37 protein-coding genes are annotated in these 43,581 nt (G+C 53.8%); 13 read left to right on the forward strand and 24 right to left on the reverse strand.

Going from position 1 to position 43,581, the window contains the following annotated elements; all coding sequences use genetic code 11:
- From VMT71_04250 to VMT71_04270, 5 genes are all read right to left on the reverse strand, one after another.
- Nucleotides 1–794 (reverse strand): TRAP transporter substrate-binding protein (locus VMT71_04250; protein ID HVN23155.1); only part of this gene is annotated, 794 nt, incomplete at its 3' end.
- 213 nt (nucleotides 795–1,007) lie between these two features.
- Entirely contained in the window at nucleotides 1,008–1,745 is a 738-nt protein-coding gene (locus VMT71_04255) for an FCD domain-containing protein (protein HVN23156.1), read from the reverse strand.
- Between the two features lie 43 nt (nucleotides 1,746–1,788).
- Nucleotides 1,789–2,664, reverse strand: a complete 876-nt coding sequence (nrfD, locus tag VMT71_04260; protein HVN23157.1) for an NrfD/PsrC family molybdoenzyme membrane anchor subunit — start codon at nucleotides 2,662–2,664, stop codon at nucleotides 1,789–1,791.
- Between the two features lie 336 nt (nucleotides 2,665–3,000).
- Entirely contained in the window at nucleotides 3,001–3,654 is a 654-nt protein-coding gene (locus VMT71_04265; protein ID HVN23158.1) for a 4Fe-4S dicluster domain-containing protein, read from the reverse strand.
- 15 nt (nucleotides 3,655–3,669) lie between these two features.
- Nucleotides 3,670–6,279, reverse strand: a complete 2,610-nt coding sequence (locus VMT71_04270; protein HVN23159.1) for a molybdopterin-dependent oxidoreductase — start codon at nucleotides 6,277–6,279, stop codon at nucleotides 3,670–3,672.
- 297 nt (nucleotides 6,280–6,576) lie between these two features.
- On the opposite strand from VMT71_04270, the gene VMT71_04275 reads away from it, so the two are divergent.
- Both VMT71_04275 and VMT71_04280 read left to right on the forward strand, forming a co-directional pair.
- Complete coding sequence (locus tag VMT71_04275; GenBank protein ID HVN23160.1) at nucleotides 6,577–7,770, forward strand: Xaa-Pro peptidase family protein; 1,194 nt, start codon at nucleotides 6,577–6,579, stop codon at nucleotides 7,768–7,770.
- A 23-nt stretch (nucleotides 7,771–7,793) separates the two neighbouring features.
- Nucleotides 7,794–8,618, forward strand: coding sequence for a DUF364 domain-containing protein (locus VMT71_04280; GenBank protein HVN23161.1), 825 nt, complete (start codon nucleotides 7,794–7,796; stop codon nucleotides 8,616–8,618).
- Between the two features lie 239 nt (nucleotides 8,619–8,857).
- Here the strand turns inward: VMT71_04280 and VMT71_04285 are convergent, their stop codons facing one another.
- The 6 genes from VMT71_04285 to VMT71_04310 form a co-directional block, all read right to left on the reverse strand.
- Nucleotides 8,858–9,370: an Hsp20/alpha crystallin family protein gene (locus tag VMT71_04285; protein HVN23162.1), complete on the reverse strand. Its 513-nt coding sequence runs from the start codon at nucleotides 9,368–9,370 to the stop codon at nucleotides 8,858–8,860.
- Between the two features lie 19 nt (nucleotides 9,371–9,389).
- The gene (locus VMT71_04290) at nucleotides 9,390–9,785 is read right to left on the reverse strand and encodes an Hsp20/alpha crystallin family protein (protein ID HVN23163.1); all 396 of its coding nucleotides are present in this window, start codon (nucleotides 9,783–9,785) and stop codon (nucleotides 9,390–9,392) included.
- 12 nt (nucleotides 9,786–9,797) lie between these two features.
- Nucleotides 9,798–10,244 (reverse strand): Hsp20/alpha crystallin family protein, encoded by a 447-nt coding sequence (locus VMT71_04295; protein HVN23164.1) that lies wholly within the window; start codon nucleotides 10,242–10,244, stop codon nucleotides 9,798–9,800.
- 209 nt (nucleotides 10,245–10,453) lie between these two features.
- On the reverse strand, nucleotides 10,454–11,914 hold the full coding sequence (locus VMT71_04300) for a cytochrome c family protein (GenBank protein ID HVN23165.1): 1,461 nt from the start codon (nucleotides 11,912–11,914) through the stop codon (nucleotides 10,454–10,456).
- A 25-nt stretch (nucleotides 11,915–11,939) separates the two neighbouring features.
- Nucleotides 11,940–12,377, reverse strand: coding sequence for an Rrf2 family transcriptional regulator (locus tag VMT71_04305; protein HVN23166.1), 438 nt, complete (start codon nucleotides 12,375–12,377; stop codon nucleotides 11,940–11,942).
- Between the two features lie 5 nt (nucleotides 12,378–12,382).
- Nucleotides 12,383–12,802 carry a ferritin family protein gene (locus VMT71_04310; protein ID HVN23167.1) on the reverse strand — a complete coding sequence of 140 codons (420 nt, stop codon included), beginning with the start codon at nucleotides 12,800–12,802 and terminating at the stop codon, nucleotides 12,383–12,385.
- 393 nt (nucleotides 12,803–13,195) lie between these two features.
- Here VMT71_04310 and VMT71_04315 point away from each other — a divergent pair, with 393 nt between their 5' ends.
- Nucleotides 13,196–14,083 (forward strand): PfkB family carbohydrate kinase, encoded by an 888-nt coding sequence (locus VMT71_04315; protein ID HVN23168.1) that lies wholly within the window; start codon nucleotides 13,196–13,198, stop codon nucleotides 14,081–14,083.
- Nucleotides 14,084–14,138: 55 nt separating this feature from the next.
- On the opposite strand, the gene VMT71_04320 is transcribed toward VMT71_04315, so the two are convergent.
- Nucleotides 14,139–14,663: a putative metallopeptidase gene (locus VMT71_04320; GenBank protein HVN23169.1), complete on the reverse strand. Its 525-nt coding sequence runs from the start codon at nucleotides 14,661–14,663 to the stop codon at nucleotides 14,139–14,141.
- Nucleotides 14,664–14,870: 207 nt separating this feature from the next.
- Here VMT71_04320 and VMT71_04325 point away from each other — a divergent pair, with 207 nt between their 5' ends.
- From VMT71_04325 to VMT71_04340, 4 genes are all read left to right on the forward strand, one after another.
- Nucleotides 14,871–15,089 carry a hypothetical protein gene (locus VMT71_04325; protein HVN23170.1) on the forward strand — a complete coding sequence of 73 codons (219 nt, stop codon included), beginning with the start codon at nucleotides 14,871–14,873 and terminating at the stop codon, nucleotides 15,087–15,089.
- Nucleotides 15,090–15,443: 354 nt separating this feature from the next.
- Nucleotides 15,444–16,082: a (2Fe-2S)-binding protein gene (locus tag VMT71_04330; GenBank protein HVN23171.1), complete on the forward strand. Its 639-nt coding sequence runs from the start codon at nucleotides 15,444–15,446 to the stop codon at nucleotides 16,080–16,082.
- A complete protein-coding gene (locus VMT71_04335; protein ID HVN23172.1) occupies nucleotides 16,082–18,385 on the forward strand; it encodes a xanthine dehydrogenase family protein molybdopterin-binding subunit in 2,304 nt (767 codons plus the stop codon). The genes VMT71_04330 and VMT71_04335 overlap by 1 nt, the downstream gene beginning before the upstream one ends.
- Nucleotides 18,386–18,389: 4 nt before the next feature.
- The gene (locus tag VMT71_04340; GenBank protein HVN23173.1) at nucleotides 18,390–19,361 is read left to right on the forward strand and encodes a xanthine dehydrogenase family protein subunit M; all 972 of its coding nucleotides are present in this window, start codon (nucleotides 18,390–18,392) and stop codon (nucleotides 19,359–19,361) included.
- Here VMT71_04340 and VMT71_04345 read toward each other — a convergent pair.
- Nucleotides 19,358–19,882: a ferritin family protein gene (locus tag VMT71_04345; protein ID HVN23174.1), complete on the reverse strand. Its 525-nt coding sequence runs from the start codon at nucleotides 19,880–19,882 to the stop codon at nucleotides 19,358–19,360. The two genes, VMT71_04340 and VMT71_04345, sit on opposite strands and share 4 nt — an antisense overlap.
- A gap of 274 nt (nucleotides 19,883–20,156) precedes the next feature.
- On the opposite strand from VMT71_04345, the gene VMT71_04350 reads away from it, so the two are divergent.
- The 3 genes from VMT71_04350 to VMT71_04360 all read left to right on the forward strand — a co-directional run bounded on the left by VMT71_04350 (nucleotide 20,157) and on the right by VMT71_04360 (nucleotide 28,448).
- Complete coding sequence (locus VMT71_04350; protein ID HVN23175.1) at nucleotides 20,157–26,651, forward strand: chemotaxis protein CheB; 6,495 nt, start codon at nucleotides 20,157–20,159, stop codon at nucleotides 26,649–26,651.
- Nucleotides 26,652–26,698: 47 nt separating this feature from the next.
- Complete coding sequence (locus VMT71_04355) at nucleotides 26,699–28,057, forward strand: tetratricopeptide repeat protein (protein HVN23176.1); 1,359 nt, start codon at nucleotides 26,699–26,701, stop codon at nucleotides 28,055–28,057.
- A gap of 82 nt (nucleotides 28,058–28,139) precedes the next feature.
- Nucleotides 28,140–28,448: a carboxymuconolactone decarboxylase family protein gene (locus tag VMT71_04360; protein HVN23177.1), complete on the forward strand. Its 309-nt coding sequence runs from the start codon at nucleotides 28,140–28,142 to the stop codon at nucleotides 28,446–28,448.
- A 159-nt stretch (nucleotides 28,449–28,607) separates the two neighbouring features.
- On the opposite strand, the gene VMT71_04365 is transcribed toward VMT71_04360, so the two are convergent.
- A complete protein-coding gene (locus VMT71_04365; protein ID HVN23178.1) occupies nucleotides 28,608–29,135 on the reverse strand; it encodes a DUF2284 domain-containing protein in 528 nt (175 codons plus the stop codon).
- A gap of 141 nt (nucleotides 29,136–29,276) precedes the next feature.
- Between VMT71_04365 and VMT71_04370 the strand changes: the two genes are divergently transcribed.
- Nucleotides 29,277–30,257 (forward strand): tripartite tricarboxylate transporter substrate binding protein, encoded by a 981-nt coding sequence (locus VMT71_04370; GenBank protein HVN23179.1) that lies wholly within the window; start codon nucleotides 29,277–29,279, stop codon nucleotides 30,255–30,257.
- Between the two features lie 175 nt (nucleotides 30,258–30,432).
- Here the strand turns inward: VMT71_04370 and VMT71_04375 are convergent, their stop codons facing one another.
- The 9 genes from VMT71_04375 to VMT71_04415 form a co-directional block, all read right to left on the reverse strand.
- Nucleotides 30,433–32,013 (reverse strand): benzoate-CoA ligase family protein, encoded by a 1,581-nt coding sequence (locus VMT71_04375; GenBank protein ID HVN23180.1) that lies wholly within the window; start codon nucleotides 32,011–32,013, stop codon nucleotides 30,433–30,435.
- A 30-nt stretch (nucleotides 32,014–32,043) separates the two neighbouring features.
- Nucleotides 32,044–33,243, reverse strand: coding sequence for an MFS transporter (locus VMT71_04380; GenBank protein ID HVN23181.1), 1,200 nt, complete (start codon nucleotides 33,241–33,243; stop codon nucleotides 32,044–32,046).
- Nucleotides 33,244–33,251: 8 nt separating this feature from the next.
- A complete protein-coding gene (locus tag VMT71_04385; GenBank protein HVN23182.1) occupies nucleotides 33,252–33,959 on the reverse strand; it encodes an ABC transporter ATP-binding protein in 708 nt (235 codons plus the stop codon).
- Nucleotides 33,956–34,705: an ABC transporter ATP-binding protein gene (locus VMT71_04390; GenBank protein HVN23183.1), complete on the reverse strand. Its 750-nt coding sequence runs from the start codon at nucleotides 34,703–34,705 to the stop codon at nucleotides 33,956–33,958. The genes VMT71_04385 and VMT71_04390 overlap by 4 nt, the downstream gene beginning before the upstream one ends.
- Nucleotides 34,690–35,655, reverse strand: coding sequence for a branched-chain amino acid ABC transporter permease (locus VMT71_04395; GenBank protein ID HVN23184.1), 966 nt, complete (start codon nucleotides 35,653–35,655; stop codon nucleotides 34,690–34,692). Before VMT71_04395 ends, VMT71_04390 begins: the two co-directional genes overlap by 16 nt.
- On the reverse strand, nucleotides 35,656–36,522 hold the full coding sequence (locus VMT71_04400) for a branched-chain amino acid ABC transporter permease (GenBank protein HVN23185.1): 867 nt from the start codon (nucleotides 36,520–36,522) through the stop codon (nucleotides 35,656–35,658). It abuts the gene before it with no gap.
- Nucleotides 36,523–36,564: 42 nt separating this feature from the next.
- Nucleotides 36,565–38,007: a UbiD family decarboxylase gene (locus VMT71_04405; GenBank protein ID HVN23186.1), complete on the reverse strand. Its 1,443-nt coding sequence runs from the start codon at nucleotides 38,005–38,007 to the stop codon at nucleotides 36,565–36,567.
- 170 nt (nucleotides 38,008–38,177) lie between these two features.
- Entirely contained in the window at nucleotides 38,178–39,149 is a 972-nt protein-coding gene (locus tag VMT71_04410; protein ID HVN23187.1) for a tripartite tricarboxylate transporter substrate binding protein, read from the reverse strand.
- A gap of 22 nt (nucleotides 39,150–39,171) precedes the next feature.
- The gene (locus VMT71_04415; GenBank protein ID HVN23188.1) at nucleotides 39,172–40,398 is read right to left on the reverse strand and encodes an ABC transporter substrate-binding protein; all 1,227 of its coding nucleotides are present in this window, start codon (nucleotides 40,396–40,398) and stop codon (nucleotides 39,172–39,174) included.
- Between the two features lie 322 nt (nucleotides 40,399–40,720).
- Between VMT71_04415 and VMT71_04420 the strand changes: the two genes are divergently transcribed.
- Together VMT71_04420 and VMT71_04425 are read left to right on the forward strand one after the other, a co-directional pair.
- Nucleotides 40,721–41,191 carry a hypothetical protein gene (locus tag VMT71_04420; protein ID HVN23189.1) on the forward strand — a complete coding sequence of 157 codons (471 nt, stop codon included), beginning with the start codon at nucleotides 40,721–40,723 and terminating at the stop codon, nucleotides 41,189–41,191.
- Complete coding sequence (locus tag VMT71_04425) at nucleotides 41,188–41,766, forward strand: tripartite tricarboxylate transporter substrate binding protein (protein HVN23190.1); 579 nt, start codon at nucleotides 41,188–41,190, stop codon at nucleotides 41,764–41,766. Before VMT71_04420 ends, VMT71_04425 begins: the two co-directional genes overlap by 4 nt.
- 38 nt (nucleotides 41,767–41,804) lie before the next feature.
- Here VMT71_04425 and VMT71_04430 read toward each other — a convergent pair whose 3' ends face one another.
- Nucleotides 41,805–43,514 (reverse strand): transposase, encoded by a 1,710-nt coding sequence (locus VMT71_04430; protein ID HVN23191.1) that lies wholly within the window; start codon nucleotides 43,512–43,514, stop codon nucleotides 41,805–41,807.
- Nucleotides 43,515–43,581 lie beyond the last annotated feature (67 nt).

Below are 43,581 nucleotides of genomic sequence, written 5' to 3' on the forward strand. Positions count from 1 at the left end.
GAGAGAGATATGATTTTGTTGCCCAGCTTAAGGGCAAAATTCCGGCCGCTGAGATCGTAATTCTCCTGCACCTTCCCTATCCTCTCGACCCATTCATCATTCATCTGTTCGATGATCTTTTGATTCTCAGGCGTTATTGAATTCCACGTCTTTTTGTTCATGACCACGAAAAAGATCGTGGTATAGGCGGTACCAAAATTCTCGGTCGTGTACTTGACCACTTCACCCCATTTGAATCCTTCCAGAGATGCAATCGGCGCGGTTGATCCGTCCGCAACGCCCTTACTGAGCGCATCATACGTGTCACCCATGGGCATGGCCACTGGCGTTGCCCCCAGGGCGGTCACTATCTTGGCGCCGAGTCCCGTGGTCCTGATCTTCATCCCCCTTAAGTCCTCCAGCGTTCTCACCGGCTTCTTTGTGTGAAACAACTGTGGACCCGTCCCATGAAAGAACATGACCTTCACATCGTCCAACTCTTTCGGGTGAAACTTTTTATAGACGGCATTGCTCAGCTTTGTGGCGGACATCGCGCTTTTATAGCCTAATGGCAGATCTGTTACCTCCATCAAAGGAAACCTGCCCCGTGTGTAACTGAGTGCTGAAGACCCCATGGTCGAGATCCCTTTGACCACACCGTCGTAACACTTGTCCGCGGGAGTGAGTGTGGCGCCCGGGAACATGACCACTGTCACTCCTCCCTTAGTTCTTTTCTCTGCCTCTTTTCCCCATTCGGCAAGGTTTTCAGTCACTGGATGACCGACAGGCCAGAAGTGAGAAAAGGTAAGTTTCACAGGTTTTGTTTGAGCTATCGAAGAATGGACTAAAAAAACACACAGAATGCATGTAGCACACAGGACCAAAACTACCCGGCTTCCCGCTTTCATGGCGTACCCCCTTTTTTTTTACGTTTTCTTGTTTGCAAGAAACCACATTGATGTACGTGAGAACCCTGGGTATATTCACCCCCTCTGTTGTACTGAAAACTCTTTCCTTGCCATACCTCCCTAAATATTCTTGTCCTTGCGGGCCTGCGCTCTCAAATACTTCTTTCTCAGACGATTGTTCAAATCCTGGATATGCATTTTGTTAACCCGCTTAGCCTTTTCCAGGTCGCCGAATTCGAGGAGATCCACGATTTCTTTGTGAGCCTTGAATGCATTTTCACTGATTTTTTTATCCGGCGTTATCTTGAGCATCATGTACCGCATCAGTTCGTTTATTGAGCGCAAGGTATCAGTCAAAATATAGTTTCCTGCTATTTTCGTGAGCATGACATGAAAGTTCCAGTTCTCGTCAATTCTTTTCTTTTCGTCTCCCAGCCGCGAGAACTCCTCTGCCCTTTGTATCGACCCTCGCAGCATTTGGAAGTCCTTTTTTCTTGCTTTCTGCCCGACCATTTCGATAATAATCGATTCGATCCAGAACCTTGCTTCCGCAAGTTGATCAATAGTGATGTTTCCGAGCTTCAGGTGATCAGAAAGACATTCCTTCAGTCTCTGCGGGGCGTCTGCTTTCTTTATAAAAGCCCCTCCCTTGGTTCCCTGTTTTATTACGACGAGACCTGACAGCTCCAATATTCGTAAAGCTTCTCTTACCGTAACGCGGCTGACCCCCAGCTCTTTTGCCAATCCTATTTCAGCGGGCAACTTGTCGCCCGGCTTTAACTTGTCCGACTCGATGGCTCCTTTAATCTCGTCGACAACTCTCTCAAAGACTCTTTTTCCTTTGACGTTATTGAACATGTGTCCGCCCCGTCATATGATTGATAACCTCTCTCATCGAGTTCTAGGCTCCAGGCATCGGCACCAGTGGATTGTAGTAGCCGGCCTTCAGTATGAGGTACCTCAAGATCAGATCGCCAATCAGTTCGAACACCACGGAAAAATATAAGAGGGTGACTGGAATTCCACTGATGCCTAAGACAAGGCTCGTGATGATTACCCCTATCGGCAGTACTATGCCAAACAAAATTACCCCTACCCAAAAAAGAGGCCACCATTTCCCTTTGACTATTTCACTGACCGAGGTCCTTCCCGCTGCCAAGCCATACCTGGCAGTTATGAGATACGTTGGAAAAATGATAATGAACGCTGCAAGCAGAATTTTGATGAGATCTTCGAGCATGGCATTCCCCGGCCCACCTCTCTGCAGCTCGACCACCGCACTCAGTTCAGCGCCGCCCCATAGCCCTGCAACCGTGTAAAGCACCGGCAACAGTGCCGAATTCCAGAGCGGAATGCCGCGAATGTAGCTCATTGCAAATCCGCCATAGATGATTGCCAGGAAAGCCAGAACATTGGTCACTACGAGCAGGACAACATTGGAGGCGGCCCAGAGAGACAAAGCCATATGAATGAAGCCTAACGTAAGAAAGCCGGTTACGAAGAGCAAGCCTCGAGAAATCCAGGACGTCTGTGGCCTGAGAATCATTCGATAGAATCTGAACGGATGCCCTAGGTAGACGAGATGAAACCCACCGCCTAAGACTGCACACATCAGCCAGCCAATGAATTCCCCGAAAAGATTTCCAAACAATGAAGAAACCAGGAAGGTCGCTGCGCCAAGCTCGATGAAGAAAAAGGCGATCCAGAAGAGGATTCCGCGGCCATCTATCCATTCGGTCTGAGGTGTGGGCTTTACCATCCATTCATAGGCCTTCATAGCTCCGTCCTCCTCTTGAATCATCGGGAACTGTCAAGATAATCAACTTTGGAACTACTTTTCGATCGCAGATAAAGTCGGATGAAAACCGAGATAAAAGCGGATAGTCATTCTTGGACCGGAGCTGTGATAAAGCGACATCTCGGGTCAACCTGCACACCTCCGGTGGGGGAAACAGGTCCTCGCCCGCCGCACGGCGGTAGGGTGTGGACAGCATTGGTGCAGTATCACAATGCTGGACACGAGCAACTCCATCCGTTTTCATCTCTTCTGTTCTTATCTGCGTGCATCTGTGACAAAAATTCTTTGTCCTTTTCATAAGTCTCTTGACGTGCCCTATCGTAGAATGTAGTAAACAGAAGGGTCTGTGCCGAATTCCGGATGAAACTGTGATGCCTTCTTCTCTTTCATCAGGAGAGTAATTTCGCTATTCGGATCATTGAGGTCACCGAAGTAACGCGCTTTAGCCGGACAGGCAATAACGCACGCCGGAGTCGCCTCGCGATCCACGCCGGGCACCAAGCCTTTTTTTATCCCGCTATCAATCCTTTCAATGCAAAAGTTGCACTTGAGCACACTCCCCTCCTGATGAGGGTATAACTCTCTGCCGATTATCTCCAATGGGGTAAGACCCTGACCAGGGAAATATTCTCTCTTGTCGTCGGCGTAATAGGTTCTTGCCTGGTAGGGACAGGCCAGTACACAATATCTGCATCCCGCACATTTATCCGAATCAACGGTTACTATGCCGTCCTCCCTCTGCACCGTAGCCCCGGTGGGGCATGCCTTCACGCACGCCGCATCTTCGCAGTGATTGCAGAGCACAGGATACGCCACCTTTGAGATCGCGGCGTGGTGGCCTGTTTCACCGACCACCACCCTACCCCAGAAGATTCCCGGCGGCAAGAAGTGTTCTTGTTTACAGGCTAGGACGCAGGCGTAACAGCCTACGCATTTTTGCAGATTTATCACCATCCCCCAGCGAGCCATTGCGCAGACTCCTTTCTAATCTATTTTTCTCATTTTGATCCTTACTGCAGTCTCCATGTTAAAACTGACAGGGTCACAATGTTTCATGTCCAATTCCAGCAGTATGTCGAAATTCACGCCTTTACCCTTGGCGATGGGCATGCCTTTCGCCCAGTGGCCGGCACATGCCGCAATGCCCACTGCTTTCCTGTGTATGCCGGTCAACACCTTAAGCGGTCCCTCCACTTTGCGGCCTGTTTCGGTTTCCAATTCCACCAGGTCTCCGTCCTTCAGGCCCTTTTCTTTTGCGGTTTCGCTGTGCATCACGATGTTATAGGTATACGGGTTCATATGGGAGAGTTCGTCCAACCAGGGCTGCTCCATGGTGTGCGAGCCTGTATGGATGATATCACGATACGAGAAGCAGTACAGGTCATAGGCAGGATCCTTCGCGCGATGGACCGAACAGGGTGTCCATGAAATGAACGGGGTGTACTGAGCAGTATCAAGATCGATGCCGAGTTTACCGGTGATCTCCCTTGTCTTCTCACCTATGTCGATCAAGTGCTCGAAATAGATCGGTGTTCTGCAGTCGGTGAAACACCTCCAGTAGGCTTCTTCTACCCTCTTGGGCCAGGTGATGAATCCATGCTTCTTAAACCATTCCCAGTCATGCTCAGGACCAAAAAGACTCTTTACCACCCTGTCGCACATCTCCAGTCGCGTGATTTTCTCACCCGGTTTGACCTTGTATTCATCACTGAGACTGTACGCCTCATTCATGACCCCCATTAGCTGATCCCGTCTGCCTACCCTGTCCACCAATTCCCATAGAACATCCGGGAAATCTCTGCGTTCGTACATCGGATCTACGACAGGTTGGGTAATGTGATACGCCCAGTCATCTTTGGCGAAGGGCAGACTGAACCCCATACCCGAGCCTGCGAAACAATCAGTTTGCTCTAGATAACAGGTATCGGGCAGGAGTATATCGGCAAAGCCTTCTGCGAGTTCTGTTGAGAAGAGTTCGGAGACAACAATGAACGGTATCCTTTTGAGCGTTTCGGCAACGATCTCCCTGTTCGCTATGCTCAAAATGGTATTCGCGCCATAGGAAATCATCATTTCAATGCCACCCTTCAATCCGATCTTCTGCCACATCTCTTCCTGGTCGGACGAGGCAAGGAATGGTGAATGAAACATGGTCGCGAAGATATCATGGAGCGCCGGATCATCACCCCGAAACTCAGGCATTTTTGGGGGCCACGGCGCTCCACCACTCCACGCGAAGGTAGGCCCGAACCGATCAACCGTGAGCATGCCATCTTTGCCCCTGCCGATGTGCATAGCCGGTTTCCCGGTCGTGGGGAAACCGAATGATTGTGGTGTCCATCCGACTGTGCCGCCCGGCACGTCTGCTGCGCCGACTATCTGATTGAGGAGAGCGACTGCACCACACGTGTGGTAGGAATTTTCGTGGCCCTCTCCCCCTCGAAAGAGAACCGCTGAAACGGGCCTGTAGGGGAGATTATGACCATCGATGGTTATCGTACTTCCGATGCTGGCCGCTTGTGCAAACTCAGTAGCGATACGCCGGATGCTTGCTGCAGGAACATCACTCACCTTGGAAGCCATCTCAGGGGTATACTTTTTGAGGTGCTCTTTTACCAGTTGAAAAACCGGATGACATTTCTTCCCTTCGACGTCGTATTCCCCCTCCAGGGCAAAGTCGCCAATGGCGGTATCGTCATACTGCTTGGCTTTCGCCGCAACAGAATCCCACACGAGCGGCTCTCCGCTTGTTACATCCCGTACATACCGGCCATCTTGCCTTACAAGGTAAGGGGCATTTGTTTTCCACTTTAAAAACGTTTCATCATAGATCCTCAGATCATTCACGATCACGTTGCACATTGCCAATATAACGGCCCCATCCGTACCGGGGACTATGGGGAACCATTCCGTAGCCTTGCTGCTCGCAAAGTTACGCATCGGATCAAAGGCGACAAATTTCGTGCCCTGTGTTCGCGCCTCCGCAGCAAGCCTGATACATGTCGCTGCCGAGTGCCCCGAGCCACCACCCTTGTTAGCGCCGAAGTAGATCGCATACTTGCAGTACTTGAAATCAGGAACGATCGACCACGATCCGTGCACCATGCCTGCAACCAGATGCGCCCCTGCGCCGCAATGCAGGCCTCCGCCGCCCACAAAGCTGACCGGAGGGCCGAGGGTCCTCATAATGGGACGACTGTTGCCCCTCAGGTACGGTGCGCGGCAGGTGGTGGTCTGGTAGAAAAGCCTCTTCGGGTCTTTTTCTATGACGGCCTTAAGTTTGGTCGCAATCTCATCGAGGGCCTCATCCCACGTGATCTCTTTCCATTCGGGGTCAGCAAAGAGGCCTTTCTCAGGATTTGTCCTTTTCAGCGGAACGTTTAGACGATTAGGATCATACAGGACGTGGAGTCCGGACAGACCTTTGGCGCACGTTCCACCACGGCTGCCCTGTGTGGAGAGTGGCTGTCCCTCTATCTTGACTGCTACCCCGTTCACGCGGCGCACGCGTATTCCACAGGAACCGTAGCACCTGCCGCAGACCGTGGGTATCCAGGTATCTTCGTGCACTTGTTTTTGGCGCAATCCGTCCATTGTTCCTCCTTTCAACTTCTGCTCTCTCTTTGCAACGATAATAAGGTTAGGCGTCCTGCAATCCCCTTTTCGCCTATATGTCTGACATTTATACATTAGTGTGCTCAGCTGTCAAGATGTCTTTATTGACATAATCGGCGTAGCTCTGCACCTTAGAGTTAAGCATCCGTCCCTCATTTTCACGTCCCTCATTTTCCTTGACAACTATTCGACCCAAAGTATAGAAATGAGCAACCAGGTAAAGACGTTTTCGACGTGCGGGAACAATATCTGCGTGCATAATAAGGAGGAGCTATCATGGAAAACCCAAGAGAGCGGCTGACACCGACGGTGTCCGATGCCGAACTTGAGCGAAGATGGAAAGCGGCCCGTGACGTTATGCGTGAGCACAAGATCGACTATCTCCTCATGCGGCAGGATGAGGAGTTCCTGGGCGGGTACATACGATGGTTCAGCGATTTTCCGGCAAGAGAAAGTTATCCGTTCACGGTAATTTTTCCCCTCGACGACGGGATGACCACGATCGCCTGCGGCAACTATCCCCCGAGCGAGTACTTTCCTCCGCAATGGGCTGCGCGTGGCATTAAACAGAGATTGGGCGCGCCTTATTTCCCGTCGATGTATTACACAGGCACCATGGATGCGGAACTGGCCGTCGGCGTTTTAAAGGCAAAAAAACGCGCCACAATAGGCCTCGTCGGCAGAACGTCTATCCCCATTACATTTTATGAATATGTAAGAAAACACCTGCCGGGCTATAAGTTCGTCGATGCAACCGACTACATCGATAATCTCAAAGCGGTCAAGAGTCCGGAGGAGATCGGATTTATCAAAGAGACAGCCAGACTGCAGGATGAGGCTATGGAGCACGTCCGAAAATCTATCCGCCCGGGACTCAGGGATTGGGAGGTATTCGTCGAAGCGCAGTATGCGATGGCGAAACGAGGCAGCACGCGACAATTGATTCTTGTCGGCTCGAACCCCAAGGGCGTTGTCATCAGATGGCAGGTTCGCCACTTCCAGAACAGGATTATCAGGGAGGGGGACCAGATTAACGTGCTGATCGAAACCAACGGCCCTGGTGGTTTTTATACTGAGATAGGCAGAGTCTTTTCTCTAGGCAAGCCGGCGCAGGCGCTCGTAGATGCGATGGGATGCTGCATAGAAGCGCAGCAAGCGTCCTTAAGCGTTCTGAAGCCGGGGGCAGATCCAGGGGAGCTGTGGGAAATGAACAACGAATTTCTTCAGAAGAGAGGTTATCTTCCCGAGCGCCGGCTTTACGCCCACGGCCAGGGTTACGATCTCGTGGAAAGACCGGCCATCAGACCTGACGAACCGATGAAGATCAAGGCCGGGATGAATTTGACCGTCCACCCGTGGGCTATTAACAGTGAGGCGTGGGCCGTTGTCACGGACAATTATCTCGTTACCGAAACCGGTGTCAGCGAATGCCTGCACAAAACCCAAAAAGAGGTTATTGTTATTGATTAGCGGATATGGGCGGGATGTGAGAGATGACCATTATCGAAGAGCTCATCAGGACGATGAAATCAACATTCCGGAGGAGAGATATTGTCGTTGAGGATATCCGCATGGGAGTCTTTTATACGGCAGTCAAACTTTGCACGGGAGATGCCGGCGTTGCGTTCACCCCTAGAGACCTGGCAGACACGGTCTGCTGCCCCCGCTCTGCAGCCAAAATGCCTGCTTCCGGAAGGCTAAAAGGAAAGAAAGCACTGGAGTTGATCAACCTTGCCGAGAGTGATAACAGTCTGCAACGCTCAATCGGCATAGCGGTCGTCAATGCGCTTTCGGCCGCACTGATAAAGGAACAAGGCATAAGGGGCGCCCGCGTAAAGAAGGGTGCCGACGCACTGGACGTGGTGGAAATCGAAGACCGTGACAGACTCGTCATGATAGGAGCGTTCGTTCCTTTCATCAAAAAACTGAAGGGTAGGACGAATGCACTGTGTATCATAGATAAACATCCTCAGGCACTGAAAGAGGATGAGCGTCACTTCTGGCGCAGCCCCGCATCCATGAAAGGCGTAGTGAGAAAGGCTGACGTCGTGATCATAACAGGTTCCTCGATGGTCGAGGGCGGCCTGGATGAGATTCTTGCTGCGTGCACAATCGCAAGAGAGATTATACTGGCCGGTCCCACGGCCAGCATGTGGCCGGATCCCTTCTTTAAAAGAGGCGTCACTGTGATGGCCGGAATCTCCATCAACGATGCGGACAAGCTGCTGCAGGTCGTGAGTGAGGGCGGGTCGGGTTATTTTTTCACCGGTTTCGCCCGAAAGATAGCCGTCGTCCGGGACAAGCGGTCGGACGTGTAGGTTACCGATAAATCCCAATTCCTCGCCCTCTTCTTCCTTACCCTCCGCACGAAACACTATCTGGAGAGGAGGCCATGCAATAATCTATCTTATTGTGATACATTAATGCACTATAATATAGCAATATATAATATTTCAGTGTTTTACAGATGTTTTTGGATTAGCAGGGTATGTCTTTGCAGGATACGGTTGCCCGGAAGGCAGAGAGGGCTTCTGGGCCCCCTCTGCTGTATCTTGCGCTACTTTGAGTTTACAGAGATCTTTTTCGTCTCTTCAATCGCCTTGGCCGTTTTTGGCAGCGTGATGTCGAGCACGCCCTTCTTAAACGTAGCCTCTGCCTTGTCCGTATCCACCTCTACGGGCAAAGGGATCGTACGCGTAAATGAGCCATAGGTGCGTTCCATCCGGTAAAAATCTTTCCCTTTCTCTTCTGCCTCTCCCTTCTTTTCGCCTTTAATGGTCAGCGCCTCCCGGGTGAGGGAGAGATCTATATCCTTTTCTTCCATGCCCGGTAATTCAGCCGATACCTTAATCTCCTTTTCGGTTTCAGACACATCAACGCGGGGAGTGAACGCCGGGACAGAACTACCCTCCAGCGGTGCCCATGACGAAAGGCCAAATCCGCCGAAAAAGTTATCAAAGAGCCTATTCATCTCCCGCTGAAAGGACGCAAAAGGATGCTCCGACTCACGCCTCATATCAACCTGCGTTCCCGGTGTGCCTTTGTTTGCGACTTCCTTCTTTGTTGCCATACTGCACCTCCCTTACCTTCTAGCCGGCCTTTACGGTTATCTTCCTGGTTTGCGCTACTTTTGCCTTGGGCAGAACGAGTCTCAACACGCCCGTTTTGACCTTCGCCTCTATCTTTTCCCGATCGATCTCGTTGGAGATTGTAAAGCTGCGCTGGTAATCACCGATCCCGTACTCCGCATGCAGCAACTCGTGCTTCTCCGGGACCTCCGGCTCCACCCTTGCGTAGATGGTCAGCACGTCCTTCTCGAGGGTTATATCCACGTTAGACTCATCCGCCCCCGGGATATCGGCAAAAACAATAATCGCATCCTCCTTCTCCAGTATATCAACGTCCGGCGTGTAGACGGTCGTCGAACGGGTACGCTCTACCTGAGCCTGCTCCTTATCCTGTATCTCTTTTGCCCCTTCTGCCATGAAAACACCTCCTTACGCCGATTTTACCGTTATTTTCCTGGGTTTCTCTGCCTCCGATCTGGGCAGCCTTATTGTAAGGATGCCTTTGGCAAACCGCGCCTCGACCTTGCCTGCCTCGATCGTGAAGGGCAGTTCAATCGCCTTGCTGAATTTCCCGTACCAGCGTTCCCTCCGGTGGTATGACTCGCCTTCTTTGGCGCTCTCCGGCTCCCTGGAGCCGCGCACCGTGAGCGTGGATCCCGACACTGCTATGTCGATCGACTCAGGCTCGATACCCGGTATCTCGGTCGTCACAACTGCCTGGTCGGGCGTACCCCAAATGTTGAACGCGGGAAACTCGCTTGATGAGGGGTAAGCATATCGGGACAGCATCCGATTCATTTCCTTCTCCATGCGCTCCAGGTCCGTCCACGGAGAAGGCGCTCCTCCAAATCTCCCAAGGCCTGTGGTCCACAACATGTTTCTGTTCCTCCTTCAACCGATCGTCTTATTCTACCGCACGAAGCGGCTGGATCCTGATCTTCTGTTCAGATCAGCCCCACATGTAAAAATATTGTCATCGTGAAAAATAGAGTCAAGGCCCCTTGACCGTAGAGACGAGCGGAAGGGGAGAGATTCCGGTCTCGGACCGCCGGAGTCTCTCCCAAGGCGAAGGAGTGTGCCTGTTACTACTTTATGTAACTGAAGGAAGTCTGCTTGACTACCATGTCCACTACGGGCAGGGCAGGTACCGCGGTGAGACCGTACACCTCCTTGAGATTGATATCCTCGGGTACGGACGCGAGCAGCGCCTCTGCAATGCCCTGGTCCGCCTGGCGGTAGCGAAGCTTCGCATCAAGGGTGATTTTCTTGCTCCCCCGCGGAACGCCTATGGCGTAGAACACATCTTTGTAGCCTTTCGGGGGGATGGTGTCGTGCCGGGAGAATGAAGTCACAACCCACGGGTCAACGGCGAAGTGGAAATCCTTCCCCATCCCGTCGGAGTTTAGTACGCGGGTATTTTCCACCAGATGCCCTTTTGCGTCAATGGTTCCGCTGGTTGCAATGACTTTGCCTTTTTCATCTTTGGCAGTTATTTCCAGCCACATCTGGCGGACATTGGTGAGAGACGTAGGGAGGTTATGGCCAGCGCGAAGGTTCTTAACCCGGACTTTGACCTCTGTCAACTTTCCATTCTGATAGACGGGAGAAACTTCCAGGTCAGCCGCGGCCTGAAGACGCTTCACCGCCATCTCGTACTTTTCCTTGAGCAGGGCCGCCTTCTTTTCGTCCCCGGCTTTTTTTGCCGCCCCTGATGCCAGGTAGTAGAGGAGATAGTTGGCACCATTGAAGTAGTGACGGTATTCCTTGCGGTCAGGCTTACGGAACTCATCCGCAGCGCGCATAAAAGCCGCCAGATCTACCATGTGGCAATCCTGGCAAAGAATCTCTTTCTGAGCGTACGCGCCGTGCTTCCATTCCAGATAGGTTGCCTCCAGGGGGAAGTGGTCCTCATAGTGGTAGACCTGGTGGCATCCGGCGCAGAGATCTGCACGCAGATGCAATGAGCTTTCAGCACATTCGTGGAAACCCCCACCGCAGTCAGCCGAAGGTTTGGCCGGACCGCGCTTGACGAGTTTCGGCCCGCTGGCGGTGTCAACACCCGGCGTCAGAATCAGCGATCCGTTTTCGGGCTCGTGCGAAGGCGTCAGCCAATGCGTGACACCGCTCACAGAGTGGCAGATGTCACAGGAGACACCAGCTAGGGCCAAGGGACTGAGGCCTGAGAGGCCCGGCTTTTTAATCTCCCCGGTGACCATCCCGGCCGGGGAGTGGCAGCCTTCGCACTGACGGGTAACATCCTTCCCCACAGCCTTGACGGCCCGGTTCAACTCTCCCTGGTAGACAGGATCCTGAAAAGACAGCGCATGCATCGATCCGCTCCACTCTTCGTACTGCCTGGCATGGCAGCCGGCACATTCTTCCGGTGCAGTGAAGTTGGCTGTCGATTTATTCCACGTAAACAGAGACGGATAGTAAGGGTAGAGGTCCCTGTCCACATCAAACACTTTGGATGCGGCAAAAGCAGTCCCGGCCAACAGCAGCAAACCCGGAAGGATAGACCAGATAATCATTCTCCTCTGTTTCATGGGGCTCTCCTCGATCGCGTTAATATCACTTGAGGCGACCGCCCCTCTTAGGGGTCGAATCGCGTCGCTTTCTTGCCAGTTTGGCAAACGTCTCGCTCTTTAATCTCTTCTCTACCTGCCTCTTCAGGTCTACCCAGACCGGGTGAACGACGCACGTGCTGCTCAGGCTGCATCTCCGCTTATCGACGGCGCATTCGTTCGCCGCCGAAACCCCCTGCACGGCTTCTATCACCTCGAGAAGGTTAATCTGGTCCGGCTTCCTGGCGAGCTCATACCCCCCGCTGATCCCCTGCGTCGATCTCACAATTCCCTTCCTCGAAAGAGCCTGCAGAATTTTCGAAAGGAAGCTCACCGGTATGGCCATGGATTTCGAAACTTCCTTTACGTTGACAACACGTCCCTCCTCCCTCGACAGCAGGAGGACGCATCTCACGGCATAATCCGCCTTTCGCGTGATGTACATGTCGCTTACTTGAAGAATCTCCCAAGGAAGCCCTTTAACATCATTGCGTGGCGCGCTTCATCCCTGGATGATTCATTGAAAAGGTCCTGCGCTTCATCAACCTTTACCTCTCGCGCCTTGATGGCCGATTCGTGCTTTCCCTTGTTCGCCCCCATCTCTCCGTTGAGCATCTTCTCCAGATTCTCTTTTGTATTCCCCGATATGAGGCCGTTCAGCTCCGCATACCGTGCCGCATGTTCAGCCTCCTCCCAGGCAATCCTCTTGAGACCCTCCGCGATCTCCGCATAACCTTCGCGCTGGGCCTGCCGCGCCATCGCGAGATACAGACCTACTTCCTGGGTCTCCCCACGAAAATTTGCCATAACAGCCTCTTCAACGGCCGTCCCTTTAGCCACGCCAAGCTTGTTCACATTTGTCAGCTCCATAGTCTTTCCTCCTTTAAATAGGACTATTTTAGTCCAATTTTACCTTTGGGACAGAACCTTGTCAAGGGATTTTTGCTTTTAGGGTGTCGACGGAGCTGTCGATGCAGGAAATCGAAAACGGGTTCCCGAGCAGCTTGCAGCTTTTTTAGTATTAATTAGGCGCTACTATATACTTTTTAGCATACATTATATGATACTAATGGCTTTACTAACACACAGATAGGTGTCAGAAGGGCGCGCCCCGCACTATCTTTCGGGCCTGACGCAACTGTTGCTGTTAGCTTACATTTGCTATATTTCGTATTATATATGTATTGTATCGACGCTTCTCCTTGCACTTCGACTGACGCCGTGAGAAAATGTGCGAATGACGAATGGAGAGCAAAACCTTACATGAAGCCCTACGATCTGGTGTTTGTCGGCCATGTAACCTTCGATGACATCGAGGCGCATGAAGGATCCTCCAGAGACGTGCCCGGAGGTGCGCCCCTCTTCGGCGCAATCGCTGCTGCGCCGTCCGGTAAGAGTGTTGCCGTCATTACGCGAATATCGAAAAGCGATGAGCAGATTCTCGGTCCGCTGCGCGCAGCAGGCATAGATGTCTTTGTGCAGCCTGCCACCGAGACCACACACATGCGGGTGGTCCATCCTACCGGCAACATGGATGAACGGGTCATGTACCAGACCCGCAACGCCGGCTTCTTCCTTCTTGACGAGATGCCGCCCCTTGATCCCTGCCTGGTGCACCTGGGCGCCCTGACCGACCAGGAATTCAGTCTGGAGTTTATGCAGGAATTGAAGCAACGCTCCTTCAGGCTGTCTGTGGATATGCAGAGTTTTGTGCGCCAGGTCGACACAACGACACGGATGATTCGCTTTGCTGATGTACCGGCAAAAAAAGATATCGTCTGTCTGGTCGATTTTGTCAAGCTCGACGTGGTCGAAGGGGAGATACTCACAGGCACGAATGATTTAGCCAGAGCAGCAACCATTCTCGAGAACTGGGGAAGCCGCGAGACCCTCATCACCCGTTCTGACGGAGCTCTTGTGCGCCATCATGGGCAGACCCTCTTTGAAAAGTATGTCAACCGGAGCGCTCACGGGAGAACGGGTCGCGGCGACACCACCATGGGAGCATATCTGGCGTGGAGAATAGATCACGATGTGCACGAATCCCTGAGATTTGCAGTGGCCCTGGCGTCCATAAAGATGGAAACCCCCGGCCCCTTCAGGGGAGCGCTCGACGACGTCCTCGCCCTAATGGAGCGGTCATCGTCATAGTTTGCAATGCCACTCGCCACAAAAGACCTCATCCGATACATACGCAGAACATCCCTCAGGCATTCCTGGCGGCTCTGTTCTTGCCTTTCTTCTGCTTCGCCCTTTTCTCCCTTGCTTCTTCCTTTTCCTGTTCGTACATATCGGTCACCATTGTGGCCGCCTTCTGGCGCCACTTCGGATCATCTTTATTAAGCTCTATCTCCTCGTAGAAGTCGTTCACCGTGTGGTCGATCAGCTTATACGGATTGTCCTCCGAATCTATATCATAGTAGGTGTGGCGAAGCTCATGGCGCAGCAGTCTCACTTTGTCTTTGTCGGCGAGCGCCTCCCATCCTTTTTTGTCGATGGTGATAATGTAATCGTAGCCTTCCGCAGAACCCGCTTCCTCCTTGGTGAGATGCCGGATAAGATGATTGGTCTTCACGATCCGGCCGAGAACGATCTGTCCTCCCGACATGCGCTTCTTCAAGTCAAAGAGCGCCACAATTTTTGCGTTCTTCAGTTCACCAAAGTGGTCGGCAAGAACTTTGTGGAGCAGTTTCGTTACTTCACTCGTTACCTCTTCATACCTCAGTGCCATGCTCTCCCTTCTCCTTTGTCAATGTTATCTGTCTTGTTTTCCGTGGGTGATTGCGTACCGTGAGACTCTGCAAGTAGCCCGACCGAGGTAATTACTTATCACGACCCACCTCGTAAGTCCAGCCTGTGAACACGAATCGGAATAAATCCCTTGACACCCGAAAAAGAATTGGGTTTAGTTTAGGAACATTTGCCGGGAGGTGGCATCGTGACTGATCTTCATCTGCTCATTGAAAGGTATAAGAAGAACATAACCCAGCTTGAGGCCCAAATTGCAGATCTCAGGCGCAAGCTGGATGTTGTAACGGAAGCCTCGCGTTTGCTGGAGGAAGAGGGACTGCTGGCACCCGCTGCTGACACTTCCGACTATGCATCATGCTGCAACCTGTCGGGTCCGGAAGAGCCGTTTATACGGAACAGGGGATAAATTTCAGCATAACCACATCTGCTGGTCATTGACGGCAAGGGGCCGGATCTTTCTGTCGTTCCCGCCGTTCCCGCTATCTCTGCACCTTGTGCTTGATTCTTCTTCATTGTGACCCACCCGCTAGCCGCATTCTCACTTAATCTATCCCTGGGGCTCGCGTCGCCCCCTCCTGCGGCAAAGCCGCCCGAGCCTCCCCTCCACCCTTCAACCGCTGCGCGGCTGCGGCTACCCGGTCGCCGTGCTCGCACGAATAGATTTCCGCAGGTAAGTCCGTGAAATCTATTCGTGCAAAAGCTTGACAATCGGTGCCTGAAAGCAAACAATGGTTATAGAACTGCTTTTCGGAGGAACAACATGAAAAAGAAAGACACACCCGACGAGGATATAACAAAGCGGGGCCTGACGCGCAGGCAGTTTCTCACCACCATGGGTGTGGGCACTGCCGCCGTTGCTGTGTCCGGCTCACGTCCTGGTCACGCCGCGGAAGAAGAGGCTGTCATCAAGGCGGGCGAGATGACCAGGATCACCCTGAATATTAACGGGCGGCGTCACCGACTTATGGTCGAGCCTCGATGGTCCCTGCTCTTCCTCCTTCGCGAACGACTCGGACTGACCGGCACTAAAGTGGGCTGCGAGCGGGGCGAGTGCGGCGCCTGCACTGTGCTGATCAACGACGTACCGCGGTACGCCTGTCTGACCCTCGCGGTAGAAGCCGAGGGCGCAAGAATAACCACCGTCGAAGGTCTCATGAAAGGTGAAGAGTTGGGACCGGTGCAGCAGGCTTTCCTGGAAGAGGATGCCTTCCAGTGCGGCTACTGCACGCCAGGGCAGATCATGACAATCGAAGGACTTCTTCGCACAAAGCCTGACCCTGCCGTCGACGAGATCAGAACGGCTATGGGCGGCAATCTCTGCAGGTGCGGCACGTACACGCACATTCTTAACGCAGCGAAACGCGCCGCCGCCTTGAAGCGCAAGGCAGGAGGTGCGTGATGAGCGAAGAGATGCGCAAATCAGATCCGCCAAGACCCTGGGGCACCACCACGATCATTGGCAAACGCATACCGCGTGTTGATGCTTACGAACGCGTGAGCGGTTCTGCCGTATATCCTTCGGATGTCACTTTCCCGGATATGCTTTACGGAGCGGTCCTCCGCTGCCCGTGGCCTAACGCCCGCGTTGTGAGCGTAGACACAAGCGACGCCGAGAAGGTGGAAGGTGTATACGCAGTGATTTCCGGTCGGACTCCTGAGGCAGATATTCTGTGGCCCTACTCCAAAGAGATATCCATGAAACTCTTTGATCCCGTCTGTCGTTATGAGGGCGAGCCCGTTGCAGCCGTTGCGGCCGCAACTCCCTACCAGGCCTGGGATGCTGCCCTCGCTGTAAAGGCACAATACGAACGACTGCCCTTCCTGGCGGATGAGCGCAAAGCGCTCGACGATGGGGCGCCGCGGGTGCATGAGATCGGCAACCGCGTCACCCCGATCCAGACCTACGAGAGGGGAAATATCGAGAGAGGTTTCGCCGAAGCCGATGTCGTGCTGGAAGAGACGTACAGGACAGAGTGCGAGATCCACACGCCCATGGAGTTGCACGGATGCGTGGCCAAATGGGAACGCGACCGCCTCACTATCTGGGAATCAACGCAGGGTGTGTATGCCGTTCAGTCGAAGGTGGCTGAGGTTCTTGGGCTTCCGCTCTCCAAGGTCCGGGTCATAGGCCATTACATGGGGGGAGCCTTCGGCAGCAAGCTGCAGCCGGGGAAGTACACCATCATAGCCGCGCTGCTGGCAAAGATCACGGCACGGCCGGTCAAACTCTTTCTCACAAGGGAAGAAACATTCCTGGCTGTTGGAAATCGTCCTCCTGCGAATATGCGAATCAGGGCTGGAGTAAAGAGGGACGGCCGGCTCACAGCGCTTCATTTTTCGGACCTCGGGACAGGAGGCGCCTATCCGGCCGGCGGCACAGCATTTGTGGATTGGCTGGCTAAAGACCTTTATGCATGCCCAAACGTTAAGACAGAATTGAGCGACGTGTATATAAACGCGGGTCCTTCGCGCCCCTTCCGTGCTCCCGGCCATCCGCAGGGCGCCTGGGCTCTCGAGCAGATGATGGATGCACTGGCCGAGGCGATCAAGATGGACCCTGTGGAAATGCGACTCAAGAACATCCCTCTGCACAGCCAGGCGCGCCAGGGCAATCCACCCTACACGACCACAGGATTGAGGGAGTGCCTTGTTGAAGGAGCAAAGGCCTTCAAGTGGCAGGAAGCGCGACAAAGAGCAAAAGAAAGCAGGCACCACAGTCACCTGTGCAGAGGTGTTGGGGCGGCCAGCGCCTTATGGGTGGTGGGCTCTGGACGGCCGCCTTCTACTGTGCTTGTGAAGCTCTTTGCCGACGGCAGCGCCAATCTGAACATGGGCGCCAGCGACATCGGCACCGGCACTAAGACGGTTATGGCCATGGTGGTGGCAGAGGAATTGGGTGTGAAACCCGAAGCCATCCAGATCGAGAATGCGGATACAGGCACCACCCAGTACGCGACGCCAAGCGGCGGAAGCAAGACCGTGCCTACGGAAGCGCCGGCTGTAAGAGCAGCTTCTCTGTCGGTCAAGGAGCAGCTGCTTGCCTTGGCCGCGCAGGACCTTAAAACAGAGGCCTCTGCGCTCGCGCTGAGAGACGGCGAAATCATCTCTGCTGCAGATTCGTCAAAAAGGATAAAGATCAGCGATGTGACCGGGCTCAAGGAACAGGGAGTGCTGGTAGGCATCGGTTACCGTGGGCCGAATCCCGCAGATAAAATAACGTGCCCTTTTTCCGCACAGTTCTGCGAAGTGGAGGTAGATACCAAGACTGGAGAGGTGAAGATACTGCGTTTCCTGGGTACCAACGAGAGCGGGAGGGTGATGGACGCATTGACCTACGATAATCAGGTGTTCGGCGGGATCACCATGGGGATCGGCCTCGCAATGACAGAAGCACGCGTCCTCGACGTCGCGCAGACAGGAAAGATGCTCAACCGCAACTGGCATGACTACAAGATCCCGACGGCGCTCGACGTGCCGCCGGAGATGGTCTCGGTGCCTCTGAATCTGCCTGATGCCGAAGCCAACACCACGGGTGCCAAGGGACTGGGTGAACCGGTCACGATCCCCACTGCGGCCGCTGTAGCCAATGCTATTTACAATGCCACCGGCGTGCGTGTCACCACCTCATGCATGACACCCGTGCACTTGTGTGAACTCTTTGCCAGAACCAAACAGACCGGTAAAGAGAAAAAGGAGGGGTAAGAGTATGCTGCCCGCTTTTGACTATGTCCGTCCGAAATCCTTACCAGATGTTTTCAAGTACCTCAGCCGCGGCGCGAGAGTGCAGGCTGGAGGCACCGACCTTTTGGGGTGCCTCCGCGACCGCGTCTTTCAAGTGTCTGCGGTCGTGAGCCTGAGCAACGTAAAGGAACTGCGAGGCATAACAGAGACAGGGAGCGGTCTGCGCATCGGCGCGCTCACAACTATCAGCGAGATTGCTGCGAGCCAGGTCATCCGCAGTCAGTACCCTGCTCTGGCACAGGCAGCCATGGAAGTCGCAAGTCCCCAGTTGAGAAATCAGGGAACGGTAGGCGGCAATCTCTGCCAGAAGCCCCGCTGCTGGTATTACCGCGGCGAGTTTCAGTGCCTGCGCAAGGGCGGGCAAACCTGTTTTGCCGTTGTGGGAGAAAACCAGTATCACTGCATACTCGGCGGCGATGGCTGCTACATCGTGCATCCTTCGGACACTGCGCCGGCGTTGATAGCGCTGGGCGCAACACTACGTGTTGCGGGAGCAGCAGGAACAAGGGAAGTGGCGATCGAAGAGTTTTTCGTGCCTCCCGCAAAGGATCCAACGCGTGAGACAATACTGGAGCCTGGAGAGATCATCACCGACATCCTCCTGGCGCCACCACAAAAAGGTCTGCGCAGTTCTTACCGCAAAGTGAGGGCGCGGCGCTCGTGGGACTTTGCCCTGGCGAGTCTCGCTCTTGCGGTCTCGCTCACCGGAGGACGGGTAACGACCGCGAGAGTCTTACTGGGAGGCGCCGCACCCGTGCCCTGGCGCTCCAGGGAGACCGAGGAACTGATCACCGGCAAACAACTCGATGCCGCTACTATCGAAAAAGCAGCTCGGACAGCAATCAACAAGGCTCAGCCCATGGAGCACAACGAGTATAAACTGGCCCTCTTCCGAGGGCTTATCGAGGAACAATTGCAGGCGATACGTGCTACCTAGCCGCCATCAACGTTGAGCCGCTCGGCCTTGCGGAACCAGGAGGCCGGATCGACGAAGTATTCCTCAACCTCTTTGAGTGAGAGGTAATGCTCCCGCTCGATTTTGGAGAGGAGATCAAAAAAGGCTTTTTCTTTTGCTGCAGTCACCTGGTTGCGCAGGTCTTCATAAAATTTCGCGCCTTTTTCCTCAAACCCTATGGCTGTCCTGACCGCCTCCAGATCGTCAGCGTCTTTTTCCTCGCCGGTGTCAACGCTGTTAATGACCTCCACCAGCACATCCTTTATGAGCGTGTCCCCAACAATAAGGGGCAGGTCATCGGGCCACTTGCCAGCCTTTTTCCACTCAGCAGACAGCCTTTTCAGCCGCTCGTAATGCTCCAGTTCTTCATCGCCGATCTGCTGGAACATGCGTTTGCCGACAGGATTCCTGGTCCGTTGCGCGTTCTTCAGGTAGAATTCCCGCTCCCGCATCTCGTTGGTAAGAGCGACCTCTATCGCCTCTATCTTTCCCCTGTTATCCATAGTGTTCTCCTTTTTCGGTTGCCGGCAAACCTGACGCGGCAGGAATCTAAAAGTAGTATATAGCTTGCCTTTTCCTCACGCAAGACATTACGTGCTGACACAAAGACACCGATGCAGCCCAAACAGGGTCCGAGCAGGCTTTCCGTACAAGGATCCACTGTGTGCAAATCACGAAAGAATTGATGGTATACTAAGGTCTGTTGTCTGGGGCCCGGATGATGCTGTCGAACTATTGCACGTGCTGTCTCACTGTTCTGCTGCCGGCAGAGGACACATGAAATCGGATACAAGCGCTACCAAACCTCGCAAACCTTTCCCTGTCGTGGGCATAGGCGCCTCGGCAGGAGGTATGGAAGCACTCGAGGCATTTCTTAGCGTACTTCCAAAAAAATTCGGCGTTGCAATTATCTTTCTCCAACACCTCTCGCCAAAGCATAAGAATCTTATGCCTGAATTGCTTCGCAGGCGAAAGACCGACCTTCAGATCGATGAAATAGAAGACGGAATGGAGATCGCTGCGGGAAGGCTTTATCTCTGCCCTCCGGCAAAGGAGATCAGGATCCGGGATGGCGTGTTCCGGATAGCCTCCCGCATCCACCAGCACGTGCATCTTCCCATCGACGAATTCTTCGTTTCTCTCGCGGAAGACGTGGGCGAGCGCGCCATTGCCGTGATTCTATCCGGCGCCGGAACGGATGGTGCGCGGGGAGTGCAGGCAGTGAGAAGCGCTGGCGGAAGCGTGTTCGTTCAGGATCCGGCCAGCGCAGAATTCCCGGCAATGCCCCTTGCAGCAATCAACACAGGGCGGACGGATGCGGTGCTTCCGCCGCAGGACATCGCTCGCGAAATACTGAAGTTTCGAGATTACGGCGTACCCCCTGTTTCTCCGGAGGCCCTGGGCACCCATCTCGACTTTGACCTTTTGTACCAACTGATCTACGAAAAAACCGGATACCGCTTCAACTATTATAAACAGGGCGTCGTTGCACGAAGGATCAAGCGGCGCATGTCCTTGCTCGGCATTTCGTCAGCCAAAGATTACCTGGACGCGCTGGAGCGCAAGGACAGCGAGACAACGGGACTCGCATCAGATCTCATGATCGGCGTCACCTCCTTTTTCAGGGATAAGCTCGCATGGAAAGCCTTACATCTGGATGTCACACGAAAGCTCGTGGTACAGGAGACTACGGACCCCATCCGCATCTGGACTCCTGCCTGCGCAACAGGAGAAGAACCCTATTCAATCGCAATGATGCTGCACGATGAACTGGCCCGTGCGGGCAAGAAGAGAGAACTGCAGATCTTCGCCACGGACGTAAATGACCGGGCACTGGAAGTGGCGCGAGAGGGCATGTACCCGGCAACAATCGCGGCTGACCTTCCTTCCGGTTACGCAAAGAAGTTCTTCATCCCCGCGGAGAATGGACAATCTCTTACGGTTAACAAGGAGATACGGCAGCACGTGCTTTTTGCCAAGCATGATCTGCTGTCCGATCCTCCTTTCTCCCGTCTCGACCTCGTTATCTGTCGCAACCTCCTCATTTATCTGGAGACCGAAGCGCAGGAAAGATGTATTTCTCTCTTTCACTATGCTCTAAAGGAAGGAGGAGCTCTCTTTCTCGGAGGGGCAGAGTCGCCCGGCAGAGAGAACTCCCTCTTCGTAGCCCTTCCGCACAAGAAATGCCGCATCTACCGAAAAGAAGGAGAAAAGCAGTCGGTGAGGATGCCTATAGCGGTACCTTATGCCGCGGAGCGTCAGCAATCCCGACAGGCGAAACAACCGCTGCCCAAAGACCGCGAAAAATCGGCCACCCAGTCAATTCAGGAAGCTCTGCTCGAAGAACACGCACCTCCTGCTGTAGCAATCAACCGGCACTATGAAATCATTTACCACAACGGACCGACGCACAGGTACTTGCATCAGCCCCGTGGGGTGCCAACGCAGAATCTTTTGGAGTTCGTCCCGAGCGGTTTGCGAAACAGGTTACGAAGCGCGATCTACAGGGCGGCCCAAGAAGAAAAACCAGTGCTGATCAGGGCCGGCATGCAGGTGGAGGAAAAAGAGAAGAAAAAGCGGGTCATTTTTCGCGTCTCGAGAGTACTTGAAGATCTCTTTCTCATTGTATTCGAGGAGGAAGGGCGGGTCGCGCCGAGGAAAGAGGCAACGCTGCTGGAAGCCGCTGCGATCGAAGAAAGCGCCATGCGGCAACTCGAAAGCGAGCTTTCTGCAACGCGCGATGACCTGCAGAGCCACATCGAGCAGCTGAAGGGCCTGAACGAAGAACTTCACTCCTCCAACGAGGAACTCCAGGCCGCCAACGAAGAGTTTGAGACCTCGCGTGAGGAGCTCCAATCGCTCAACGAAGAGCTGATAACCGTCAATTCGCAGCTCCAGACCAAAATCGAGGAAGAAGAAACGACAAACAATGACCTGAATAATTTTCTGGCAAGCGCGAACATCCCCACCATCTTCCTCAACCAGCAGTTCAGGGTCAAGCGCTTCACGCCGGCTATGTCAAAGCTCGTCAAGCTGATCCCCGGAGATGTAGGACGGCCGATCGTAGATATGTCTCTGGAGAATCTGGGACCCGATCTTATCGCCGACGCGACAGCAGTCCTTGATCGTCTTACCCCTGTCAAGAAAGAGATGCACATTAACGGCTCCTGGTACATCCGCAGCACCCTCCCCTACCGGACAGCAGACAATCGTATCGAGGGGGTGGTGATCACCTACGCGGACATCACCGAGCGTAAGCACGCGGAAGAAGCCCTGCGTGAAAATGAGCGCAGATACCGCGAACTGGTACAGAATGCCAATAGCGCAATCATTCGATGGAGACGTGACGGTACTATCACCTTCTTTAACGAGTACGCTCAGTCTTTCTTCGGCTACAGCGCCGAAGAGGCACTCGGCAAGAACGTGCATATGCTGCTGCCTCAAAAAGAATCCACAGGGGCCGACTTGAGCTCCCTCGTCCGCGACATGGTAATACATCCCGATCGCTATGTTAACAACATCAACGAGAACATCCGGCGCGACGGCACGCGGGTCTGGATGGCCTGGACGAACAAGGCAATATTCGATAACAACGGACAGGTCGCGGAAATACTAGCGGTAGGAACCGACATCACGGAGCGTAAGCGTGCGGAAGAAGCACTGCGTGAAAGCGAGCAACGCGTGAGAGTGAAGCTGGAGAGCATTTTATCCCCCGAAGGGGACATAGGCAACCTGGATCTTGCCGACATCATTGATGTCCCGGAAATCCAGTCGCTTATGGATGATTTCTACAAGCTCGCTCACATCCCCATGGCTATTCTTGATATCAAAGGCAAGGTCCTGGTGGGCGCGGGATGGCAGGACATCTGCACACACTTTCACCGGGCCCAACCCGAAAGCTGCGCGAATTGCATTGAGAGCGATACATTGCTCTCTGCAGGCATCCCAACCGGAGAATCAAGACTCTACAAGTGCAAGAATAATATGTGGGACATAGCAACGCCTATCATGGTGGGTGGCCAGCATGTTGGTAATGTCTTTTCAGGGCAGTTCTTTTTTGAGGACGAGGTGCCGGACCATGAACTTTTCAGGGAACAGGCGAGAAAATACGGCTTCGATGAAGAAGCGTATGTTGCGGCGCTGGATCGCGTTCCCCGATTGAGTAAGGAGTCGATCAAAACGGGCATGACTTTTTTCGCCAAGCTCTCCCGCATCCTTTCGCAACTGAGCTACAGCAATATCAAGCTGGCCCGCACGCTGACACAAACCGACTCATTGATGGAAGCTACACGACGCCTCGCACAGTTTCCGGAACAAAACCCCAATCCCGTGCTCCGTATGACCCTTGATGGCACGCTCCTGTATGCCAACCCACCGGCGCGGGATTTACTGGATGCCATGTCGGAAGACACGGATGGGTCACTGCCTCAATCGATCCTTGCCTTCGCGGCAGAGGCAGCCGCGCAGAAACAAGACCTGGAGACAGAACTTCCGGACAGGCGAGGACGGACATTCTGGATCGGCGCTGCCCAACCCTCGGGCGAAACCTATGTCAATCTTTATGCCACAAATATTACGGAGCGCAAGCAGAAGGAGGAACTGGTGCTCCGGCTTTCACGCGTTTATGCAGTACTGAGCCGCGTAAACGAAACGATTGTCAGAACGCGAGATACGCAATCGCTCTTTTCCAAGGTGTGCCGGGTTGCTGCAGAAGAGGGAAAGTTTCCGCTCGTCTGGATCGGGATGGTGGAGGGACAACGGGTGACCCCGGCAGTATGCTTTGGTCCGGCGAGCGACTATCTGAAAGAAATAAAGGTCGAGACCGAGGGCGAATTCAGCCAGGGGCCGACCGCTACTTGCATAAGAGAAAAGAGGCCCGTGGTCAATGATGACTTTGCCAGCGAGCCGTCCGTAATGCCATGGAGTGAAGCCGCGGAACGTTACGGCTTCCGCTCTTCAGCCTCATTCCCGATATTCCGTGGTGGCATGGCTGTCGGGGCTCTCACCCTCTACGCTTTTGAGCCCAAAGCCTTTGATGCAGAACAGATCCGCCTGCTTAATGCGCTCAGCGCCGACCTGTCGTACGCTCTCGATGCTCTTGACCAAGAGCAGCTCCGTCTTCAGGCGGAACAGGCTCTGCGCGAGAGTGAAGAGCGCTTCAGGAACATGTTCGAACGTCATAAAGCAGTCATGGTGCTGGTCGAACCGGAGACTGGCAAGATAGTTGACGTGAATGATGCTGCGGTCGCGTTTTACGGATATCCGCATGAGACGCTGCGCACGATGCACATACAGGAAATCAACCAGTTACCACCCGAAGAGGTGGCTGTCAGGATGAAGAAGGCGGCGGCAGAACAGAGAGGCCATTTCGTCTTCCCGCACCGCCTGGCTGACGGCCGGTTACGCTGGGTGGATGTCTACTCCTCGCCTTTTGTGGCCCAGGGCAGCACAATGCTCTTCTCCGTGATCCACGATATTACCGAGCGCAAGCAGGCAGAGGAAGCCCTCGAGAAGAACCTCGAGCGACTCGACATCATATCGAGTACAGCGGGCCAACTCCTCACGAGCAAGGAACCGCAGAAGATCGTTGAGGCCCTGTGCCGCAGGGTCATGGAGCATCTCGACTGCCAGGCCTTCTTCAATTTCCTTGTTGACGAGGAGAGAAACTGCCTCAGGCTCAACGCGTATGCCGGCATACCCGAGGAGGCTGCCAGGGAGATTCATTTCCTCGACTTCGGCGTTGCTGTTTGCGGATGTGCGGCCCGTGATGCCTGTCGCATTGTGGCGGAAAACATCCTCACCACCCCCGATATCCGGACCGAGCTTGTAAAATCCTTTGGAATACAAGCCTACGCGTGTCACCCACTCCTCGCCCAGGGACAGGTCATAGGAACCCTTTCCTTCGGCACCAAGTCCCGCCTGACGTTTGCTGAAGACGAGCTTTCCCTGATGAAGACCGTGGCAGACCAGGTTGCGACCGCCATGGAACGGATGCAACTCCTTCAGGCAGCAGAAGAGAAGGCCGACGAGCTCGAGAAACGAGTCGAGGAGCGGACAGCAGAGGTCATGCAAGCCTGTAAGAACCTTGAAATGGAAATAGCCGTGCGGGCGACGGTTGAGGATCAGCTCCGCCAGGCGCACAAAATGGAGGCGATAGGCACCCTCGCAGGAGGCATCGCCCACGATTTCAACAACATTCTCGCCATCATCATCGGCAACGCGGAGCTGGCTATCGATGATATCCCGGAAACTGTGGGAGCGCACCGCAACCTTCAACAGATCTTCAAGGCGGGAATACGGGGAAGAAATCTCGTGCGGCAGATTCTCACGTTCAGCCGAAAGACAGAACATGAACGCAAACCCCTTGCCCTCTTGCTGCTCATCAAAGAGACGTTTGAGCTCTTGCGGGCATCGCTGCCCACCACCATTCGCATAACGCTCGATCAGAAGGCCTCAGACGATGTAGTGCTGGCCGATGCAACACAGCTACAACAAGTCCTTATGAACTTGTGCAAGAATGCAGCCGACGCCATGGAGGGCGGGGAAGGCCGCCTCGATGTGAGCCTGACAGAAACCACATTCACCGATCAGACGCTTATGCCGGAGTCGGAGATGAAGCCCGGTCGGTATTTGGCCCTTGCCATCAGTGACACTGGACGCGGGATGGACGACGAAGTAAAGAAGAAGCTCTTTGAACCCTTCTTCACCACCAAGGAAAAAGGTCAGGGGACCGGGATGGGCCTTGCCGTTGTCTACGGTATTGTAAAAGCTCATTACGGAGCGATCACGGTCTCCAGCGAACCGGGCAAGGGCTCCACGTTCACGATCTACCTGCCCCGTTATGAATCGCACGAGAGATCGGAACAGACGCAAGGCAGACTCACTCTGGGGGACAACCAAAGAATCCTCTTTGTCGACGACGAAGAGGATCTCGTGGAACTGGGGGAGTATATGCTGAAGCGGCTTGGGTACCAAGTCGTCGGCACAACAGACAGCGCCGACGCACTCAACGCCTTCGAAAAGGATCCACGGGCCTTTGATCTGGTGATTACCGACCAGACCATGCCGAATCTGACCGGCGCGCTGCTCACAAAAAGGATTAAGGCGATCCGTCCGGATATTCCGATCATTCTATGCACCGGCCACAATGAAATGATCTCGCCCGAAGAAGCACGTTCGATTGGTATTGCGGCTTATCTTGCAAAGCCGCTATCGAAAGTGGAGCTGGCAGAGACAGTACGCCGCGCTCTCGACGAAAACGGCGCCGGTTAAACATTCACTTGCCGACAAGGCAGGCAGCACCTATGTTAAAAGACACAATGAAAACATTCGGAGTCAAAGGTTCAATCTTCGGAAGGTCGACAGGACTGATATGGTGTCTCGTCATTGCCACGGTCATTATGACAGCGCCTGTTCGCACACTCGCGCAGGCGGACAGGATTTACGCGGAGAACAGCAAGGCTGTCGTTGTAGTTATTGCCGTCAACGCTCAAGCAGGGGTGATCAGCCAGGGGAGCGGCTTTATAGTTCGTGAGGATGGGGCTGTGGTCACCAACTATCATGTGGTCAACGCAGCCTCCAAGATAAAGGTGAAGTCAGGCGAGCGCGTCTTTGACGTGGAGGGCCTGCTCTACGCGGACATAGAAAATGACGTGGCTATTCTGAAGATCGATGGGAGCCATCTCCCCACGGTCCGGCTGGGAGAGCCTGATAGGGTTCAGGTGGGAGAGAAGGTATTTGTCATAAGCAGCCCGCAGGGCCTGGAAAACACTGTATCTGAGGGAATACTTAGTGGAGTCAGAAAAGTCGATGAAACCAGAAAGGTCCTTCAAATCACCGCTGCAATTTCCCCGGGTTCAAGCGGTGCTCCGGTATTCAACAGCAGGGGCGAAGCTATAGGCATCGCCACCTTCCTTGTCGCCGAAGCACAGAACATCAATTTCGCCATGCCTGTGAGTCTCGTGAAAGATAAACTCGCCTCCACAAAAGTCGTGGGAGCGGGCGAGGCGTGCAGTGCCGACTTCACGAAGACTGCAGAGTGCTGGTTTTATCAAGGTGTCGCCTATGGCAGCAATGGTATGTATGAAAGATCGGTCGAGGCTTTCGTCAGGGCGATACAGATCAAAGAAGACTTCTCAGAAGCCTATTTTAACCTTGGTGTCAGCTACATCGGCCTCGGCAAATACAGCGAGGCGCGTGATGCGCTTGAGAAGGCTATCCGGATCAAGCCGGACAGCGCAGAGGCATATGAAAATCTGGGTGCTGTTTTCGCCAAGTTGGGCATGTACGATGATGCGGTACGCACTCTGAAGAAAGCGATAGCCATAAACGCCGAGGACTCTCAGGCATATTACAACCTTGGTGTCACGTATGCGAGTGTGAAGGATTACAAGGCCGCGGTGGAGGCTCTGAAACAGGCTGTCCGATTCCGCCCCGACTTTGCGGCCGCCCACGGCTTTCTCGGCGCAACGTATGCGAGGATGAAGGAATACAGGATGGCAGCCGATGCATTGAAGCAATCCATACGCCTCAACCCGGACGATCCGAGAACACACTACACCCTTGGCGAAACATACCTCGCCCTCAAAGATCGGCCTTCTGCGCTGGACGAGTACAAGATACTGCAAAAGATGGACGCAACAATGGCCGACAGGCTGTTCAAACAGATATACAAGTAACAAACCACGTGTGAATGCTGAATAGTGAGTAGTGAGCAGCAATAAAACCAGGAAGAGGCAAAACAAACGGGGAGGATCCAACATGAAGGACCTGCACAAAATTTACACGGTTTTCAAGAAAGACTTTCCCGGCATCAACACTGCCCACGAGGCGCTGGGGGAGAAGATCCACGGCGAATCCGGACCGCTGCCGGAAAAGGTACGCTGGCTTATCAAGATCGCAGTTTCAGGAGCATCAGGACATCATCTCGCGTTGGAGACCCACATCAAGAAAGCCCGCGAAGCCGGAGCGACCGATGCGGAAATCAAGCATGCTCTTCTTCTCCTCATTCAGACCGTAGGGTTCCCGACATTCATGGAAGCCTACCAGGTCTACAAAAACTTGAAGTAACCAATCACAGGGCGCCGCTCGGACCGTTTTCTCCGCGTCCGGAAATTAATTAGTGTGCTGGCAAACCAAGAAACCTGGCTGGGGCGCGGGCACTACTTTGAATTCGTGCAGAGAACGACGCAGCGACAACGAAGCTATACGCGCCAAGGCGAAGTAATGCTACTCGACGAGCACGAGTGCGTAAGAGTTTCGCACATCATTGTGGTCTTTAACTACCTTGATCGGGAGTTTGTAACCTCTGGCCGTAGCAAATACATCAATGCCACAGCCTTCCATTGAAGGCCTCGCCTCATCGGAGTGAACGCATGCCTTCATGTTGCAGGTCTTGCATCCACCACAGGGCCCGCTGCCAAGAGCCCATGCCTTGTAATATCCGTCGAGGAACAAGGTACGCTCGAGAGTAACCGCAGTTTCGGTGAGACGTTCGCTAAGCCTGTCCCCTCTTTTGATCTGCCGGTGGAGCAGGATGCCGGACGCGTAGGAATCGAGAATCTTTCGCATCTCATCAGGCGTTGGCGTCTTCGGCGGACAACAAAGGCTTGCGCCATAGCCCGCGCAACCATACTGGCACTTCATCCGTACCCATGGTGCGGTAAAAACGCGTGAAGTCTCAACGACAACCGCGTGATCAATTCCTTTCTCCAGAGCAATTTTTGTATAAGGCGCAAATCGTTTAGCTGTAGTCATTCAACACCTCCGGATGGAACCTCAGCACTCTTTCATTCTACCCTATGTGGATGGCCCTTGCCAAAGGAACCTAAAAGGCTTGACAAGCTTCCTGGCTTTGGCTAACGTGTACAAACCGGACCGATAGGTGAGGAGGCGTTTATGAGAAGCCCGGCTGTGAGGACAACAGTTTTGTTTGTTTGCCTTTCCCTCTTGATTCTTCTTCCGCTCGCGGCGCACGCACAACCGGCGGACCCGAAGTTCCCGAGCCATCCCATTACGTTCATCAATCCTGTACCGGCAGGTGCCGCAAGTGATCTTTGCTTCCGCATGGCTTCAAAAGAAGCGGAGAAGTTTCTCGGCCAGCCGATCGTCGTGATCAATAAGACCGGCGGCTCGTTCACGGTAGGCATCGCTGCCATTGCCAGCGCGAAGCCTGACGGCTACACCATTGGTTACGCAGGCCATCCAGGCATGTTCGTTCCCCCCTTAACCGAAAAGGTGCCCTACCATCCTGTCAACGATCTCAGAGAGATCATGCAGTTCGGCATCATCAACATTGCCGTTACTGTCAAAGGAGACTCGCCATTCAAGACATGGAAGGACATCGTCGCTTACGCGCGACAGAACCCCAAGAAGCTGACCTATGGCAGTGCGGGCGTAGGGAGCTTCGGTCATCTGGCGCTGGAGCAGATCTCACGGAGAGAGAAAGTTCAGTTCACACACATTCCCTTCAAGGGCTCTCCAGAAACACAAGCTGCGCTTCTGGGAGGCCACATCATGGTGGGAACCGGCGACTTCAATTATCCGTTGATCGAATCCGGAGAGATACGCCTGATTTTGCTGGTTGCCGAAAAACGCTCGCCCTATTACCCCGATGTTCCGATCATGAAGGATCTCGGGTATGACATACCAGCGCCCACATTTCTCAACGTTGCAGGCCCCAAAGCCATGCCTGACGAGATCGTGAAGAAACTGGACGATGCGTACAGCAAAGCAATGAAGGAACCGGGCTTCATCAAAGGGATGAAAGATCTACGCTTCACCATCTTTTACAGAAACGGCAAAGAACTGGACGAGTACGTGGCGTCCAACTACGAAGCTTTTGCCAAGCTGCTAAAAGAGCAGGGGCTTCTGAAGTGACCGATCACCACAGCTTCAAGTTCACGTTCTCTTGGAGGCGTGTCTGTTTCGTCCGATAGAAATTCTAATATCGAATATCTAACTCCTAAACAAATCCAAATCTCAAATGTTCCAAACCCAAAGCGTGTGATTCAGTTTTGGATCTTGGTCTTTTCTTTACGTCTGTGTTCATACGTCACGGCGTGCCTTTCAGCAGTTGTTTCTTGTCGATCTTCCCCTGGCCGGTCTTGGGAAGCTCCCTCAAGAATTGTATAAAACGGGGAGCCTTGAAGGGCGCCATCTTCTTGCGGCAATGCTCCTTCAGTTGCTCGGCCAGATCATCCGTCGGCTGGAATGCTTCATTCAGCGCGATGAATGCTTTGGTTTTGGTGAGACCATCAGCGTCCTTCACCCCCAGCACGGTGCATTCTCTCACTGCTTCGTGCTCATCGAGACATTTCTCTATTTCGAGCGGGGCGACATAGACGCCGCTCACCTTTATCAAATCATCCGCCCTTCCCTCGTACCAGAAATAGCCGTCAGCGTCTTCCTTGAAAAGGTCGTTTGTGTTCACCCAGTCGTTGCCGACAAATGTTCTTTTCGTCTTGTCGTGTTCCAGGTGGTAGTAGGTACCCGAAGCTTCAGAGCGCACATAGAGAATTCCTGACTCCCCTTTTGGCACCTCTTTGCCCTCTGCATCGACGAGTTTTACGTCCACGCCAGGCTGCACCTTGCCCGAACTCCCCGGCTTCACTTTGCCCGGCGCGTCCATGAAATAGCCAAGGTAGGTCTCGGCTGAACCAACGGAATTAAGAATCTCGACGCCAAACTTCTCTTTAAACTCATTATAAAGCTGACCGGACAGAAGCTCGCCGGACGAGATACAGAGTCTCAGGAAGCTCAGGTCCGCATCTTTCGCGAGCGGGCTTTGAAGCATGGCCCTCATCATGGTGGGTACGTTGAGAAGCACTGTCGGTTTGTACTTGTACAGGCACTCAAACACAGACTCGACCGTGCTCCTGTCGGGGTAGAGCGCAACCGCCGCCCCTGCCTTGATGGGCCAGTTCATGCCCAGGTCGCGCGCGTAGTGGAAGAAGAGCTTGGGAACACGGAAGACAATGTCGTCCGGCGTGTAATGGATGGTGTACTGAAAAGATTCGAAGCCGATGACGCCGTCGTGGTGCATGTGGGGCACACCCTTCGACTTGCCTGTCGTTCCGCCGGAAAAATTCCACAGCGCGAGATCGTTCTTCGTTGTCCGGGCCATCTCGAGAACCGATGATGCTTCAGCCAGCATCTCATTCAGCGCATACTCCCCCTGCTCAAGCGTGGGAAGGTTCTCGCCGGCCACAAGGATCGCCCTGTGGAAGCTCGAACCACGCATGCCCTGGCGCACCCGCTCCAGCGTCGTATTGTCCACGATGACAACTTTAGGCCTCACATAACTGACGAAGTACTCGTAGTCTGACGGCAGAAGATAGGTGTACGCATGCGTTGCGATCCCCCCTATCTTCATGGCAGCATACCATCCGGCAAGCCATTCAGGCGTGTCCTGAAGGATAAGCAGCACCCGATCCTCGAAACCCACGCCGAATTCTTTGAGCAGATTTCCAACCTGGTTCGTCAGTTTGCACATATCGTTGAAGGTATAGGTTGCGTCACGACAGTAGACGGCAATCTTTTCGCCTCTGCCTGCTGCAACATTATCTTCCAGGTAATAACGGGTCAGGTTGAGTTGTTCAGGTATCTCTATCTTAAGTTCCGGACCACGTGTCATAAAGAACACCTCCTCAATCGCGCAAAGATTCTATCGCCCTGCAATCGCCTTATTACGGCCGCTCGCAGGATACGAAACCATCAAGAGCGGTAAAAGCCCCACAGCCGGCATAATCAGGATGAGCCGAAGCACTGTGAGTATTCCCCACGCATCTGCAACCAAGCCCAGCAGTCCCGCGCCTATGCCGCCGATGCCGATCACAAAACCGAGCATGAGACCCGAGGCCATGCCCAGGCGGTCCCGCAAAATAGTCTGCCCCATGACCACCGTGACCGAAAAGCTCGAGATAAGCACAAAACCCACAAAGAAGAGCATGATGAACACCCATATGCCGGTTGCCTCAAGGAAAAGGAAGAGCAGCGGGACGGAACAGATCAGGGAGAGGCAAACAAAAGGCTTGTGGCCGAGTCTGTCTGCAACCAGGCCGCCGGCAATAGTCCCCAAGGCCCCACCGATCAGGAAAGCAAACACAAGTCTCCCGGCGCTGATCGGATCACCCTTCAAAATTGTAATATAGTAAAAAGGGGCGAAGGTAATCAAGCCCATATGTGCCGAGGAGCGCAGCGCCACGGCGCATACGAGCAGCCCCATGGATCGCCAGGGATGCTTCGATGGCGCAGAAGGAGCAGTTGCCGTTTTCGACTCTGCGACCTTGCCTGCCTTGAACGGCATCGTCAGTTCGCTGTTAAACCATGACAGCAGCGCGAGTATCATTGCTCCCGGCACAAAAAAGAGCAACGTGCCCCGGAGATCGGCCATTTGCATGGCGTATGTGACCAGCAAAGGCCCGAAAGCCATGCCGAAGTTTCCTCCTGCCTGAAACATGGACATGCCCGTCGCCATGCGGCTGCCAGTGAAATGATGCGTGATCTTGAAGCTCTCAGGATGGTACATAGCTATCCCCACACCGTTGAGCATGACAAAAACCAGTAATATGCCGTAAGAAGGAGAAATGCCTGTCAGGGAAAAACCGGCATAGGTTAACACCACAGAAAGAGGCAACAGCCAGTTGATCTGCACGCGATCGGAAAAATAGCCAAAACAAGGCTGAATAATGGATGAGGTGAGATTCGACACCATGATGACAGCGCCGATTTGTGTGTAGTTAAGGGAGAGCGCCGACTTGAAGAAGGGCATAATTGCGGGAAGAGCAGAGCCGTTGATGTCTATGAAAAGATGACTGGCGCTCAAGATAAGAATGAGCTTGAGATTCATTTTTGCGCTGCTCATTCGACTCTTCACACCGCCAGGTATTCCTGCTCTATCTCAGGTCTCGCCTGCAGTTCTGCAGGAGTGCCCTCAAATACCATCGCGCCCTTGTTAATCACGTACATGTAATCGGCGACGTCCATCGCCAGCGGCAGGTTCTGCTCGGCCAGCAATATGGAAGCGCCCTCTTTTCTCAGCTGTTTTATAACGCCACCGACCTCCTGGATGACCATGGGCGCTAATCCTTCCGATGGCTCGTCCATAAGGATGAGCTCAGGGTTGGAAACCAAGGCCCGCGCGATAGCAAGCATCTGCTGCTCGCCACCGCTTAATTGATTGCCCTTGTTGGACAGCCTCTTGCCCAGCACCGGAAAAAGGGAAAGAACACGCTCAATGTTCCAGGCTCCCTTCCTGCCGCGCTCTCCTGCTGCTATTGCAAGATTCTCCCTGACTGTCAGCGATGGAAATATCCGGCGGCCCTGTGGCACTAAGGCCAGTCCCCTTCGGGCTATCTCAAACGCCGTGAGTCCCCTGATCTCCTCGCCCCGGAAAAGAATCTTGCCCCGGCGCGCAGGCGTGAACCCCATTACCGAACGTATCGCGGTCGTCTTGCCCATACCATTACGGCCGACGACAGAGACTACGGATGACGAGGCAACCTTCAAGGAAAGGCCCTGCAGAACGTAGCTTTCCCCGTAGTAGGTATGGATATCTTCGACAGTAAGAATATCGCTCATGCCATGGTGCCCAGGTAGATTTCCTTTACGCGCGCATTGCCCCTTATTTCATCCGGCCTGCCGTCAGCCACGATAGCCCCTTGGTGGAGAACGATAATCCTTTCGGCCAGTGTGAAGGCGATCTGCATATCATGTTCGATGATAAGGAGCGTAACGTCTTTCAGCAAATGCTGAATCATGTTGACGAGCCAGACTGCCTCCGAGCGGGTCAACCCGGCGGTCGGTTCATCCAGGAGCAGAATTTTCGGTCCGCCTGCTATACCCAGCATCAGTTCGACCAGGCGCATCTCACCATGCGATAACGCCGTGATGGAAAAATCTCTTTTCTCCCACAGCTTCATTTCCTTCAGGAGCTTTTCAGCCTTTTTATAGAGGTGAGTATAGGAACGAAGCGGCCGCAGCATCTGGTAGGCGCAAGCGTCGTGCGCCTGAAGCGCAAGCAGCAGGTTCTCCATAAGGGTAAAAAAAGGAAAGAGATCTGTTACCTGGAATGTACGGGCCAGGCCAAGCCTCGTTCTGCGGTAACAGGGCATCCTGGTCACATCGCGTCCGAAGAGATGTACGGCACCTTCCGACACGGGCAGCTCCCCGCTGATGAGGTTAAAGAGCGTCGTCTTTCCGGCGCCGTTCGGGCCTATGATGACCACGCGCCGTTCCACGGCAGAGATGCTCAACGTGACATCTCTCGCAACCTGGAGCGCACCGAAATTCTTATAGACCTTATCCAGCTTCAGCGCTTCTGCCACGTGAGCCTCGCCTGCAGACCGGAAACAAAACCGGCGATTCCGCCTCTGAAAAAGAGCACAACGCAGATAAAGATAATACCCTCGATACCGAACCAATACATCGTGTAGCTGCTGATCCAGTATCTCAGTCCTGTGTACGCGAGCGAACCCCACAGTGGACCCCAGAACGAGCCCACACCGCCGATGAACATGATCATCAACGCGTCTCCGGACCAAAGCCAGTGCAGCTCGGCAGGATTGACGTAGCCATTGAAGTAGGCGAAAAGAGCACCCGCCACACCGGAAAAGACTGCGGAAAGCATGTAAGAGATATACTTGTAGAGAAAGGTGTTGTAACCGAGCGCCGTCATGCGGTGCTCGTTGTCCCTTATGCCCACGAGCGCATGGCCAAACGGCGAGTTGATAAGGAAGCGCATGCCACAGAAACAGATGGCAGCGACAGCGACGACAAAGTAGTAAAAGCCGGCGCTGCTGGTCGTTGACAGGGACGGGGCAAGGGAGGGACGGGCAATATCCTTTATGCCGTCATACCCGTACGTGATGGACTGCATCGGGTACATGGCTATGCACCATACCACGTGTCCGAAGGCAAAGGTCACGATCATAAAATAAAGACGTTTCACCCGGAGCGCTAATGCTCCGAAAAAGGCACTCAGCACAAGCACTGTGACAAGGCAGATGAGCCCGATCAGGTAGACATTTGTCACAAGCCCACGCGTGGTCAAGATTGCGACCACGTAGGCTGCCGAGCCCCAAAACATGCCCTGGCCCAGCGAGACGAGCCCTGTGTAGCCGGTGAGGAGGTTTGCGCTCGTTACGTAGACACTGTAAATCACGATGGAGGTTGCCAGAGTGACCGCGTAGTCCGGAAGCAGCGGGACCGCCAGCACAATCGCGGCGAAGATGACAGCGGCAAGGATCGATTTCCAACCGTACGACGCTCGCTCCATTTAACCCCTTTTCCCGAAGAGACCTTCGGGCTTTACCAGAAGCACTATCACAACCACGAGGTAGATTGTGAGCGACGCATAGCTCGGCCACAGCACCTTACCCAGGGTATCACTCAACCCCATCAGGAGGCAGGTGACCAGGCATCCGGTCAGGCTGCCTATACCACCGACGATGACTACGGCGAGAGCCAGCATGATAACTTCGATATCGAGACCGATGTGCAATCCCAGGATTGGTGATCCCACAAATCCTCCGAACCCTGCCAGGAAGGCTCCTAAACAGAAGACCATGGTGAAGACGAGTGGAATATTGATTCCCAAGCCGGTTGCCATTTCTTTGTCGTCCACTCCGGCACGTACGGTTGCCCCCCACAGCGTCCGCTCCTGAAACCAGTAGAGGCCTGCAAAAACAATCGCACCGATCACAATGATCGCCAGGCGGTATGCAGGATAGGGGTTACCGAGAATTCTGAACGACATGTCCAGGAAAGGTGGCGCCTGGACCCAGCGCGGCGTGCCTGTCCAGAGGAACAGGGAGAAGTCGCTGAGAATCAGGCTGAGGGCAAAGGTGAGCAGGATTGACTCGTGACCATGCAAGCCGTATACGCGGCGCATGAAGAAGCGCTCCGTGAGAAACCCGAGGAGGGCTCCGGCTGCAGCACCGGCCGCGATTCCCAAAAGAAAACTGTCAGTCGCTTCAAGTACGGTTAGGCCGACATAGCCTCCCACCATGAAATAAGCCCCGTGGGCGAGATTCACAATGCCCATCAGACCGAACATGAGGCTCAAGCCTGCGGCAAGGAGAAAGAGCAGCATACCGAAGGCGATTCCATTGAGAATCTGAGCAAAAGCTACGGGCAGTTCCACGGATTCCCGTCACCTGATCTTAATGTTCTGTGACACCGTTCATTAGAATCCATACTCCTTCCATCGCGACACCACGAGCTTGCGTATCTCCTCAGGCCAGGCGTGATCAAAATCAGCGATCCTCGGCGTATTCTCTTTCCATTCGAAGGGGAAGGTCGCGTCGTAGCAGACAGCAGCACCCGTATGAGCAGCTCTTTCTTCCGGTGAGAGAAAAGGAAAAAGAGCGTGGCTGGGAGCGCGCTTCTTTATATGAATATCCCTGACCGGGTGCACCCTCGTGGTGAGGGCCCACATTACCTCATCCATATTGGTCACATCCACATCCTCGCCCACCACGATAACAACCGGCCGGTACACACCGACCTTGCTTCCCCAGATTGCCGAAGAAAGGGTGTGCACATAACCAGGGTAGGTTTCCCTTGCGGATATGATAACTGCCATCATCGACGGCGTCAGATAGACGGACTTGAAGGGGAATCCCATTTTTCTGAGCTCCATCGTCAGGGCCGCACTCCCGTATAACGAATAGACAAACGTGGTATCGTCGAACGGCTTACCCGGCGTTGAGACCGGAAGAATGGGCTGATTGCGGTGCGTTACGCAGTTGATCCTGAATACAGGCTGCACTCCTTTGTCGCTCGCAAAATAACCCGCATACTCTCCGAAAGGGCCCTCCGGTCTTCGCTCTCCCGGCAGGACTTCTCCTTCCAGCACTATCTCTGCTGTTGCCGGCACTTCAAGATCAACCGTTTCGCACTTTACGAGTTCAACGGGGCTTCCTCTTAAGCCTCCGGCAAGGTCAACCTCGTTTATACCAGAGGCCACAAGAGACATGGATGCTGAAGCACAGGCAGGGTCTGTCCCTATGGCTATTGCCATAGGCATTGGTTTTCCTCTTGCTTCGTATTTCCGGTAGTAGTGCCCCGGCCCGTGCTGTCCCGGGTTTGCGAGCCAGCCTATCGAGCGTCCATCGTGGACCATGTGCCTGTACATGCCCCAGTTAACCCACCCTGTTTCGGGGTCGCGAGTGATATCAGTGTGCCACGTGCCGATAAACCGGCCTCCATCGTACCCGCGGAAATGAGGAACCGGCCACTTCAGCACATTGATCTCCTCACCCTTCAGGATATTCTCCTTACAAGGAGCTTGAGATGTATTCACAAGAACCGGCTTTACAGGGGCCTCAAACCTGCGGACGATCTCTTCGATGATCTCAGGTGCGGGCGTACCGGTCGGAAGTTGCAACGAAAGACAGACCCTGCCGAACACATTCGGCTTTGCAGCGCCGACCAGGTTTGCAAGGATTCTGCAGTCTGATGAATAGCCTTTAATCTTTTCGAAGAGGAGAGCCGGTTCTCGCAAATCATTCGCCCGCCGCATGATTGCGCCCAGCTCAAGGTTCCAGTCGACCTCCGCCTCTATTTTTTTCAGGTGACCTTCCTCGTCCAGCCGCCTGATATAAGCCCTCAAATCAGCGTAAGGCATTTTGTTTTCCCCCTTCTCTTTGAGACAGACCTTGAGCTTGCCACACCCCCGCAATCATTGCATTCGCTGCCTTTCTCGCAATTGATGCGGGCTCAAGCAATGAGCAAGGCGGCGCGCGCAGGGCCTAAGCGTGCGGAGAACAGCTACCGGGATTCACGCTCAGCGCAGTTTCATTTCATGATGATGTTTGCGTGCTTAACCACCGAGGACCATTTCTTTGTTTCAGTCTCCAGGAATGCCTGGGTATTCTTGCCATTCATGAAGTCTATCCTGTAGCCCATCTTCTCGAGCTTATCACGCGTCTCCTTGTCGCGCAGAGTTCTCTCCAGCGCCTCTTCCAGTTTCTTCACGACAGGCGCGGGTGTCTTCGCAGGAACAAAGAGAATGTTATAGATCGACGCCATCAGATCCGGATAGCCCTGCTCCAACGATGTGAGCACTTGCGGCAACACAGGGTCACGCTTGGAGGAGAGCACTGCAAGAGCCTTGATAGCGTTGGAGCGGATATGAGGATCGCTGATGGTCAAGGTTAAGACGCTGACCTGCACGTGGTTGCCTGCCAGGGCAGTAACAGCCTGCAGCTCAGAGTTGTACGGGATGTGTTGGATATCTATCTGGCCGACGGCATTGAGCTGCTCCACGACCAGGTGGGGGAGCGTTCCTACGCCCGCGGTGCCGGCGGACAAGGTTTTCGGATGCTGCTTTGCGTAGGCAATCAGCTCGGCAATATTCTTTACCGGCACGTCCTTGCTGACCAGTAAAAGCTGGTCCACGCTGAGTGCTTTTCCGATAGGTGTGAGGTCGCTCATTTTATAGGGCAGGTTGGGCGTGATGAGAGGAACAAGAACAGCCACGCCTGTCCACGTGGTGAGAAATGTATAGCCGTCAGGTTTTGAAGCTGCCACAAAACCCGTGCCCAGAGCTGCTCCGGCTCCGGGCTTGTTGACAACGATCACGGGTTGGCCCAGATACTCGCCCATCTTCTCTGCAAGTATCCGTGCGCTGAGATCAGTGATACCCCCCACAGCATAGGGGCAGATGAGCTGGATCTGCTTGGTGGGATACTCGTCTTTCGCCCAGCCCGACGGTGTAACAACCGCGAGCATGAAAGCGAGGCTGAAAATCGTCACAATTGTTTTCATGAGGCCCCCTCGCGCCATGCTCCTATTTGCCTGGCATCACCGTGTAACCCTCGGGCGGTTGCTGTACCTGTGGGATCACGTCAAGCACAACATTCTTCACCACGCCATCCTTCTTCTGTACCTGGCGGATGAAGAAGTCACGGATCACGTTTCCATTGGCGTCGACACTCAATGAAGTGCTCTCCACACCTTTTATCTTTGTGGTATGCATCGCCTTCAGAAAGGCCTCGGTGTCCTCCACGTTCCCCTTGATAGACCCAAGAGCGGCAACGATGAATTTCATCGATTCATAGCCGATTGCGACATCCGAATTCATCAGCTTCTTCCTGCCATACTTCTTATAGTAGGCGTCGGTGAGACGCTTGTTCTCCGGCGTGTCATAGCTGGGGACATAATGTGCCCCGCTCACCATCCCTATCATCTTGTCCTTGAAGGTCTGGATGGTGAAGTAATCCTCCGTGAAGGTCCAGTGGGTGCAGAGTTTTATCTTTTTGTCGAGCCCCAGTTCAAAGTACTGACTGATGAAGCGCTGGATAGATACATCGCCGGGCTCGAAGACGAAGATTGCCTCAACATCAGGCTGCAGGCGCGCGAAATAAGGGGCAAGATCCATGGTTCCCAGAGGCCACAGAATAGTCTGCACTATTTTCCCGCCTGCTTTCTCGTAACCCTGCTGGAAGGCCCAGATCTTTCCCGTACCGCCGGCGTAGTCAGGTGCCATCAAGGCCATCTTCTTGTAGCCCAGCTTCTCGGATGCGTACTTGCCCAACGGCAGTTCCATCTGTCCGTCAGCATAGGTGATCCTGAACACGTATTTGCTGGGAGGAAGCGTGACTCTTTCGGTACCGGCCATTGCGACTACCACCATCGGTACCTTTGCTTTATCAGCGTAGCCCCTCACAGCTATTGCAGCCGCGCTGTTGGTGCCGAAGCAGAGCATATGCACCTTATCCTTTTCGACCAGCTTCTGAGCCACTTCCACGGAGAGCTTCGGGTCCGTCTTGTTGTCATACTCAATGATCTTAATGGGTCTGCCTGCGACCTTGTACCCTATTTCCTCCAGGTATATGTCATAACCCTGCTTTGCGTTCATGGATGTCTCAGACATCACTCCCGTCATTTCTGTGTCGATGCCGATCCTGATCGGCTCTTTAGAGCCCTGGGCACTTGCAGGAGAGCACAGGCAAAAAGAAAACAGCATGACAAACAGTGTGAAACAACCAAACACCGCGGACTTGCGAGTTACCATCTTACCCCTCCTTTTTTGGACCGTGTACAACATACGGCCCTGATAAACTCTCGTTCTCTTCAACGAGCCCTTCGCACAAAGACGCATACAAAAAGAGGTGCACAGATCGCGAAGCGTGTACGTATCAGCACGCAATCTGCGCCGCCCCTCCAGGGAGACTTATACTGACCGGTACATAACTTCGTCGACTAAATCAGTACAAGAACGGCCTTGAATTGTCAAGTGCTTTTTCCCCGCGAACTCTTCCAGGAAAATACTTGACAACCATTCTGGGGGCTTATAACGTGTTGCAATACAATGTCTCATGAAGAGAGGAGGTCTCATGGCGTACTACAAGGATCTGCGGGAATATATCGCAGTGCTGCGCGCACAAGGCACGCTCTACACAATTGAGAGAGAGATAAACAAGGACACGGAACTCCAGCCGTTGGTCCGACGGCAGTTCAGAGGATTACCGGAAAAGGAGCGAAAACCCTTCCTCTTTCAGAATGTGACTGACGTCAAGGGCAGAAAATACAACGGCTCAGTGCTCGTCGGCGCTCACGCTGCCTCACGGCAGATTTATGCCCTCGCCATGGGGTGCAAGCCCGAAGAGATCATGGCGCGCTGGACCGAAGCGCAGATCAATCCCGTAAAGCCACGTCTTGTTGCGCAGAGTCCCTGCCAGGAGGAGATCCACATGGGCGAAACTCTTCTTCAGCACGGCGGCCTGGAAGAATTCCCAATACCCATATCAACACCGGGTTTTGATAATGCTCCTTACTTTACAGCGGCTAATTGGGTTTCGTCGTGAAGGGAGACGCACCGTTCAAGAGTCTCAAAGATCTGCTGGAATACGGACGTCATAACCCGGGCAAGATGACCTACGGTACGAATGCTCCAAACAGTATCTCGAACCTGATCGTGGAGCAGGTCGCAAAGAAAGAGAAGATCCAGACCAAACATATTCCTTTCAAGGCAAGCCCCGAATATCAGGCAGCGGTGCTGGGAGGGCACGTGCTCTTTGCGACGGGTGACTTCAATTACTCGCTCATCGATTCAGGAGAGCTCAGGCTTCTCGCCTACCTTTCAGAAAAACGCGCTGCCGCGTATCCACAGGTCCCGACGTTGAAAGAACTGGGCTACGACTTTCCATGCCCGGTATTCATAGCGATAATGGCTCCGAAGGCGACACCTGAAGAAATCGTTAGAAAGCTGGAGGATGCGTTTGCCCAGGCCATGCGCCAGCCGGCATTCACGAACGGAATCAAGGAGCTCAGACTGACGGCGAGTTTCCGGAGCAGCAAAGAAATGACCGAATATGTCTCTTACAATTATGATACGTTCGGCAAGCTATTGAAAGAGACGGGGCTGAGTAAAGATTCCTGAGAAGTAAGTGCCTTTTTTTCGACCACCCAACCGTTACGTCAATTGAAGCACATAACGTCTGCGCTCGATGGTAGCGTCATCAATTCAGCGTAAACAATTCTCAAACGAATAGAGATCAACGACAAGGCGCCGTATGAGGGGCTGTGTAGAGGCAAATGGGCCTTGGCCCATCTCTTGATGTTGCAGGCGATTACTTTACATGCTACAGCAAAACATACTCTTGCAGCTCGACGCACGCGAAGCTTGCCGATGCCGTGCGCTCGTTTCAGTTCCGAGTGCGTTGCCTCAATGCCTGCGCGGATCTTGTAGCGGTCTTTCCATGCGGTTGTCTGCTGAAGGGCATACATATGATCCCGCAGGCGGATCTCTGGCGTGATCTCCAGACGAAAATCTCCCACCGTGTCACGGGCCCGGCATCCTTTGGCGCGATGGTTGGGAGCGCGCACCGGACAGCGATCGAGCATCGTACAGGCCCGACAGAGTTTGCCGTCAAAGAGTGCATGGAGAGAGTGACGGGCAGTGTTGTTGCTGAGCACACGATGATCGAGAGGCTTGTGCCTCATAGGACAGTGGCTCACTAAGCCGTCTGCAGTGAAGTGCAATGCATCTCTCCCTATGACCTCGTCGGCAAGTCTGCTGCGGTTCACCGGCGTCATGAATTCAATGCGTTGTTCCTGTACCTTTAATGCTGAAGGAACAGACGGGTATCCGCCATCGGCGAAGAGTACCTCAGGTTTGCACCCGGCAGCGTCTAGCCGTTCGATCACGGGAAGGGCTTTGCCCATATCAGACCGAGCAGCGCCGTGGACTTCATAGTCGGTGATGATCTCCATGTTCTTGGCATTGTTGCAGGTCTCGGTACTATGTAAGCTGTAGCCGGGACCTTTATGTCCGGCCGATGCATCAGGATCATAGGGAGATTGCAGCGTCGGTCCTTCGGTCTTTTTCTTTACCTGCACCCTAGAGGATTGCGCATCAGCGGAACAGTCGCACTGTTCCGCAAAGAGGCGTTTTAGCAGTTCGTAGGGTTCACTCTCGGTGATCTCATCATCGTGCTCGAAGAGAAGAATGAGATCGTAGACATAGTGTGCGAGTTCTTCCACTTTCGTTTTCTGTTCGGCCGGACCTAATCCGAACCATCCTTCCGGTTCTTGTGCATGCCACTGTCGAATTGGTTCCGGGACCCTTGCAAGGGGCTCTTCATCCAGGCTCTTGAGAAAAAGACTCAGGGTGTTGGTGAATAGGGCTACTCTGCCGCGCAGGCGTATATTGGAGATGCTATGCGTGGCATCAAGCCGCTGGTTACTCACCGAGAGGCCGAGCCTTGCTATGGCTTGATCTCTGATGGAATCGAATACCGCGCGAACGAGCTTCATCTCGGGGTCGGCGGCGGCCATGCGTCGGCGGAACTCAACGAGAGAGCGGCGAGAGAGGTAGTCCACTTCTTCGTCGACATCCAAGGCATAGCGCCACCGGATGTCGAAGCTGAAGGTGTCTAACGCCTCCTGATCGCTCAGGTCGTTCCACTCTTGCAGAAGACACAGACCCAAAAGACGGGCGACGCTGAAGTTGGGTCGACCCGTGGCGCCATAGAGCATCGCGTAGTCATCTTCCTTCCTGAACAGGATGGGAAGCACTTCGCGCCGGAACAGGTGAGCCCACGAAGACTCCAGACGGCTGCGCAATGAGGGTGAAATCTGTGTCTCTACACCGAAGAGCTTTTGTTGGGGTGAGGTTGGTTTATACATGCACTACTCTAGCATTATATACGAACGAATACAACGATTATTTTGGGGAGTTACTTCTCAGGAATCA

The sequence above is a fragment of the Syntrophorhabdales bacterium genome (assembly GCA_035541455.1).
Classification (GTDB): Bacteria; Desulfobacterota; Syntrophorhabdia; order Syntrophorhabdales; family WCHB1-27; genus JADGQN01.

Coding starts and splice junctions, on each gene's coding strand:
- VMT71_04255 (HVN23156.1), bottom strand. CDS start 1,745: ATGTTCAATAACGTCAAAGGAAAAAGAGTCTTTGAGAGAGTTGTCGAC.
- nrfD (HVN23157.1), bottom strand. CDS start 2,664: ATGAAGGCCTATGAATGGATGGTAAAGCCCACACCTCAGACCGAATGG.
- VMT71_04265 (HVN23158.1), bottom strand. CDS start 3,654: ATGGCTCGCTGGGGGATGGTGATAAATCTGCAAAAATGCGTAGGCTGT.
- VMT71_04270 (HVN23159.1), bottom strand. CDS start 6,279: ATGGACGGATTGCGCCAAAAACAAGTGCACGAAGATACCTGGATACCC.
- VMT71_04275 (HVN23160.1), top strand. CDS start 6,577: ATGGAAAACCCAAGAGAGCGGCTGACACCGACGGTGTCCGATGCCGAA.
- VMT71_04280 (HVN23161.1), top strand. CDS start 7,794: ATGACCATTATCGAAGAGCTCATCAGGACGATGAAATCAACATTCCGG.
- VMT71_04285 (HVN23162.1), bottom strand. CDS start 9,370: ATGGCAACAAAGAAGGAAGTCGCAAACAAAGGCACACCGGGAACGCAG.
- VMT71_04290 (HVN23163.1), bottom strand. CDS start 9,785: ATGGCAGAAGGGGCAAAAGAGATACAGGATAAGGAGCAGGCTCAGGTA.
- VMT71_04295 (HVN23164.1), bottom strand. CDS start 10,244: ATGTTGTGGACCACAGGCCTTGGGAGATTTGGAGGAGCGCCTTCTCCG.
- VMT71_04300 (HVN23165.1), bottom strand. CDS start 11,914: ATGAAACAGAGGAGAATGATTATCTGGTCTATCCTTCCGGGTTTGCTG.
- VMT71_04305 (HVN23166.1), bottom strand. CDS start 12,377: ATGTACATCACGCGAAAGGCGGATTATGCCGTGAGATGCGTCCTCCTG.
- VMT71_04310 (HVN23167.1), bottom strand. CDS start 12,802: ATGGAGCTGACAAATGTGAACAAGCTTGGCGTGGCTAAAGGGACGGCC.
- VMT71_04315 (HVN23168.1), top strand. CDS start 13,196: ATGAAGCCCTACGATCTGGTGTTTGTCGGCCATGTAACCTTCGATGAC.
- VMT71_04320 (HVN23169.1), bottom strand. CDS start 14,663: ATGGCACTGAGGTATGAAGAGGTAACGAGTGAAGTAACGAAACTGCTC.
- VMT71_04330 (HVN23171.1), top strand. CDS start 15,444: ATGAAAAAGAAAGACACACCCGACGAGGATATAACAAAGCGGGGCCTG.
- VMT71_04335 (HVN23172.1), top strand. CDS start 16,082: ATGAGCGAAGAGATGCGCAAATCAGATCCGCCAAGACCCTGGGGCACC.
- VMT71_04340 (HVN23173.1), top strand. CDS start 18,390: ATGCTGCCCGCTTTTGACTATGTCCGTCCGAAATCCTTACCAGATGTT.
- VMT71_04345 (HVN23174.1), bottom strand. CDS start 19,882: ATGGATAACAGGGGAAAGATAGAGGCGATAGAGGTCGCTCTTACCAAC.
- VMT71_04350 (HVN23175.1), top strand. CDS start 20,157: ATGAAATCGGATACAAGCGCTACCAAACCTCGCAAACCTTTCCCTGTC.
- VMT71_04355 (HVN23176.1), top strand. CDS start 26,699: ATGAAAACATTCGGAGTCAAAGGTTCAATCTTCGGAAGGTCGACAGGA.
- VMT71_04360 (HVN23177.1), top strand. CDS start 28,140: ATGAAGGACCTGCACAAAATTTACACGGTTTTCAAGAAAGACTTTCCC.
- VMT71_04365 (HVN23178.1), bottom strand. CDS start 29,135: ATGACTACAGCTAAACGATTTGCGCCTTATACAAAAATTGCTCTGGAG.
- VMT71_04370 (HVN23179.1), top strand. CDS start 29,277: ATGAGAAGCCCGGCTGTGAGGACAACAGTTTTGTTTGTTTGCCTTTCC.
- VMT71_04375 (HVN23180.1), bottom strand. CDS start 32,013: ATGACACGTGGTCCGGAACTTAAGATAGAGATACCTGAACAACTCAAC.
- VMT71_04380 (HVN23181.1), bottom strand. CDS start 33,243: ATGAGCAGCGCAAAAATGAATCTCAAGCTCATTCTTATCTTGAGCGCC.
- VMT71_04385 (HVN23182.1), bottom strand. CDS start 33,959: ATGAGCGATATTCTTACTGTCGAAGATATCCATACCTACTACGGGGAA.
- VMT71_04395 (HVN23184.1), bottom strand. CDS start 35,655: ATGGAGCGAGCGTCGTACGGTTGGAAATCGATCCTTGCCGCTGTCATC.
- VMT71_04405 (HVN23186.1), bottom strand. CDS start 38,007: ATGCCTTACGCTGATTTGAGGGCTTATATCAGGCGGCTGGACGAGGAA.
- VMT71_04410 (HVN23187.1), bottom strand. CDS start 39,149: ATGAAAACAATTGTGACGATTTTCAGCCTCGCTTTCATGCTCGCGGTT.
- VMT71_04415 (HVN23188.1), bottom strand. CDS start 40,398: ATGGTAACTCGCAAGTCCGCGGTGTTTGGTTGTTTCACACTGTTTGTC.
- VMT71_04420 (HVN23189.1), top strand. CDS start 40,721: ATGGCGTACTACAAGGATCTGCGGGAATATATCGCAGTGCTGCGCGCA.
- VMT71_04430 (HVN23191.1), bottom strand. CDS start 43,514: ATGTATAAACCAACCTCACCCCAACAAAAGCTCTTCGGTGTAGAGACA.